This window comes from Ruegeria atlantica, assembly GCF_013032505.1.
Classification (GTDB): Bacteria; Pseudomonadota; Alphaproteobacteria; order Rhodobacterales; family Rhodobacteraceae; genus Ruegeria; species Ruegeria atlantica_F.
In genome coordinates this window covers 1-57,671 of the sequence record NZ_WQCG01000006.1, presented here as the reverse complement: position 1 = coordinate 57,671, position 57,671 = coordinate 1, and the positions used below count along the sequence as shown (strand labels likewise).

Sequence of the window (57,671 nt, the reverse complement as noted above, 5' to 3'; positions counted from 1 at the left end):
TACACCTGACAAACAGAGCAGACCTTGGTGTGCAACCGGAAGAGGCGAATGCTGCCCGGTTGTCGCCGTATCAAAAGGTTCAGAGCTCCTTTCGTGCCCTCAGGGCGGCGGTAATCGTCCCGTCGTCCAGATAATCCAGCTCACCCCCAATAGGCACACCCTGCGCCAGTGAGGTCAGGCGGACCTGTCCCTCCAACTGATCCGCGATGTAGTGGGCGGTGGTCTGGCCATCGACAGTGGCATTTAGGGCCAGAATGACCTCAGAAATCCCCTCGGCCATCACCCGATCCTTGAGTCGGGGAATGCGCAGTTCGTCCGGTCCGACCCCATCCAGAGCCGACAATGTGCCGCCCAGAACGTGATAGCGGCCTTTGAACACACCGGCACGCTCCATCGCCCAAAGGTCTGCCACATCTTCGACCACGCACAACTCTCCGGTTGCACGATCCTCGCTATCGCAAATGTCACAGATATCTGTCGTGCCCACGTTGCCGCAGTTCAGGCATTCGCGGGCGGTGATGGCCACTTGCTGCATCGCGTCGGAGAGGGGCGTCAGCAGCAGGGCGCGTTTGCGGATCAGGTGCAGTACCGCGCGACGGGCCGAGCGAGGCCCGAGGCCGGGCAGCTTGGCCATCAGGTCGATCAGATTGTCGATATCGCTGTTCGAACTCAACGCGCGTGCTCCTGCAAAAGGGCCGGGCAGGGCTGCCCGGCCTTTGGGTCGTCACGAGTGTCTATCAGAACGGCAGCTTGATGTCTGCGGGCAGACCCATGCTTTCGGTCAGCTTTGCCATTTCCGCCTGCGAGCGTTCGGCCGCTTTGGTCTGTGCATCCTTGATGGCCGCCAGGATCAGATCTTCGACAACTTCCTTGTCGTCACCATTGAAGATCGACGGGTCGATATCCAGACCTTTCAGCTCGCCTTTTGCTGTGGCGGTGGCTTTCACCAGCCCCGCGCCGGATTCGCCGACAACCATCATGTTGTTCAGCTCTTCCTGCATGTCCGTCATCTTGGTCTGCAAATCCTGTGCGGATTTCATCATCTTGGCCATATCGCCCAGACCGCCGAGTCCTTTGAGCATTTCTATTCTCCTGCAATTCGGTTTGCCGCCTAAATACGGATGCCGCCGTTAGGGTACAAGGGGAGAGCTTCTCCCGCCTGTCGTCAAGGCCTATAGCAAGACCTTTCCTCGCCTTGGGCCCGGGAGTGTTTCCAGTTTAGCCGCAAAGATCAGTCTTCTTCGAACGGGTCCCACTCGTCTTCGACCTCAGGCAGGGCTTCGGTTTCGACCTTGGCCGCGCGTTCTTCCGGAGTTTCGATCCGCTTGATGCGCGCTTTTGGAAATTGCATCAGAACGGCTTGAACCATTGGATGTTGTTCAGCTTGCGCTTTAAGTGCCAGATCGGCTGCATCGCGGACCTCGGCGATTGTCGCGGCGTCTCCGTCGGCCACAATTGAAACAGCCCATCGGTTCCCAGTCCAGCGTTGCAATGCCGAACCAAGTCTTTGCGCCAGATCCGTCGGGGCGTTGTCAGTGGGTGTGAATTCGATCCGGCCCGGGGAATACGAGACCAGGCGCACGCCGTTTTCGACCTCGACCAACAATTTAACGTCCCGGTTGGTGCGGATCAGTTCGACCACGTGTTCGAAGGTCGGATAACGCGCCAGCGCAGTCTGGATGTCTTGGGCCAATGCTGCGGTGGGTGCGCCTGCCGGGCCGCGTTGCGCCGAAAGATGCGCCGACGGCGTCGTCTGCGTGGGCGCATGACTCGGCACGGCTACACCGCCGCCGGGCCCTCCATTCGGCGGGGAAGGAGGCGCGTCTTGCAGCCGTTTAATAAGTTCTTCCGGACTTGGCAGATCGGCCACGTGGGTCAGGCGAATAATGGCCATTTCTGCCGCCATCATCGCGTTGGGTGCAGCAGAGACTTCTTCCAGCGCTTTCAGCAGCATTTGCCACATCCGCGTCAATACCCGCATCGGTAGCGCCTCGGACATCTGTTGACCGCGCGCGCGTTCATCAGGTGAGACGGTTGGGTCCTCAGCGGCGTCCGGCGTGATTTTCACCACAGAGACCCAGTGAGTGATTTCCGCCAAATCCCGCAGTACGGCTAGCGGATCGGCACCTTCGGCATATTGACCGCTCAGCTCAGTCAATGCCCCCGCCGCATCTCCACGCAGGATCATATCCATCAGATCCAGCACCCGCCCGCGATCCGCGAGGCCCAGCATTGCGCGAACCTGATCGGCGCTGGTTTCCCCCGCACCATGTGAGATCGCCTGATCCAACAGCGAGGTCGCATCGCGCGCAGAGCCTTCGGCCGCGCGCGTGATCAATGCCAGCGCGTCTTCTGCAATCTGCGCGTTTTCCGCCGCAGCGATCTTGTTGAGCAGACCGATCATGTCCTCAGGTTCGATCCGGCGCAGGTCGAACCGCTGGCAGCGGGACAGCACGGTCACCGGCACCTTGCGGATTTCGGTTGTCGCAAAAATGAACTTCACATGCTCGGGCGGTTCCTCGAGCGTTTTGAGCAGCGCATTGAAGGCGCTGGTCGACAGCATGTGAACTTCGTCGATGATGTAGATCTTATAGCGCGCGCTGGCGGCACGGTAACGGACACTGTCGATGATTTCGCGGATATCATTGACGCCGGTGCGACTAGCGGCGTCCATTTCCATCACGTCGACATGGCGGCCTTCCATAATGGCAACGCAGTGCTCGCACTGGCCGCAAGGCTCAGTCGTTGGTTTGCCTTCGCCATCCGGGCCGATGCAGTTCATGCCTTTGGCGATGATCCGTGCCGTGGTGGTTTTACCTGTACCGCGAATACCAGTCATGATGAAGGCTTGCGCGATCCGGTCCGCCTCGAACGCGTTTTTCAGCGTGCGCACCATTGCGTCCTGTCCAACCAGATCTGCAAAGGTTTCGGGGCGGTACTTGCGGGCAAGAACCTGATAGGCGGGGCTGGGCGTTTCGGTCATGTCTGCTCTGTCGGATTCGTGTCAGAAACGCAGCGTAGAGACCCGCGCCGCTCGCGTCCACAGCAGGCTTTGAGTAATTTCGTTTTGGACTACTTCGGCAGTCAGTTTAAACCGGCACTCATGGTCGGGCGGGCCGAAGACAAAAGGAGCGCGAGCGTTGGCAAAATTTGCAATATACCCGCTGTGCGTTGGTTCGGGCATCTTGGCATTGTCCCCTCTGCCGGGTGGCGACGGCGGATATGCGGAGGATTTGACGGTGATATACGACTGGAACCCCAATCTGGTTGTATCCATGACCACTGAGGCCGAGATGCAGCGGCTGGGTGCAGAGGGCTTGGGTCAGGATGTTCAAAGCAAGTCCGCGATCTGGATGCATCTTCCTATCGAGGATTTTGGTACGCCTCCATCGAAAGTCGAAGCTCTTTGGCCGAAGGTAAGCGCAACCGCGCGACAAATACTGTCCGACGGGGGACGTGTGCTGGTGCATTGCCGGGGCGGCTGTGGTCGATCGGGGATGGTCGTGCTGAGGCTTATGATAGAAAGCGGCGAAGACGCAAACCAGGCATTAGACCGGTTGCGCTTGGCCCGACCATGCGCGGTGGAAACGGATCAACAAATGGCCTGGGCCATGAAGCAGGCCCAGGGCAACCGGTGAATCAAAATCAGGCTGTTGCCTGCTGCACAATGTGCTGTGACGCCCGCGGCGCAAGAGCCGATGCCTCGAGCATTGCGCAAGGCAAAGTGGTCAATACACCTGTTGGCAGCGTGGCGAATTCAGTGCTGAACATCATATCGGCGTAATCGTCCAACATATCTGCCGAGTCGTCTGCGTTCGCGCCGCAATAGACCCTGATCCGGGACGGGCTGGCGCGAAACCGAGCCGTGCAGCCCTCGCCGCAATGGGTCAGTTCGCTGGAACCGTCCACCTCGAATGTGCTCGTTGTTACCGGTTGTGCTGTTGATATTGCGTCAGTCAGAGCCCGCGCCATTCGTGCCAATGCCGGACAGGTCTTACCCGTTTTCTGGCAAAGCGTGGCAGTGAACTCATGGGTCGTTGTCTTCCAGATCATAATGCGCCCTCCGCGCGGTAGGCGGGGGACGTGGAACAGGTATTTCAGTCAACTGAAGACCTGCCCGGACACCCCGCCCGAGTTTCGGTTTTTTCTTTGATGGCAGGTCTCCTGACTTGCGGGTCATCGCTTTGCCGACCTTCCCAGTCTTTCGACCAGTGGTGTTTCGGCATTGCTCACCGCTTACAGTTGCGGGGGCAGTCGCGGCCTTGGTCCGCTCCGGCATCGCCGGGTTGGACCGCACCGTGTTCCCTTTTCATCCCGTCCCAATATAAGGACGAGAACCATCACGTAATCGCTAGCGGGTGTGGGTGGCTTGAGTCAAGCGGGCTGTTTCCCGTCGTTCAAAAGGACGCATGGTCACTTTGAAAATCTGTTGACTTTATCCGGGCAAAAGCGCCGATATGCCATATGTGAACCGAATAGTTCAGATGCATGCGAGGACGCCATGTTGGACAACACTCCGGCCGTATTGACCGAGGATTTTGCGTTTCCTGCCGGGAAGTCTGATCTTTCCGCGCGGTTGTACATGCCCGCGTATGCGCCAGACGTGGCGGTTGTGATCCACGGAGCAACTGGCGTTCCGCGCGACTATTATCAGCATTTTGCACAGTGGCTGGCGGCGGAACACGGCATGGCTTGCCTGACCTATGACTATCGAGACTTTGGTCACTCGCGGCGTGGGCATCTGCGCGATTCGCGGGCCACGATGGCCGACTGGGCGCTGATCGACATGCCTGCAGCGCGGGCTGAAATGCGACGCAGATTTCCGGCCGCTCAGCAGTGGAGCATTGGCCACTCGGTCGGCGGAATGCTGGGACCAATTCAGCCGGATATCGACCAGATCGACAGGATGATTTGTGTCTGCTCTGGGCTGGTGACGCTATCCGACCACCCCTGGCCTTACCGCGCGCTGGCGACAATGTTCTGGTACGGCCACCCGCCATTACTGGTAAAGGTGCTGGGATACCTGCCGGGCAAGGCGCTTGGGTTCGGCTCGGACCTTCCCGCAGACGTCTATTGGCAATGGCGCAAATGGTGCACCAATGCGCTGAACTACGTGCCAGATATCGGCAAAACCCTTCCAGATGCCCGTTGGGCCGCGTCGGAAACACCCGTCGATCTTTTCACAATGGATGATGATCAGGTGGTGCCTCCGAACGCGGTATGGCGCTTGGCCGATCTTTACGGTCCCAAAGCGTGCCGGCATCAACTGTCGCCGAAGGACTTTGGATTGGCCGAGGTCGGCCACATCGGTGCATTTGCGCGCCGAAATGCAGCCATCTGGCCCCGGTTGATCGCCTAGTCTGGCACCTACAGCCTTTTGCGGGACTTCTTGTCCTGCATCACCGACCGTACCATTTTGCCAAAGGCTTTATCGCGCGCGCGAGACTGTGCAACTGTTTCCGAGTTCCGTTCATCCTCTCGCCGCAGCTTTCGCCAACGCTCCAACCGCTCGGCGTCCAGTGACCCGTTGGCAATCGCGTCCTGAACGGCGCATCCCGGTTCGGCCTGATGCTTACAATCGGAAAAGCGGCAGGTTTCAGTCAGGTCAAGAATGTCGGAAAAAACCTCATCGACACCATCCTGCGCGTCTAGCAACCGCAAGGCGCGCATACCGGGTGTGTCGACCAGCCATCCGCCGTTCTGCATTGGATGCAATGCGCGCGCAGTTGTGGTGTGTCGCCCGCGCGCGTCATCCTCGCGGATGCCGGAGGTTGCCTGAGCCAAACCAGTCATAGCGTTGGCCAATGTTGTTTTGCCAACACCGGATGAACCAACCAATGCAGCGGTCTGCCCCGCCGTGCACCAGGACAGGACTTGCTGCACGTCCGACGGTTCGTGCGCATTGACAGCCAGCACAGTCAAAAACGGAGCCAGCGCTTCAGCAGGCTTGGAATACTCGATTGGATCGGCGCAGGTGTCGGCCTTGGTCAGGATGACGACCGGGTAACAGCCGGCTTGATGAGCCAAAGCCAAGTATCGTTCCAGTCGGGCCAGGTTGAAGTCAGCATTGCAGGAACTGACGATGAACAGCACATCCACATTAGCGGCAATCAACTGAGCCTCGGCCCCGGTTCCGGCGGCGCGGCGTTTCAAAAGGCTTCGACGGTCCAGCAGGTACTGAACGCGGTTTTGATCATCCGCCAGCACCCAGTCACCAACGGCAAAGTCGCCTGTCGGTCGGTTCGGGCTTAGCAGCGGGGCTTCCCCACTGTCATTTGCGCCGATTAGGCGGTCGCGGTGAACTTCTGTGATGCGAAAGGGAACGCATGAAGGATTGGCCGCGTGTTGAGCGGCAAAGTGTGAGGACCATCCCAGGTCCGAAAGCGTAGAAGACATTGGTCTGCCTGTGTTCAGATACAGCGAGCCGACTGGATGGCGGTCGCGCATCCATCGGTGATGTGTTCAGGCAGGTTCGAGAATGGGTCTCAGGAACGGTCTGCCTGAAGGGTTTTCGCTACAATCATAAAAGCCCTCCTGTGGCTACCTGTCTGAGTAAAGTGAGAGGTTGGACATCGACCCAAGCGGGGCTCGTTGTGGCTGCTTCCTTCCGGACCTGACCAGGTTGGCGAGGCGCTCGCCCGCGCCAACCTCTCGAATTTCGATATAGGGAAGGCACGCGGAAATGACAACCCGTCACAGTGAGAGTTGAACGTGCAGAAACCCTTCGGCGTCTGTTCCGGCCAGCTTTGGGTGGAACTCGGCAATCTCTGCGATGTGAAACCGTGCTTTTGGGCCGGTCTTTAACAGGGCAGACGAACCAGGCATAGGTTTAAAGCTGAAAGGACAGGGACCCTGGCCCAACGATTCTGAAGGTTGCGCACCAGACAGATGGTCCTTCAACGCGCGTTGGATCGGCAGGGCCGGAACGTTGATGGGTTCGGCGTCGTCGATGAACGGAAAATGCCCGCCACCGCTGGCCCGATAGTTGTTTAATGCAACGACAAAACGCTGTTCTGCCGCCACTGCGCATCCGTCGAAACGAATGTCCGAGACGCGCCAGCTTTCTGGATTCTCAATTCCTCCGCTCGCGTTGAACCGCGGTGGTATGCTCAGGTCGATCACGTAGCTTAGCCCGAACAGCACGTCGAAATTGTGCCCGGCCCTGTCAGGATTGACCAATTCGTTTTGCGCGCCCGGCTTTATCTGATTGAAGACCCCTGCCGACATTTCAAGCCAATCCCTGATGTGCTCTCCTGTTAGCTCCACCGCGCGAAGTTCGTTTGGAAATATGTTCAGGTCGGCCACGTGCCGCATCCGCATCACGCCTGCCGGAATATCTGAATAAAACCGAGGCCCGGAGCGACCACCGAATTTCGAAGGCGCAATAGCGGACAGCAAGGGTAAAGCTTCTTGCGGTGTTCCCTTGAGCTTTCGGCGCACCGCCGAAGCTTGCGCGGCAGCCACTATTGCAAGCCCGTGATCCTTGGCACAAAAGCTGAAATAGCTGTGCAGGTGCTGATCCGTATGTCCAATCGGTTCCTCGGCCCGTTTGCGCGTCGTGGAATGCGCATCTGAAAACAGCGCCACCAGCGACGGGTCTTCGGGAGGCGGTTTGGAACCGGCTATCGGGCGCAACTCAGAACATTGCGCTGCGACCGACCAGCCCATTTCCTGCGTGGAGGTCAGTTTCAGATCAATCACACCAAGGTATGATCCGGCAGATCCCGCCATGACTACAGGTGTGCCATGTACCATCCCGCTAGCTGCATCGACGTGTTCCAACCCAGCATGAGATTTCCCAGGCAAGGTCAAGTGCGTATGCCCGGCAATGATGGCGTCGATACCCTCAATAGCGGCAAGCGGGATGATTGCATTTTCCAGATTGGGCGCGGCGTCGGCAGACCCCAGCCCGGTATGGGCAAGCGCGACGATCACGTCGCAGCCGCAGGACATAAGCTTGGACACCATTTCCTGTGCGCAGGGCAAGATGTCATCTATCCAGACATCTTGGTCCAGCCGATGAGATTCCCATTTCCGAGTCTGCGGCGGCACGACCGAAAATATGCCAACCGTTATTGATTCTTGGTGCCCCTCGATCTCAACTTGGCGAGTTAGAACCGCCTGCTTCTTCCAGGTGGTGTTGTCGCCCAACCGATTAACGTTGCTGCAAACCACCGGGCAGGGTGCCTGCGAAAGGATGCGGTCCAGAACTTTTCTGTCGAACCCGAAATCGTGATTGCCCAACCCGATCGCATCATATTCCAGCAAGCCAAAGGCCTGCATCAGCACATGTGGCTCATCCGGTTGGTCTGCGGCCAGATCCCCAATCGGTGTTCCTTGCAGCGAATCGCCATTATCAAAAAGCAGAACGATTGCGCCTTCCGCCCGCGCTTCCGCCCGCGCTTCCCGGATCAGGCTTGCGGTTCGAGTCAGACCTATCGTGGGTTCAGGGGCATCAGAGTAGTAATCAAAACTTCTCAGGTTCATGTGAAGATCCGTAGTGGCCAGAATCCGGACCCGCACGGTCTGCGAAGGCAGAGGAAGGGAAGATTTCAAATTTCTACTTTTGGCAGTTTTATCTTAGTCATTTTCAACAAAAAGGTTAATCAACCCGAAATGCAAGGAATAGCTGCGCCCATTCGAAGCCGGACCATGATTTTGGACGTGAATTACCGTTGCAACCGCTTGGCCGACATGGCAGCCCTGTGCGGACAAGCCTAAGGATAACTTATGAAAAATGCAGAATATGTGACGTTTGGTGGCTCGGGGCTGGATCGCGCGGCGCATATTCGTGGTGATGCAGATTCGGTCGCACGCGCGCGGACCCATCCGGATGCAAAATGCCTGCTGCTATGGCACGGCAAGGTTCTGGTTCAGGGTGATGCGCTGGATCAGCTGGGGTTGATCGCAATGTCGCACAATCTGGTCGAAAGCGGGCCAGGGGGGGCCGTCGAGCAACCCGTTTTTCTGGGGTTGTCAGACGACTCGCCGGTGTTTGCGTCTGATATTTCGGGCTGGACGGCTGATGGGCTGGACGTGTCCGGTGTCGGGGCTTTTATCGACAAAACAGAGCAACAGCACCCCGAGTTGCCAGGCGGCTATGTCTTTGCCGAACTGCGCCGGATCATGACACGTTTGTCAACACGCGACGCCGAGTTGGCGGCCACGGCTAAGGCGGTGATCGGCTGGCACGAAACGCATCGGTTTTGCGCCCGGTGCGGCGCAGCCAGTGAACTGGTACAGGCCGGATGGCAACGCAGTTGTCCGTCATGCGGCGGACAGCATTTTCCGCGCACCGATCCGGTCGTCATCATGTTGATTACCCACGGCGATTCCGTTCTGATGGGGCGTTCGCCGGGCTGGCCGGAAGGGATGTATTCGCTGCTGGCTGGGTTTGTTGAGCCAGGTGAAACGCTTGAGGCCGCGGTCCGGCGGGAAGTCATGGAAGAAGCCGGGGTGCCCGTAGGTGGGGTCAGTTACCTGTCCAGCCAACCCTGGCCGTTTCCGGCTTCGTTGATGTTCGGCTGCGCCGGTGAGGCGCTGTCGCGAAATATCACCATCGACCCGGTTGAAATCGAAGATGCAATGTGGGTTACCAAATCCGAGATGATGCAGGCCTTTGCGGGTGAACATCCCGTTTTGCTGCCCGCCCGCAAGGGTGCGATTGCGCACTTTCTTTTGCAAAACTGGCTTGCGGATACGTTGGACTGACAAAATACTGAGCTGAAAAGCGAGAGAACCCCGAACCACAATGCAGTTTACAGTGCGCGAAGATATCGAAGCTCCCATCAACTCGGTGTTCGAAATGGTGGCCGATTTTGACCGTTTCGAACGGATCGCAATGCGGCGAGGGATCGACGTGCGGCGGATGTCGGGCGACATGGGCGTTGTTCCGGGCACCAGTTGGGAGACGGAATTCAGGCTGCGCGGAAAGCCGCGTCAGATTTCCGTACAAATGGCCGAGTGCGACCCGCCTTCGCTGATGCGGTTCGAAGCCACAAGTAAGGGGATGAATGGGATCACGACGGTCGAGCTTTTGGCGCTTTCCCAACGCCGTACACGTCTGAGCGTCGATATGTCCCTTTCGGCCAAATCCCTGCCTGCACGGCTACTTTTGCAATCGCTCAGGCTTGGGCAATCCAGATTTCGTCGGCAGTTTCAGATGCGTCTGACCGAGTTCGCACGGGAAATGGAACAACGCCACATTCATGGTGGCTGACGGCCCGAAGTTGTGAAGGAAGCGAGATGGATAGCATAACAATCCGCGAAGCGGTTTTAACGGATGCTCAGGGTATCTCGGATGTGTTGCAAGATATCGCAGCGGCAGGAAAGCGCAATAAACGCTGTGACGTTGATTTCGCCCGGGAGCATTACGTGGCCGACCCGGATCGAATAAGGTGTTCCGTGGCCGTTCAGGGCGATCAGGCCCTGGGATTTCAGTCGCTGAAACGGGCGATAGAAAACAACCCTTACGGCGCACCCGTCGGGTGGGGCGTCATTGGAACTCATATCCGCCCGTCTGCCGCCCGACGCGGTGTCGGGCGCGCCCTGTTTCGCGCAACGCTTTTGGCGGCGCAGGAAAGTGGCCTTTCAGCCATTGACGCAACCATATCGCCCACAAACACCGAAGGTTTGGCCTATTGTTCAGCGATGGGTTTTGTGGATTACCGGCAGCACGACGGTGCCCGGTGCAAAAGCTATTCCCTGACCTGAGGCCCAGACGCCTTAACCCCGCGGTTGAGCGGCCGGGTAAACACCCAAAATCTCGACGTTGGTGGTGAAGTGTTCCAGCTCTTCCATAGCCAGCTGAACATTCCGGTCGTCCGGGTGGCCCACAATATCGGCGTAAAACTGGGTCGCGGTGAACGAACCATCGATCATGTAGCTTTCCAGCTTGGTCATGTTAATGCCGTTGGTCGCAAATCCGCCCATTGCCTTATAAAGCGCGGCTGGAATATTGCGCACCTGAAACACAAAACTGGTGATCATGCCGTGTTCACCCCGGCGGGTCGTATCGGCCTGCTTAGACATCACCAGAAAGCGCGTGGTGTTGTTGTCGCGGTCTTCGATATTCCGGGCAAGAACGTTCAGACCATAAATCTCGCCTGCCAACTCGCTGGCCAATGCTGCTGAGTGTACCTCGCCTTGCTCTGCAACCTCGCGCGCGGCCCGAGCATTGTCGGGGCTGACGCGCCCTTTGATGTTGTGCTCTTTCAGAAAACCGGCGCATTGCGGCAGCAGAACCAAATGCGAATGCGCCTCGGTGACATCCTCAAGCTTGGCCCCAGGCACGGCAAGAAGGTTGATGTGAACGCGCACGAACGCTTCTTCGATGATGTGCAACCCGCTGTGAGGCAGCAAGCGGTGGATATCCGCTACCCGTCCATATGTAGTGTTTTCAACCGGCAGCATCGCCAGTTCGGCATCGCCCGCGCGCACCGATTCGATCACATCTTCGAAAGTTCGGCAGGGCAGGACCTCCATGCCGGGGCGGGCATTGCGGCAGGCCTCGTGGCTGTAGGCACCGGGTTCACCCTGAAATGCAATACGTTTGGTCATTTGGTCGATTCCGTGCAACAAGTTCGATAATTGGGCGTTTAGTCGCGGTGTCTATACCTTGCCTCTTGTCAGGGGAAGCCTTAGACACCCCGCAGACAGCTGAAATGGACTCGCGATCAATGTTCGACACGATGACAGTTACCAAGGCCGCTGCAGGCCTGTTTGGCACCTTCCTGGTGCTGCTTCTGGCCAAATGGGGCGCCGAAGGTCTTTACCACGCAGATGGTCATGGCGAGACAGCCTCGTATATTATCGAAACCGAAAGCTCTGGTGAAAGCGCTGACGGCGAAGAAGTGGTGTTCGAAGATATGCTGGCTGCCGCAGACCCGGAAAAAGGTGCCAGAGTCTTCCGTAAGTGTACCGCTTGCCACAAGTTGGAAGATGGCGCGAACGGAACCGGCCCGTACCTGTATGCAATCGTGGATCGTCCTGTCGCTTCGGCCAAAGGTTTCACAGGCTATTCAGCCTCGATGCAGGCGCATGGTGGCAATTGGACACCCGAAGCGCTGGACGCGTTCCTCGAGCGCCCAAGTGCATATATCTCGGGTACTTCCATGAGCTTTGCCGGTCTGAAAAAACCGCAAGACCGGGCAGATTTGATTGCCTATCTGCAGACAATCAACTGATTTTCCGTTCAGTTGAGACGTATTCGAAAGCCGCTGCCCCGTGCAGCGGCTTTATTTTTTGTCTAAGTAAATCTTCACAAAGTGTTCACGCAGTCTAAACTTGAAACAGGCAGTGCTGGTCTTTTAGCTGGCGCAAACAATATTAAGACGTCAACGACCAGGGGATGAGCAACATGAAATCCAATCGAGTTACCGCTTTAGCGCGAACAAGGGATTTCGGACGCATATTTCACATACTGGCTTTGGGGGCGTTGTTGTGTGCTGCTGCTGCGTCACAGCTGTTTGCTGAAGAAAAGATCATCAAATCACACGGATTTTCGGAATTCGGCGATCTGAAATACCCCGAAGGCTTTGCGCATTTTGACTATGTGAACCCGGATGCGCCACGCGGTGGCGAGCTGTCCTATGCGGCGCAAGGCACGTTCGACAGTTTTAACCCATATACTCGGCAGGGCCGGGCAGGTGCGCGATCAGCAGATCACTATGAAAGCCTGCTGATTCCGTCTTATGACGAACCAGCAGCATATTATGGCCTACTCGCCGAAAGTCTCGAATACCCCGAGAGTTATGAGTGGGTAATCTTCAATATCCGCCCCGAGGCGCGGTTTTCTGACGGCACTCCTGTGACGGCTGAGGACGTGGTGTTTTCCCATAATCTGCTTTTGGACCAGGGGTTGAAATCCTATGCCGACGCAATTCGCCAACGAATTCCCAAGGCCGAGGCGCTGGATACCCATCGTGTAAAGTTCTACTTCTCGCCAGATTTCCCCCGCAGAGGCCGGATTTCCCAAGTTGGGGCCACATCGATTTTCTCAAAGAAGTGGTTCGAAGAAGATCCCGAAAATCGTCGACTGGACAAGTCTCGGTTGGATCCGGGCATCGGCTCGGGGCCATATGTTCTGGACAGTTATGACATCAACCGACGCATCGTTTACAAACGTAACCCCGACTATTGGGGCGATGACGTCAATGTGAACGTGGGCCGCAACAACTTTGACACCATCCGCGTCGAGTATTTCGCCGACTCCATTGCTGCGATGGAAGGGTTCAAGGCGGGTACATTTACGCTTCGACAGGAAAACAACTCAAAAAGTTGGGCAACGGCCTATGATTTCCCGGCAATTGCGAATGGCTCTGTGGTGCGGGCTGAACTGGCAGATGGAAATGTGCCGACGGCGTCGGGCTTCATCATGAACCTTGACCGGCCAAAGTTTCAGGACCCTCGTGTTCGCGAAGCTATTCAGCTGGCGTATAACTTCGAATGGACAAATGAGAGCCTACAATATGGATTATTCCAGCAGCGCAGCTCTTTCTGGGAAGGAACGCATCTTGAGGCGACCGGCTTGCCCGAAGGACGCGAGCTCGAGGTGTTGCAAGAGCTGGGCGACGCGCTGGATCCCGCCATCCTGACCGAGGAACCGGTCTCAGCGCACGAATCCCGGGCCGCCCGCCAAAATGACCGTGGCAACTTGCGCAAGGCGATGAAACTGTTGGACGAAGCTGGCTGGCTCGTAGGGGATGACGGCATTCGCCGCAACGACAAGGGCGAGGTGCTTTCCATTGCATTTCTGTCCGACCAGCCAACGCTGGACAGGCTCATTCAACCTTTCGTCGCTAATTTGCGGGCAATGGGGATTGATGCAAGTTACAACCGGGTGGACAACGCCCAGTTCACCCTGCGCCGCCGGGACCGTGATTTCGATATGATTGTTGGCGGGTACCCCAGGTCGCTGCAGCCGTCGACAGGGTTGTATCAGCAATTCGGAACCGAAGCGGCCTCATACTCGGTCTTCAACCCGTCGGGTGTGCATGGCCCGGACATCGAACCGCTGATCGACAACATCGCATCCGCCGAAGACAGCGAAGAGCTGTTCGCCAACGTTCGGGCGCTGGATCGCGTCCTGCGCGCCAAGCGGATCATGGTTCCCACTTGGTATCTGGGTAAACACTGGGTTGCCTACTGGGATATGTACGAATACCCGGAAAACCTGCCGCCTTATGCTTTGGGTGTCGAAGACCTCTGGTGGATCAATGAAGAAAAAGAAGCCGAGTTGAAATCCACTGGCGCCTTGAGGTAATCCGCCCCCATGGGAGCATATATTCTTAGACGCTTGTTGCTGGTCATCCCAACCTTGCTTGGGATCATGATCGTCAACTTCACGCTGGTTCAGTTTGTTCCCGGCGGTCCGATTGAACAGATTATCGCCCAGATGGAAGGCGGCGGAGACGTGTTCGAAGGGATTGCCGGCGGCGGCAGTGATATCGAGCAACAAACCGGTGGCACAAACGACCGCTACATCGGTGCGCGTGGCCTTCCGCCAGAGTTTATTGAGGAACTGGAGAAGGAATTCGGTTTCGATAAACCGCCGGTCGAGCGATTCCTCGACATGATGGGCAATTACCTGACGCTGGACTTTGGTGAGAGTTATTTTCGCTCGATCAGTGTGATTGATCTGGTGTTGGAAAAAATGCCGGTTTCGATTTCGCTGGGCCTTTGGTCGACGTTAATCGCTTATCTGGTGTCGATCCCGCTGGGCATTCGCAAGGCGATCAGGGACGGCTCGACATTCGACACCTGGACCAGTGGCGCGATCATTGTTGCCTACGCAATCCCCGGTTTCTTGTTTGCGATCCTGCTGCTGGTGCTGTTTGCCGGTGGATCTTATTGGCAGATATTCCCGCTCCGGGGGCTGACCTCGGACAATTGGGACAGTCTCAGCCTGTTTGGCAAGATCGTCGACTATTTCTGGCACATTGCGTTGCCGATCATCGCACTGACGATCTCAGCTTTTGCGACACTGACGCTGTTGACCAAGAACTCGTTTCTGGACGAGATCAAAAAACAATATGTCATGACCGCCCGCGCCAAGGGGCTGAGCGAAAGCAAAGTTTTGTACGGCCATGTGTTCCGCAACGCGATGCTGATTGTGATCGCAGGTTTCCCTGCTGTTTTCATCGGCGTGTTCTTCGGGGGGTCGATCATTATCGAGACGATCTTCTCGCTCGACGGACTTGGCCGTCTGGGGTTCGAGGCTGCAGTCGCCAGGGACTACCCTGTGATCTTCGGCACCTTGTTCATTTTTGGCCTGATGGGGCTGGTTGTCGGCATCATCAGCGACTTGATGTATGTGCTGGTCGACCCGCGCATCGACTTCGAAAAGCGGGAGGGGTAAATGGCACTTTCCCCCCTTAACCAACGCCGCTGGCGCAATTTCCGGCGTAACGGACGCGCGTTCTGGTCGCTGTTGATCTTTTCGGTTCTTTTTGGCCTGTCGCTGTTCGCCGAATTCATCGCTAACGATAAACCGATCCTCGTTAAGTACCGGGGCGAGTTCTACACGCCGATCTTCAACTTCTACCCTGAGACCGAGTTTGGCGGAGATTTCCAGACCGAAGCCATCTATCGCGACCCCGAGGTCCAGTGCCTGATCGACAGCGGTGGTATTGAAGACTGTTTCGACGACCCCGAGGGGATCATCGATGAGATCAAAGCCGGGACTTTTCAGGCCGAAGGGTTCGAGCGCGGCTGGTCCATCTGGCCGCTGATCCCGTATTCGTTCAACACCAGCGTTGACCGGCCGGGCGCTGCGCCATTGCCACCCAACGGGCAAAACCTGCTGGGCACGGACGACACCAAGCGCGACGTTCTGGCCCGCGTGATCTATGGCTTCCGCCTTTCGATTCTGTTCACACTCATGGTCACGGGTGTGGCCAGTCTGATTGGCATATTCGCCGGGGCCATTCAGGGCTTTTTCGGCGGCTGGCTGGACCTGATTTTCCAACGGATCATCGAGATCTGGTCAGCAACGCCATCGCTTTACGTGATCATCATCATGTTCGCCATTCTGGGCCGAAGTTTCTGGCTGCTGGTGGCGCTGATGATCCTGTTCAGTTGGACCGGGCTTGTGGGCGTCGTGCGTGCCGAATTCCTGCGGGCGCGAAATCTGGAATATGTGCGCGCAGCCCGTGCGCTGGGCGTCGGTAACATGACGATAATGTTCCGTCACATGCTGCCAAACGCGATGGTCGCCACGCTGACTTTCATGCCTTTCATCGTTACGGGTACCATCGGTGGTCTGGCCTCACTGGATTTCCTCGGCTTTGGCCTTCCGTCTTCGGCCCCGTCACTGGGAGAGTTGACCTTGCAGGCCAAACAGAACCTGCAGGCCCCTTGGCTGGCATTTACCGCCTTTTTCACCTTTGCCATCATGTTGTCGCTGCTGGTCTTCATCTTCGAAGGCGTCCGCGATGCGTTTGATCCCAGAAAGACGTTCTCATGAGCCTGCTGGATGTGAACAACCTCAAGGTCTCGTTCCGGCAGGACGGGCAGGTGAGCGCTGCGGTTAAAGGTGTGTCCTTTACCGTGGACCGGGGTGAAACGGTTGCTCTGGTAGGCGAATCCGGGTCAGGTAAATCGGTTACTGCACTGTCGACCGTGTCTTTGCTGGGTGAAAGCGCAATAGTCGAAGGCTCGGTCACTTATGATGGGCAAGAGATGATCGGCGCATCCGAGCAGCGGCTCATGGATGTGCGCGGCAACGACATCAGTTTCATCTTTCAGGAGCCGATGACCTCGCTTAATCCGCTGCACACGATCCAGAAACAGATGGCGGAGTCGCTGGCCCTGCACCAGGGTTTGACCGGCGACGCGGCGCGCGACCGGATTGTCGAGTTGCTGACGAAGGTTGGGATTCGCGACCCCGAGGAACGTTTAGACAGCTATCCGCACCAGTTGTCAGGCGGGCAGCGCCAGCGCGTCATGATCGCCCTGGCGCTTGCCAACAAGCCCGATATCCTGATCGCGGATGAGCCGACGACAGCACTGGATGTTACCATTCAGGCGCAGATCCTCGAACTTCTGGCCGAGCTTCAGAAGTCCGAGAACATGGGGATGCTGTTCATCACACACGATCTGGGGATCGTGCGCCGCATCGCGGACCGCGTTTGCGTTATGAAGGACGGCGAGATTGTCGAGTCGGGTGCAACGCTCGAGATTTTTGACAACCCGCAACACCCTTACACTCGTAAGCTGCTGGCGGCGGAACCTTCTGGTCATCCCGATCCCGTAGCGCCCGATGCCGAAGAGGTTGCGCGCACCGATCATCTGAAAGTCTGGTTTCCGATTCAGCGCGGCTTCCTGAAGCGTACAGTTGGCCATGTGAAGGCCGTGAATGATGCCACGCTCAGTGTACGCGCCGGTGAAACCCTGGGTATTGTGGGCGAAAGTGGATCGGGTAAGACAACGCTGGCGCTGGCGATCATGCGATTAATTGCGTCTGAAGGTGGGATAACGTTCCGCGATCAGGACGTGCGCAGATGGTCGACGCGAGAGTTGCGGCGGCTGCGCAAGGACATGCAGATCGTGTTTCAGGATCCGTTCGGCAGCCTCAGCCCGCGGATGACCTGCCAGCAGATCATTGCCGAAGGGTTGGCGATCCACAAAGTCGATCCGCATCGCTCGCCACGCGAGCTGGTGTCCGAAGTGATGATTGAGGTGGGCTTGGACCCAGCCGCGATGGACCGTTACCCACACGAATTCTCAGGCGGGCAACGACAGCGTATCGCAATTGCGCGCGCTATGATCCTCAGGCCCAAGCTGTTGGTTCTGGATGAACCGACCAGTGCCCTGGATATGACGGTGCAGGTGCAGATCGTCGATCTGCTGCGCGATCTTCAGCGGAAATACGGGCTGGCTTATCTGTTCATCAGCCACGATCTGAAAGTCGTGCGCGCCATGTCGCACAACGTGATCGTCATGCGAAATGGTGACGTGATCGAAATGGGATCGGCCGATGACCTGTTTGAAAACGCGCAGACGGATTACACCCGCGAGCTGATTGCGGCGGCGGGCTGAAGACAGCCCGCCTCAAAGTTTCAAGCGCTGGCTTTTTCACGAGAGGCGGATTTTGGAACTGGTCCGCGAAGCTCTTCGTAGTGATCGAATTGCAGTTTAACCCAACCGGTACCGCGCGTAGCGCTGGCTAGGGTGCGGTGCAACTCGTCCTCGGCCACGGCCGGAAGCTGGGCGTTGAATATCTCCCAGCCCGAGGCGTTCGGATTGCCTTCAAAACCCAACACCTGCCCCTGCAGCGAACTGATTGTCGGCACCAGATCGCCCACGAAATCCGAGGGTAGGTGGATTTCGGCGTTGAGTATGGGTTGCAGAACCACCGGCTTTGCCTGCGGCAACGCCTCTCGCACAGCATTCTTGCCCGCCGTGCGGAACGCATAGTCTGAACTGTCAACGTTATGGTGCTTGCCGTCGCTTAGGGTGACTTTGACATCCACAACCGGGAACCCTTCGGGTCCCTGGGCCAACGCATCCTTGGCACCGTGTTCGACCGACGGGATATAGTTTTTGGGTACAGCGCCCCCTTTGACGATTTCATTGAATTCGAACCCGGCCCCGCGCGGTGCGGGTGCGATCGAGATCACCACATCGGCAAACTGACCCGCGCCGCCGGATTGCTTGCGGTGGCGATGGCGATGCTCGAAGGGTGCGCGGATAGTCTCGCGATAGGCTGTTTCGACGGCTTCTGTCTCGATCTCGATCCCGAAGTCTTCGGCCAGTTTGGCGCTGACGCGGCGCATATGTTGTGGTCCTTGGGAACCCAAAACGGCGTGGCCGCTTAGTTCGTCGTGTTCCAGATGTAAACCGGGGTCGATTTCGACCAGACGAGACAACGCGTTGGACAGACGTACATCGTCGCGCTCATGGGCTGGGGAAACAACCTGTCGATGGGCTGCTGGGTGCGAGGACGCCCATTCGGGCAACGCAGTCGCTTCGGCGCTGTCATAAACGTTTCCGGGGTTTAGGTGATCGGATTTGACGGCCAGCCCTATTTGTCCAGCTTCCAGTTCCGGGATTTGGGTCTTGGCATCCAGTGTCGTCAGGTTACCAACCGTTTCCCCGCCTAGGGCTTCATGCGCTTTGACGCCTTTGCCAAGACCGCGCAGGACGATGATCTTTCCGATATGCTTTTTGACATCCGCGAATCCGGCAATGGCACGTGCGTCTTCGGCGGCTTCGTCCCGCCCGGCAGCGATATCGAATTCGGGGGCTTCGTGGCGCAGTGCCTTCATCAAACGTGTTAGCCCGTTTCCGTGGCTTGCCGATCCAAGACAGGCCGGGATTAACTGGTGGTTCTGCAGGACTTGCGCGGCCAAATCGAAGATCTCCTCGCTGGGTGGCTGCTTGTCCTCGATCAGTTGTTCCAGCAGGTGATCATCAAAATCCGAAAGCGTCTCCAGCAATTCGGTCCGGGCTTCTTGTTCCCGGTCTTCGACGGACTGGGGAAGTTCGATCAGGGCCGAGGGTTGCCCCTCCTGATACTTCCATGCCCGTTCCGAAATCAGATCGACTGCGCCGACGATTGCCTCACCATCGCGGATCGGAACCTGCCGCAGGGCGATGTGGTGCGTGCAATAGGTTTGCAGGGCGGCGATGATGTCACGGATGCGGCCATTGGGGCTGTCCATGCGGTTGATGAACAGAAAGCAGGGGATGCCTGCCTCTTCCACCAGCCGCAGATAAGGGGCGCAAAGAACGGCAGCATCAGGATCAGGCGGTACCACCACGACAGCGGCGTCAGAGATTGCCATAGCCGGTCCGACATAAGCCAGCGTGTCGCCGCCGCCATCCACGTCGATGGCACACCAGGGTTCGCCCAAATAAGAAAAACCGTGCAAATGCACGGTTCCGGATACGTCGAATGTGGTTGGCCGGCCATCAAGGCGGCTGATGGCCTCGACCAGAGATGTTTTGCCCGATTGGCTGGGGCCGAGGACGGTAAAAACGCGCATGGATGCTGTCCCTCTTTCAAGTTGCAGAACGGCTGCACGAAAAGGGTTGTCGAACGCGAATGCGCCGGCACGGACTGTCTGATATTCTGCCTGCCTCAGGCGCGGGCGGATTACCACCCGCCCGTTGAGTGTGGGGAAAACCTACCCTTCACGTCAAGTCCTGTCCTGTCGAAGCGTCAGATCGCCGAACTGTGTCCCGCCTTGCTCAGGTCATATGCGTCAAAACTGCGTGCGATCATTCTTGTCAGTGCGCGCGCCTCGAGCGGGATGAACAGACCGTCTTCCGAAACGTTCAGTAAGCCGTCGAAGGTTGCGTCAGCGGCCTCATACATGCCCTGCAATTCGGTGGCGGTGATGTCGTGGTCGCGCAGAATCTCGGCCGTGCTAATGCGGAAGTCGCACATCAACGCTTCGATCAACCGCGCGCGCAGGACGTCTTCACCTTTGAACAAGTGCCCGCGCGATATTGAGAACCGACCTTCGCGGATCGCCTTGGTGTGCGCCGATGTGGCCGGTGCGTTCTGGGCGTAGCCTTGCGGGAACCGCGATATTGAACTGGCCCCGATACCGATCAGAACGTCAGATTGATCGTCAGTGTAGCCCTGAAAGTTGCGCTTGAGCCTTCCTGCGTTCAGTGCGTGGGTCAGACCGTCATCTTGCGTGGCAAAGTGGTCAATCCCGATCTCGGCGTAATTGTCCCACAAGAAAAGGCGCCGGGCCGTATCGAACAAGTCCAGGCGGTCCTCGGGTGTGGGCAGGGCGTCAGTCGGAATCAGCTGTTGCCGCTTGGCCATCCACGGCACGTGGGCGTATCCATACAGCGCCACTCGATCCGGGCTGAGCGACAACAATTTCTGTACGCTCTCAGTCATCTTTGCCTTGGTCTGATGTGGCAGGCCATAAAGAATATCGGCGTTCAGGCTTGCGATACCGCGGGCCCGGATCATTTCGATGGCTTGACGCGTGGTGTCGTAGCTTTGAATACGCCCGATGGTTTTCTGGATATCGTCGTCAAAATCTTGCACACCGACAGAAGCGCGGTTCATGCCCGCTTCGGCCAATGCGTCCAGACGGGCTTCATCGATCTCATTGGGGTCGATTTCGACCGAGAATTCGGCATCGGGGCCCAAGGGCACAACTTCGAGAATTCGGGCCGCCAGATCGCGCATCAGATCGGGGTTAAGCAGGGTGGGGGTACCACCGCCCCAATGCAGGCGCGACAGAGTCACCCCCTCGGGAAGATGGGCGGCCAGCAGGTCCAGCTCGGCCTTCAGGACATCCACATAGGCGATCACCGGGTTGTCGGTTTGGGTGCCTTGCGTGCGACAGGCGCAGAACCAGCACAGTCTGCGACAGAACGGTACGTGGACGTACAGCGACACGGAACTGCCTGGTTTGATCCCGGAAATCCAGTCGCCAAAAAGACTTGGCCCCACATCGTTGCTGAAATGCGGGGCGGTGGGATAGCTTGTATAACGCGGGACTTTCGCGTCAAATAGTCCAAGCTTTGATAATTGCGGTTTCACTATCATAGCGATACCGTTAAGGCACGGCCGTCTACGAAACCTTGACTGAGATCAAGTGAAAGCGCGAACGATGCTAAAAGCACAGATTGATCATACCAATTGTTCCGAATGCCCCATTCGGCATCGCGCCGTCTGTGCGCATTGTGATGCCAATGAGTTGGAAGAGCTTGAAGGCATTAAGTATTACCGTAGCTTCGAAGCTGGTCAGACAGTCATCTGGTCGGGTGATCAGATGAACTTTGTAGGCTCTGTCGTGTCGGGAATCGCCTCGTTGACCCAGACGATGGAAGATGGGCGAACCCAGATGGTTGGCCTGTTGCTGCCCAGCGATTTCGTAGGCCGGCCGGGCCGTGATTCTGCGCCTTATGATGTGCAGGCCACAACTGATCTGGTCATGTGCTGCTTTCGCAAGAAGCCATTCGAACAACTGATGAACGACACGCCCCATATTGCGCACCGGCTGCTTCAGATGACGCTGGATGAACTGGATGCCGCGCGCGAGTGGATGCTGGTGCTGGGGCGTAAGACGGCGCGTGAAAAGATTGCAAGCCTGCTGTCGATTATTGCACGGCGCGACGCTTCGATTGTGCCAAAAGCAAAACCCGGCCCGATCGTATTTGATCTTCCGTTAACGCGGGAGGCCATGGCGGATTATCTGGGACTGACACTTGAAACCGTAAGCCGCCAGATTTCGGCCCTGAAGAAAGAGGGCATTATTGAACTGGAAGGCAAACGCCACGTGACGATCCCCGATATGCGGCGTCTGATGGACGAGGCCGGCGACGACTCGGATGGCGGCTTTCTGATTTAAGCCTATCCTGCTGCCTGCAGCCGTGATTTACTGAATCCGTGAATGAACCACGCAGGAGTAAGGCATGGAATTCAGTAGCATTTTGGCAATGCTGGTCATCGGTGCGATCGCCGGGTGGCTTTCGGGAAAAATTATGGAAGGCCGCGGGTTCGGCCTGATCGGAAACATCATAGTCGGGATCGTGGGCGCCTTTCTTGCAGGTCTGATTTTCCCGGCGCTGGGCTTTTCGGTTGGCGGTGGCGTGTTTTCGTCAATACTCTTCGCAACCATCGGCGCGGTCATACTGTTGTTTGTGATTGGTCTCATAAAACGCGCCTAGGCCATCCGTCTAAACGGATGGCCCTGAATAGGAAACACGTCCGGTCAGTGTGCCAGAAAAACTGGGACTGAGGCTTGTTCCAGCATGTTGCGGGTTGCACCACCCAGAATGGCTTCGCGGAACCTTGAATGGCCATATGCACCCATAACGATCATGTCCGCCTCGCAGTCGGCAGCGTGCCTGTTCAGGATGTCTGAGACACGGGTCATGGTTTTGCTGAGCACATCAATCTCACATTTGGCCCCATGACGGGCCAACATCTGCGACAGTAATCCACCGGGGTCAGAGCGGTCGGGGCCGTGGCGCGGCGGGTCGATGACGACAATCCGAACCAGATCGGCTTGTATCAGGAAAGGCAGGGCGCATCGGATGGCGCGCATGGCTTCGACACTTTCATTCCACCCGATCAACACAGTACCGGGGCGCTCAAACGGCGCTGCATTGTCGGGTGTGACCAGAATTGGCGCGTGACCCTCGAACATAGCGGCTTCGACAATTGGTTCGGCCTCGGCGCTGCGGTCTTTGCCATAAGGTTTGGGCAGGACAACCAGATCCGAGAACCGGGCACGATGCGCCACGTGTCGACCGATATCGGCGATCTGAGCGACCCCGCTTTCGGCAGACCAGCGAATACCGGATTTGCCCATGTAATCCTGAGTTTGCGTAAGCAGTTCGTCGGCGTCTGCGTTGGCACGGCTCAGCGTTTCTTGCAGGACCAGAGCATTTGCGCCTGCGTAATAATAGCCCGCTTGGCTGCGATCGACGCCAAGGCACAGTGCTTCGGCGTGCGCATCCTGTGCATTTGCCAGTGCAACTATTTGCGCCAAGGCTGATTGTGATTGTCCCGAGTCCGTTACGACTGTGAGAAGAGATTTGTACGCCATTTTGACCTCTTGTCTTCAGGGCTAAGTGGCATGCGGCCATGCAACTCAGTCTAAGGCTTAGGATTGTCACAGATTTCGGGCTATTGTCTTGATACAGATCAAAGCGAGGTTGGCCGCTGTCCGACAAAACAACGGCCAGTCAAAAGGGTTCCGCGACAAATAAGAATCGCGCGGGGCATGGCAAAGGGACGCAATATGTCAAATTACATCAAGCTGATCGTGCTTGGTCTGATCGCGATATTCGCGGCGATCGGAACCAATTACGCACGCGATTTGGCGTATCAGGTGCATGCAATTCTGGTGATGCTGATCGCCGGTGGTTTGTTCATCTGGACGCTGAGAAATACAGATGAGCCAGATATCCTCGTCGACCGTTCGGCCGAGTACATGGATGACGTGATCCGCTATGGCGTGATCGCAACCGCCTTTTGGGGTGTCGTAGGGTTCATCGCGGGTACCTTCATCGCCTTTCAGTTGGCCTTTCCGGCGCTGAACTTCGAATGGGCGCAGGGTTATCTTAACTTTGGCCGTTTGCGTCCGTTGCACACCTCGGCTGTGATTTTTGCCTTTGGTGGTAACGCGCTGATCGCGACGTCTTTCTATGTGGTCCAGCGTACAAGCGCCGCGCGCTTGTGGGGCGGCAATCTGGCGTGGTTCGTGTTCTGGGGCTATCAGCTGTTCATCGTACTGGCCGCGACCGGCTACGTTCTTGGCGGGACCCAATCTAAGGAATACGCCGAGCCCGAATGGTACGTTGACCTGTGGCTGACCATCGTCTGGGTGGCTTATCTGGCCGTATTCCTGGGTACGATCGTCAGACGGAAAGAGCCCCACATCTACGTGGCGAACTGGTTCTATCTGGCGTTCATCGTGACCGTCGCCATGCTGCACTTGGTCAACAACATGACCATCCCGGTCAGCGTTTGGGGTTCGAAGTCAGTCATCGTCTGGTCGGGCGTACAAGACGCCATGATCCAGTGGTGGTACGGCCACAACGCCGTCGGCTTCTTCCTGACCGCAGGCTTCCTGGGCATGATGTACTACTTCATTCCGAAACAGGCCGAGCGTCCGGTATTCAGCTACAAGCTGTCGATCATCCACTTCTGGGCGCTGATCTTCCTGTATATCTGGGCCGGTCCGCACCACCTGCATTATACCGCGCTGCCGGATTGGGCGTCGACGCTGGGCATGGTGTTCTCGATTATCCTGTGGATGCCGTCCTGGGGTGGTATGATCAACGGTCTGATGACCCTGTCGGGCGCGTGGGACAAGCTGCGTACCGACCCGGTTATCCGGATGATGGTGATCTCGGTCGGCTTCTACGGCATGTCCACGTTTGAGGGGCCGATGATGTCGATCCGTGCCGTGAACTCGCTGTCGCACTATACCGACTGGACCATTGGTCACGTGCACTCCGGGGCGCTGGGCTGGAACGGCATGATCACCTTTGGTGCGCTGTACTTCCTTGTGCCTGTCCTGTGGAAACGTGAGCGTCTGTATTCACTGCAGATGGTCAGCTGGCACTTCTGGCTCGCCACAATCGGCATCGTGCTCTACGCCGCGTCGATGTGGGTCACCGGTATCATGGAAGGTCTGATGTGGCGTGAAGTAGATGCAAACGGCTTCCTGGTGAATTCGTTCGCCGACACCGTGGCTGCCAAGTTCCCGATGTACGTGGTGCGTGCTTTGGGTGGCGTCATGTTCGTCGCTGGCGCGGTGATCATGTGCTACAACCTGTGGATGACTGTGCGGAAAGCGCCGGCCAAAGAGGCCAGCCTGACCGTCGCGGTCCCGGCTGAATAAGGAGGGCCGGAGCAATGGCAATTCTCGACAAACATAAGATCCTCGAGACCAACGCGACCCTCCTGCTGATCTTCAGCTTTCTGGTCGTGACCATCGGTGGCATCGTTCAGATCACCCCGCTGTTCTATCTTGAGAACACCATCGAGAAGGTGGAGGGCATGCGTCCTTACACCCCTCTCGAAATGGCGGGCCGTGACATCTACATCCGCGAAGGCTGCTACACCTGCCACAGCCAAATGATCCGCCCGATGCGGGACGAGGTCGAACGCTATGGCCACTACTCGCTGGCGGCCGAGTCGATGTACGACCACCCGTTCCAATGGGGGTCCAAGCGTACCGGACCTGATCTGGCTCGCGTGGGCGGTCGCTATTCCGACCAGTGGCACGTGGATCACCTTCGTGATCCGCAATCTGTGGTGCCGGAATCGGTGATGCCAAAGTATGGCTTCCTCGAGCATCGCAAGATCGACGGCAAGTATATCGGTGACGTCATGGCTGCGAATGCGGTTGTGGGCACGCCCTATACCGAAGAAATGCTGGCAAATGCGCAGGCGGATTTCCGTGCGCAGGCCGACCCGGACAGCGACTATGACGGTTTGCTGGAACGGTACGGTGACAAGGTCAGTGTTCGTAACTTCGACGGTCAGCCCGAGCTGACCGAGGCCGATGCGTTGGTTGCATACCTGCAGATGCTGGGAACGTTGGTCGATTTCTCGACCTTCACCCCGGACCCGAGCCGCTAAAGGAGGGTGTAATGGAAGAATACACATTCCTGAGGCAATTCGCGGATAGTTGGATGCTGTTGCTGCTGTTTGCCTTCTTTGTTGGCATCGTGATCTGGGTGTTCCGCCCCGGTTCCAGCAAGGAATACAAGGACACCGCCAACATCCCGTTCCGGCACGAAGATGCCCCAGCACCCCTCAAGGGTGACGAAACAGCTGCGCCCCGTGGGGGCGACAAACCCGCCACATCCAAGGAGGCGCGGCAATGAGCAAGATACCTGAAAAACAGCCGGGCGATCCGAATACCACAGGCCACAGCTGGGACGGCATCGAGGAATTCGACAATCCGATGCCACGCTGGTGGCTGTGGACCTTTTACGTCACGATCGTCTGGGGTGTGATCTACACGATCATGTATCCGGCCTGGCCGCTTGTTCAATCCGCGACTGCTGGCGTTCTTGGCTGGTCTTCCCGAGAATTGGTGCAGGAAGAGATCGTTTCTTTCGAAGAGGCCAACGCTCCCTGGAACGCCAAGCTGGTTGAAACCTCGCTGGGGGACGTCTCGAAGGATCCCGAGCTGCAGCAATACGCGGTCAACGCGGGCGGTGCGGTTTTCCGGACATGGTGCGCGCAGTGCCACGGTTCAGGCGCGCAAGGTGCGCCGGGGTTCCCGAACTTGCTGGATGACGCATGGCTCTGGGGTGGTTCGCTTGAAGATATCGAGACCACCATTGCCTATGGTGTCCGTAACGAGGAAAGCGACGACGCGCGCTATTCCGAAATGCCAGCCTTTGGCGAAATCCTCGAGAAAGAGGAGATCACTCAGGTCGTACAGTACGTCATGTCGCTGACCAATGCGCAGACGGACGATGCGGCAGCGCAGGCTGGCAAGGTCGTCTTTGAGGACAATTGTTCCTCTTGCCATGGTGAAGACGGCAAGGGCGACGTCACCCAGGGTGCTCCAAACCTGACCGACGCGATCTGGCTATACGGAGGCAGCCAGGAAGCCCTGACCGAAACGGTAACCAACAGCCGCTTTGGTGTGATGCCTCCATGGGAAAATCGCCTGACCGATGCGCAAATCCGCGCGGTGACTGCCTATGTCCACCAATTGGGTGGGGGGCAGTAACCGAAAAAGAATACCTTCGGACGGTTCACCGTCCGAAGGTTGAGGCACCGGCTGTTCCATCTGTTCGCGCGTTTCCTGAACAGCCGGTGCTGCCTCTACACTACAAACCACTGCCAAGACGGTCCAGACACGGGATCTGGTTTGTTAATCGCATTGCGAAAAACTGGCTCGTTTGAATTCCTTCCACCAATGGTTTTCCGGCAACCAACGCTGTTTGCGTGTGTTGCTGTGATCCGGTGATTTCATTTTGCTCTGCTCATTTGTCTGAGTGGCGATCATGAATGTTCGTGCGAGGATTGAGAGCATCTGACCTCTCCTGAGCTTTGTTTCATCTGATATCAGGATTGATTCTCCGGCCGCAAAATGCGACTCAATTAGCATTCCAATATGTAATCAGGGCTTACATATGAACTGGTTGGAAATGCCGCCGCTTGCCGCGCTCAGGGCTTTCTCTGCATTTGCTGAAACACGAAATGTTGTGGAGGCGGGTAATTCACTGAATGTTAGCCACGCTGCCATCAGTCAGCAGTTGCGCGCGCTTGAGAAACACCTTGGGCTTGCTTTGTTGGACCGGTCCGGCAAGGCCATGACTCTTACACTTGAAGGCGAAAAATTGGCCCGCGCGTTGCACCTTGGGTTTGGCGCGATTGGTGATGCAGTGGCGGAACTGACGCAATCCAAAAAGGATCGCCCGGTTCATGTCTCTTTGACATCTTCCTTCGCCGCGTCCTGGCTGATGCCCCGCTTACCTGCCTTTCAGGCTGAACACCCGGATATCCAGCTTGCGTTGGATCCGTCGCCCGCGCTGGTCAATCTGGACCCCGGCGGGGTCGACGTGGCCATCCGCTATGGTGTGGGCGATTGGCCCGGTGTCCGTTCGAAGTTGTTGCTGCAAAGCCCGATGGTGATCGTCGCCGCCCGCAATTTGCTTGGTGACAAAACATCATGGACGCCGGACGAACTGAGCCAACTACCGTGGCTTGAGGAATTTGGCACCACCGAGGCGACCAATTGGCTGGCCCGGCGTGGTGTTGGGCACGGGCCAAGTGCCGGGCGGATTTCACTGCCGGGCAATCTGCTTTTGGAAGGGTTGCGCGCGGGGCAGGGCGTAACCGTCACGGCGCGGCATTTTGTCGAACACGACATCACGTCAGGTCAAATCGTTGAACTGTTTAGGGAACCGGAAAATAGCGGATATCACCTTGTTACAGGCGATTTTCCTTTGCGTCCGGCCGCTAAAACTTTTGTTGGGTGGCTCAGGCGGCAAACTGATAGGATGTGACAAAAGGTGTCTGCACGATGCGCTTTTGACCCATGTCAAAGTGACTACCTTTATGATCTGGAAGAAGACGCCGTGATATAGCTACATCTGGAGCCAGCCCGTGAGCGATTCCGACCCCGCACCCAGCCTATACGCCGCACGAGAACCCATTTTTCCGCGGCGCGTGTCCGGGCCGTTCCGAAATCTGAAATGGATCATTCTCGCGGTTACGTTGGGAATCTACTACATCACCCCGTGGATCAGATGGGATCGGGGGCCCAGCTTGCCGGATCAGGCGGTGTTGTTGGATCTGGCAAACCGCCGGTTCTATTTCTTCTGGATCGAAATCTGGCCACATGAATTCTACTTTGTCGCCGGTCTGTTGATCATGGCGGGCTTGGGTTTGTTCCTGTTCACCTCAGCGCTGGGGCGCGTTTGGTGCGGCTATGCTTGTCCGCAGACGGTATGGACCGATCTGTTTATCCTTGTAGAGCGCTGGATCGAAGGAGATCGAAATGCCCGTTTGCGACTGCATCGGCAAAAGAAGCTGGATCTTCGCAAGGCGCGTTTGCGGCTGACCAAATGGATCGCGTGGCTTCTGATCGGTCTGGCGACCGGCGGCGCTTGGGTATTTTACTTCGCTGATGCGCCGACATTGGCACGCGATCTTGTAACCGGTAACGCTCATCCAATCGCGTACACGACGATACTGATTTTGACCGGCACGACCTTTCTGTTCGGTGGGTTCGCGCGCGAGCAGATTTGTATCTATGCCTGCCCGTGGCCGCGCATTCAGGCCGCTATGATGGACGAAGATACCTTGGTCGTCGGGTATCGCGAATGGCGTGGTGAGCCGCGCGGCAAAGGCAAACGGACTGCAGATTCCGAGCTTGGGGACTGCATCGACTGCATGGCCTGCGTCAATGTTTGCCCGGTTGGGATCGACATTCGCGATGGGCAGCAGTTGGAATGTATAACTTGTGCGCTGTGTATTGACGCCTGTGATGACATGATGGCCAAGATCGGCAAACCACGTGGTCTGATCGACTATATGGCGCTGAGTGACGAAACGCATGAGCGGGCAGGGCAACCACCCAAGAATGTCTGGAAACACATTCTGCGGCCCAGGACCATCATGTACACGGCCCTGTGGTCACTGGTCGGCTTTGGGTTGCTGTTTGCCCTGTTCATTCGGTCCGACATCGAAGTTACTGTGGCACCGGTGCGCAATCCGACCTTTGTCACCCTGTCCGATGGCACGATCCGCAATACTTATGACGTGCGCTTGCGGAACAAACATGGCGAGGAACGGCTGTTCAAGCTGTCTCTGTCTGGTGATCCGGCAATGCGCATCGTGATCGAGGGCACCGCGCTTGATACAGTGAATGTGACGGCAGATACTGCCCAGTTAGAGCGTGTGTATATCATAGCGTCGAAAGACACGGACCCGGCAGCTGCTGGCGCGACACCGGTTCGAATCTGGATCGAAGACCTGGAAAGCGGCGAACGTGCTTACAAGGATACGACGTTCAATGGACGAGGAAACTGACATGGCCGAGCGTCAATTTACCGGAAAGCACTTTCTGGCGATCTTTGTCGCCGCTTTCGGGGTGATCATATCAGTGAACCTTTTGTTGGCCTACAACGCCGTCAAAACCTTTCCGGGGCTTGAGGTCAAGAACTCCTACGTCGCCAGTCAGGAGTTCAACGACCGCCTGAAAGTGCAACAGGCACTGGGTTGGGAAATCCGGGCCGAGACCAAAGGCGGTCTGCTGATCTTGCACATCAACGACCAAACAGGGGCGCCGGTCCAGGTGGCCGAGTTGCAGGCGGTTGTCGGCCGGGCGACGCATGTGAAAGAGGATTTCACGCCGGACTTCACTTTCGATGGCATCGCTTACTCCGCACCGGCGGCGTTGGGTAAAGGGAACTGGAATATCCGTCTAGTGGCCAAAGACAGCAGCGGTGCCGAATTTGCGCAACGGGTTCCGTTGTATGTGAAAGGGTAGGGAATGACCGCTCAGCTCAGCTCAGGTACGGCGGCGTGTCCCGGTTGCATCGCAGCTCCGGCGGAACCGGCACGCCCCATTCCCGAGGATGTGCAGATAGCCTTATCCTTGCCCGGCATTCACTGTTCGGCCTGTATTGCGAATGTTGAACGCGCGCTGAACGCCCATCCGGGGGTCGATGATGCACGGGTCAATCTGACGCTCAAACGTGCGATGATCAAAGCGGCGCCTGAGACGCATGCCGCCGACCTGATCCCGGTTTTGGAGCGCGCGGGGTACGAGGCGCATGAGCTGGACCCAGGCGCTTTGTCGGCTACCCAATCAGACAAGGCCGGGCGCGATTTGTTGATGCGACTGGCGGTAGCCGGGTTTGCATCGATGAACGTAATGTTGTTGTCGGTATCGGTCTGGTCTGGGGCTACCGACGCGACGCGGGACATGTTCCACTGGATCTCGGCGGCCATCGCGCTGCCTGCAATTGCGTTCTCGGCGCAACCCTTCTTTGCAAATGCCTGGAGCGCCCTGCGCGTCCGTCGATTGAACATGGATGTGCCGATTGTACTGGCGATCCTGTTGGCACTGGTCACATCGCTGTGGGAAACCGCGCTAAGTGGCAAACATGCCTATTTCGACGCAGCCTTGACGCTGACGTTTTTCCTGCTGGCCGGGCGGTACTTGGATTACCGAACCCGCGCTGCGGCGCGATCTGCAGCAGAAGAGCTGACAGCCTTGGAAGTACCGCGCGCCATTCGTCTGGTGGATGGCGTTGAAGAAGAGGTTTCCGTTGCAACACTTGCTGTCGGTGATCTTGTCCTTGTTCGGCCCGGTGGGCGGATGCCGGTGGATGGTGAAATCGTTTCAGGCAAATCGGAACTCGACAGGTCATTGCTGACAGGTGAGACTTTGCCTGCCTTTGCCGAAGCCGGACTTGCTGTCAGCGCAGGTGAAGTCAACCTGACGGGCCCGCTGACGGTCCGGACGACGGCGGTAGGCGAGGATACGTCCCTACACCGCATGGCGGATCTTGTGGCCATCGCTGAATCTGGTCGATCCCGGTACACGTCGCTGGCCGACAAGGCAGCCAAGCTTTACGCGCCGGGGGTTCATATCCTGTCTGCGCTCAGTTTCCTCGGTTGGTACATCTATTCGGGCGATATTCGAACCGCGCTGAACATCGCTGCGGCGGTTTTGATCATCACCTGCCCATGTGCGCTTGGGCTAGCAGTGCCTGCGGTGACCACTGCGGCCTCGGGGCGGCTGTTCCGCAAGGGGATGCTGATTAAACATGCCACGGCGCTGGAACGTCTTGCCGAGGTCGATACGGTTGTTTTCGACAAAACAGGGACGCTAACCTCTGGAACACCGGAACTGACTAATCTTGCGGATCATTCGCGCGGCAATCTCGAAGTTGCGCTGGCACTGGCCGAGGCGTCTTCGCACCCATTGTCGGTGTCGCTTGCCAAATCCGCCAAAGAGGCCGGGATCGAACCTGCCAAACTCGAGGATGTGGTTGAGGTTCCGGGGTATGGGACCGAAGGTACCTACCGGGGACAGTCTGTGCGCCTTGGGCGCGCCGGTTGGACTGGCGCAACTGAGGGTGATCAGACGGCAGCCTGGTTGGCAGTTACGGGTCAGGCGCCGGTTGCGTTTCTATTCTCGGATTCGCTGCGCGCAGGCGCGGCTGAGGCTGTGCATGCGTTCCGTGACGCTGGAAAAAGTGTTGTTCTGATTTCGGGGGATACGCGGGGCGCGGTTCAATCGCTGGCCGACAAGCTTGGAATTGAATCATGGATTGCAGAAGCGCTGCCTCAGGATAAGGCCACCCATGTGCAGGACCTCAGCGACCGGGGCCGCCATGTCCTGATGGTCGGTGACGGGCTGAACGATACCGCGGCGCTTGCAGCGGCGCATGTGTCGATTTCGCCCGCCTCAGCATTGGATGCGGCGCGGGTGGCCTCTGACATCGTGCTGCTGGGTAACGACCTTTCGCCGATTGCAGATGCCTGTGACACGGCCGTCAAAGCGACGAAAAGGATTCGCGAGAACTTTCGGATTGCCACAGTTTATAATATCATCGCGGTGCCCCTGGCCGTTGCCGGGCTTGCCACGCCTTTGATCGCGGCCTTGGCGATGTCGACCTCGTCTATTACCGTATCCCTGAACGCCCTGCGCCTGAGGTAGTTGATATGGAAGTTCTGGCCTATCTTATACCGATTTCCCTGTTTTTGGGCGGGGTTGGCCTTGTGGCGTTTATCTACACGGTTCGGTCAAATCAGTATGAAGATCCAGAAGGAGACGCCCGGCGCATCCTGAGCGATGAATGGGATGATAAGCCCAAGCCCTGAGCGCCCTTGAAATTGCCGCAATGCCCGGTTATGTCCGGCCCATCCGCTAGCAGAGAGAACCAAGCCAAATGGCAACTATGAATCCGATCCAGTTCATTCAGCAAGTCCGTGCCGAAGTTTCCAAGGTCGTCTGGCCGACCCGGCGCGAGGTTCTGCTGACCACGGTCATGGTGTTCATCATGGCAGCGCTGACTGCTGTGTTCTTTGCGTTGGTCGATCTGGGCATTCGCGGCGGGCTGCAGGTGATCCTGGGCGCGTTCGGCTAACCGGGTTCGGGGCGGTGCGGAAACGCGACTGCCCCCTTGCACAGCACGCGATGTCAGAGTAGTTGACACGGTACTATTCGGAACGGGCGTACGGCGATTCGGGCTGTGCGCCGCTTTTTATTCCGGGTGACGTGACAGATTTTCAATGACGGATGTGTCCGGCAAACAGGACGCTCCGAAGGCAAACAAGGACGACAGGTTCATGGCGAAACGGTGGTACTCGGTCAGCGTTCTTTCGAACTTCGAAAAGAAGATCGCAGAGCAGATCCGCACGTCCGTGGCTGAACAGGGCCTTGAGGACGATATCGACGAAGTACTGGTGCCCACTGAAGAAGTGATCGAAGTACGCCGAGGCAAGAAGGTCACGACGGAACGTCGCTTCATGCCCGGTTACGTGCTGGTGCACATGGAAATGTCGGATCAGGGCTATCACCTGATCAACTCGATCAACCGCGTTACCGGCTTTCTGGGCCCTCAGGGTCGCCCGATGCCGATGCGCGATGCCGAGGTGAACCAGATCCTCAACCGCGTTCAGGAAGGCGAAGAAGCACCCAAGCTGATGATCAGCTTCGAGGTGGGCGAGAAGGTCAAGGTCAACGACGGCCCGTTCGAGGATTTCGACGGTATGGTCGAAGGCGTAGACGACGAGGCGCAGAAGCTGAAGGTCTCGGTCTCGATCTTTGGCCGCGAAACCCCGGTCGAACTGGACTTCACTCAGGTTACGAAGCAGAGCTAAAGAGCTTTGCTGCTAAATTTGAAACGCCGCGTGTCATAGACCACGCGGCGTTTTTTGTTGTTCCGCTGTCATCGTAGCTTTTTTAGCGACTTATTGTGCCTGTACCATAGCTGCGCGCAGGAGTTGCGGGCGGTCTGATTGGGACGGTAAGAAAACTGCCTGCGATCCGGCATCCAGCGCGGTCAGGCTTGCATCGTACCACTGCATCGCAAGATCGCGGCGTTCCTGAACACCGAAGCCTTCGCGCAGATGGTGGCCAATCAGTTCTCCGTAAGCAGGTTCACCCATTGCGACCAGCATCAATGCCGATCCAACGGCCGCATCCATGTTGTCTTGAAGGTAACCCATCGCCAGACAGACTTTGCTTGTCGCCGCAAGATCTTCGGGGCTCAGCCCGGAATCCAGTGCAAGCTTGCGCATCTGAGTTTCCGCGTCCGTTTTGGAAGTTAGGGACAGCGAAACAACCTGCGGAGCCAGCATTTCACCAAACGAGTCGCATTGAGCTGCGATTTGATCCGGTGTCAGTCCTTGGATGTCCTGCATCAGGTCCTCTCCGCGGGACATCGCATAACTGCGGGCAAGGCAGAACTGTTCGCTGAGTGCAAAACTGGGATCAGACATATTGGCCAAAGTCGTGTAGCCGCCGTTGGTCGAGGTTTGAAGCATCACCGCACTGCAGCGATTGGCGAGCGACGGGCCTGCCGTGCCGCCAGAGAATAACGTAGGCAGGGTTGCGGATGGGGCTTCGGCAACGTCCGTCGCGGGTTCGGCCTCTTGCGAGGTTGCGACGGGGGCAGCAGGAGCAGGTGCCGGGGGCTGAGCAGCAGCAGCCAAAGCGGTGCCGCTATGCACGTGTTGACGGTAGGCCAACAAAAGCGGCTGGCCGGACAGTTGAGTTGTCGCCTGTCCGCCGCTTGTCGCCCAATAGTATGCCTGCATCAGGAAATCGCGCTGATAGGGCTGAAAATCATAGCCATTGATCGGGTAGCCCATTGAAACCTGGTAACGTTCGATTGCTGACCGGGTGCCACGACCGACCTGACCATCAACCCGTCCGGCATTGTAACCGAAGTAGTTGAGCGCAGTCTGGGTTTGCGCACCTTGCGTAGTCGACGGTATGCCCTGCCGGTATGTCCGAGTTGACCGCGTTGTTCTCTGGGCTTTTTTCTTCTGCTGGTCCTGGCCGATCGCGTAACCTAGGACCCCACCAACGACAGCACCGCCGAGGAAGTCACCAGCGTCGGCTCTCGCCACTTTGGGAGCTGTCGCGGCAAAGGACAGGGCGATGCCGAACGTGACTATCCAACGAAAAAACATAACTTACCTCCAAAACAAAACACCTGAATTCGGGAAGTATAGCACATTCATCACGCAACGCGGACTTTGACATCGTTGCGAAGCTTGAAACCATTTCTTTTAGCGATTGATTGGCGGACTTTAGCTTACTCCCGAATGTGAGCGGGAAGGCCAGAGGTGGCACGCTCGACGACATGAGCGGCATGGAAGGCAAAAGCTGGAAGCTGAAGGGTGGGTTGCTTCTATGACAGAGAAACTACCTGATGGTTACGGCCGGCCGGGAATCAGTTCTTGTTGTTGAAGAACTGTCAAAATGTCGAGAATCGTAGAAGGGCTGACATCAACCGATCCGTCCAGAAAGACACCAAAACCGCCCTCTCCAATCTCGCGCGGGCCGCCTTTTTCATACACCGGATCGAGTGAAGCAAGTTCTGCAGGCAATTCCGGGCACAAAGGGGTTTCTTTGAGCACAAGATCCACAGCTGCCAGCATAAGCTCTTTAACGGAATCGAGTGTGTCGTCTTCTAAGACCTGTTCACGCTGCACTTCTGGCGCGGTAAGCGTGAGATCAATTAGCTTGATGTAGGCACAGTTATCGCGCACTTCGACAGTCGCCTCGGTGGACATACTTGCCAAAATAGCATTCTTTTCTTCGCCCCGTTGAAAGTCGCGTTCCCCGGTACGGCTACATTCGAAGATCGTAATGGTTACTTCGCCGTCTAGATCAATTGCATCGACCTTGGCCTCAAAACTCAAGTCATCAAGTCTGACTTGCAGACCGCAATTGTCGACTATCGCATTGTTAGCCAGTCTTTCCGGCACAATTTTTTGTATTTCCCGAAGATCGAGCAACGCCCCAACGCCGATCCGCGTAGTGTCAACGGCAGATAGGTTCAGATTTAACGTGTAGGGTAACTCCGTCTCGCGAACTGGCAATGTCGCGTCAATGACAAAGTCCACCTGTTGTGCGTAAGGGGGCCGGGCACCCAGAACGGCTGCCATTAAGACCGGGACAATTAACCAAAGTCTCATTCAGCAAACTCCAATACGCCAAGCTCCTTAAGCCCTCCGAGGACATTGACAATTGTCTCCGCGCTGACGTCAGCCGATCCGACAACAGCAGCTCCCATCCCGCCGGGTGCGATCTCGCGTGTGCCGCCGGACTCATAAATCGGGTCGAGCACACTGAATTCTTCGGGCAATGGTGGGCAGACGGGGTGGCTGGCCAAAAACTCTCCACCTTTTTCCAGTACGGCCTCGTTGATGCGATTGGTCAGGCCGAAGAGATTGCTGACGCCTCCGATGAAACCGCGCGGGCTAAGGTCAACACTTTCGATGCTGAATGTAAGGCACTGGCCCTCAACTTTCGCTTTGGCGACCGCAACGGCATCCACGGTTGCCCCAAAATAACGAATGCCGGGTTCTTCCTGTCGGGTACACCTCGTAAACTGTGCGCGAGCTGACCCCTCGACTTTTACCGTGTCGTTTATTGCGGTGACGTCTCGGATCTCGAGATAAATCTGACGTTTGCAGCTTTCTTCCAAGGGGCCCGTTAATATCTGCGGTGCTTTTTCCTGCAATCCGCGCAGGTCCATGAAGGCCCGCAATCGCAAGCGGGTGGGACTAGATTCCTCGAGGCCGCCATAGACAGTGAAGGGAACGGGGATATCGCGCAGAGGGACTTCTTTGGTCAGTTTGATTTGAAACCGGCCGGCATACGTTGCGGGATCAATTCCTGTCGTCGCGGACGAAGAAGCACTGCCGGAAATGTCTGTTTGGGCTGCCGCATCGGGCGTCGTGTCCTGATCCTGAGCCTTGCTGCCGCATCCAGGCAGCAAAACAAAAATAACACCGATAAGTAATCCCTTGTTCAGTCGAGATGATGCCATCCCTGACCACCTCTTTTATGACCAAGTTTTGACAAGATACTCGCCTGCGCCTCGTAAGCAACTTTTGTATTCAAATAAGTTGTTCTGTCCTGAAATTCGAAACAGCCACTGTGAACTGACAAGGGCGCGATCAGGCGGCTAAGAATAGGGCGTCAGCCACTTGCCAACCCCTGCGTTCCACTGTACATGCCGCCTCTATCGTCTTCGGGCGAGATTCTCTCGTGGGAGGTTGCTGGGATCGCGATCCCGGATCGGACCACGCAACATAAACCGGGTGGAACGCGTTTCACCTACGTTGAAAGGAAAACCAAATGGCCAAGAAGCTTGCTGGTACAATGAAACTGCAGGTTCCTGCAGGTCAGGCGAACCCGTCGCCGCCAGTTGGTCCGGCGCTGGGTCAGCGCGGCATCAACATCATGGAATTCTGCAAGGCGTTCAACGCCAAGACCGCAGACATGGAGCCCGGCGCTCCGTGCCCGACCGTGATCACCTACTATCAGGACAAGTCCTTCACCATGGACATCAAGACGCCGCCCGCGTCTTACTACCTGAAAAAAGCAGCTGGTCTGAAGCCGGTTGGCAAACGTAACCGCCCCCGTGGCGCGGAAAACCCAGGTCGTGAGACTGTGGCAACCGTGACCTCGAAGCAGGTTCGTGAAATCGCCGAAGCCAAAATGAAAGATCTGAACGCCAACGACGTCGAAGGCGCAATGCAGATCATCCTGGGCTCGGCCCGCTCTATGGGCATCGAGGTGAAGTAAGATGGCAAAACTCGGTAAACGTACCCGCGCTGCGCGCGAAGCCGTCGCTGGCAAGGAAAACCTGTCGGTGGACGAAGCAGTTGCCCTGGTCAAAGCCAACGCAACTTCGAAATTCGACGAGACCATCGAAATCGCTCTGAACCTGGGCGTTGACACCCGTCACGCAGACCAGATGGTTCGCGGCGTTGTTGGCCTGCCGAACGGCACCGGTAAAGCGATGCGCGTTGCTGTATTTGCTCGTGGCCCCAAGGCTGACGAAGCGAAAGAAGCAGGTGCAGATATCGTTGGCGCAGAAGACCTGATGGAAACCATTCAGGGCGGCACCATCGAATTCGATCGCTGCATTGCAACCCCTGACATGATGCCGATCGTTGGCCGTCTGGGTAAAGTTCTGGGCCCGCGCAACCTGATGCCGAACCCCAAAGTTGGCACTGTGACCATGGACGTGAAAGCGGCCGTGGAAGCAGCCAAAGGTGGTGAAGTTCAGTTCAAAGCTGAAAAAGGTGGCGTAGTTCACGCCGGTGTTGGCAAAGCGTCGTTCGACGAAGCAAAGCTGGTCGAAAACGTCCGTGCCTTCATCTCGGCTGTCGCCAAGGCCAAGCCGTCGGGCGCCAAAGGCACCTACATGAAGAAAATCGCGCTGAGCTCGACCATGGGCCCGGGCGTGACACTGGATGTTGCTGCCGCGTCGGGCGAGTAAGCCCGAGCCTACAGTCTAAGATTATTGAACCCGGGTGGTGCGAACTGCCCGGGTTTTCCTTTTTTTCGTGCAACGTTACCGTTGAACTTTGCATTGAAACGGACACCAAGTTCTGAGATTGCAATTGTGAGGGTTCCGATCTCCCAATGGGACCAGCGCAGTCATCTGGCAGAGCGAGGTCACTTTGGACAATTTCAATGACATTCTATTTCTTGTTCGGACTCAAGGATTTGGGGTATTGCCCCGTCTTCTGGCCAAGCAATTGTCCGACGCGGGTGCGCAGGTTGCCATTGTTGTTGATGAGCGTGAGGGGTCAGAGGATTGTGCGCCTTATCCCAAGTTAAGCCTGGAAGAAAAGGCCCTGGCCGCGCTGGGCTTGACCGGACTGCCAGAGAATTGGGGCTGGCTTTGTGGTGACATGTGTTACTACGTAGCGGCTGCCACAATGCCCGGTTTTTCCCGTTATGTGTTGATCGAATCCGACGTATTTCTGCCCGCCTTGGCGGTAGAACCCTTAATCGAAAGGTTGGTTGCGCATCCGGCGCAGGTGATGGCGGCACAGTTGGGTTTGGCAGCAAAGCCCAAACGATATTCCCGAGGGTTGCAGCATTTTGGGATTGACCCGAGGTGGGGGTGCATATTCCCCCTCACTTCAGTTCAGAGCGAAGTGATTGAGGCCATGAGAGAACTGCGACTGGCGCAATTGAAACGATTCCCCGACGCAATGTTGAACGATGAAGGCATTCTTGCAGGTGTCGTGGCCAAACATGGGTTCAGCTACGCGGCGTTGGAAGATGTCGTGCCAGCGCATGTCGGCGCGGAAACGTTCAACACCAACCCACCGCATTTGTTTGAAGCGCTGCGGGACGACGGGCAGGAGCGTCGGGTGTTTCATCCTGTTGTAGAGTTTCATACGGTGTTGAGCAGGTTGGCGAACGGCGAAAAAGCATACACCCGCCGTCGGCTTCGCAATGTGATCCGAACAGCTCCTGAGGACATGCGGAACGAGCTGCTGCGGCGGCTCTAAACCATTGCTGATTTCACAGCCGCATCGTTTTGGGATGGGTACGTAAATTACTGTTTGCCAAAACGCTAAATATAGGCGCGCAGCACACCCGCCTCATGCGCGCTGATTGTAGGGACTGCGGTGTGTTGAAACGCAACGCTGACATCCAAGATCGACGGGAATAGCGCAAGAATTTCCGATCGCTGCGGCGACGAAAGCGCGTATTTTGCATTGTCACCGAAGTAGTAGCTTTCCGTCAGTGCGCCGTTGGACCGGACAATGTGATGCCGGTCGAACATAAAATGGGTGTAGGTGATGCGATCCGTATGACGGATTGAAATCCCGGGAAGGCCACACAGGTGCTTGGCGGCCACGAACACTTCGGACGATCCAAAAAGCATGTCAGTGGCCGGAGAGCCAATCAGAATCCGATGCTGTTGCGACACCAAAAGCTCTTTGGTGTTCCCGATGGCCCCCGCCTCGATCACCACCGGGGCAAATGGACCATGGCCATGAACCTCGGTCGTTCCAATCCAAAGGATCGGTTGAAATCCGCCGTCCCGGGTCCAGACAAGCTGGCCTTTTTTCAGGTTCTGAACCGCGACTGCGCCTTCGGGTGTTTCGATCAGAGTTCCTGGTCCAAAACAGGTGACATAGTCGGCGTAGGACGACGACCCGGCATTCGACCCGCCGGTTTTGACATAGGACGTTCCGCTGTCCAAAGGAGCAGATGTAGCAAATCCCCAGACGTCCTGGGTAATCCCGTTCTGCGAGAAAACATAGATGGTGATCTCTGGCCCGATCGGGTTCAGATCGTCATCCAGCGCGCGCACCGTGATCATGGACTCGGATTCGACCTGAGTGCCGTTTGTTACAATGCCGCCGCCATCTGTGATGATGTGGCCAGTTGGCTGGTCATCGTCGAATACGTCAGGGCTGCCACTGGTATCATCCAATGTGATGGTGGTTCCGGTGCCGCCTGAATAGGTAAAGATGGTGCCGTCCGGTGTGTCCGAGTTGTTGATGATCGAGCCCCCGACCGCGATATCATTCGCGTCAGCCGTATCCGGGACGAAAACGGCGACCAGGCTGGAGCTGTCCTGAGCAAAAAAACTGCGGAGAACCATATAAGTGACTTACTTTCTGTGCAGCGGTTACTGTCGGCCTAAAGTGACAAAGGCCGCGCGGAATACGGTTCGGGATAACGTTTTTTAGGGTGGTTCGGTCAACTAAGATTTGCGCGATGTCACTCACAATCCTGTCATTCGGACGGGACCGCCATCCCCTTTCAAGGGTGTTGGAACGTGATCCGAAGGCGATCACCCAGCCTTTGCCGTCGATCTCTTTCAAACTCGCTGCAGTCGTGGTCGACGCGCCACAATGCAAGCCAGTCTTTCAACAGACGTCCGCGGATACAATAATCCAGGATTTCGACGTTGACGGGGTGCCGGTAGAGGCGAAAGAACATGTCTTTGTTTCTTTTGAGGACGCCGCATCGGTCGACGTCTGATGCGCCGCCACTCCGAAAAATATCCGACTTCAGAAAGTCGACGATATCATAGACCGCCAGCTTGTCGCGGGCCTCGGTAAAGTCCAGACCAATCGTTTTCCCTTGTCCCACAATCAGGTTCTGTCCGTGAAAATCGCCATGTGAAAACACGCGCAGGTCTTCGGTGCCCTTAAGGCGGGTCCCCTCGTCGAGCATCACTTTCACCATAGCCCGGCTTTGGTTCGCGATTTCGTTGGGGACGGCCGCTATCAGTTCTTTCAAGCTGTCCGTCATCCACTTGGGTCGGAAAGGGTAACGTGTGGGCGGGAAACGACTGTGGAGATCGTTCAGCCACGACCCCGCGCGACGGTACACCTGGGCGACCTGATCATCGTCGTTGCTGTTATAGATCAAGTCTACGGCAGTCGGCCGTTTGATGTATTCGGTCACCAGAAAAGCACCACCTGGCGAGAGGTAAACGGGTCGGACAACGCGCGAAGTCTCATTGCCCTCAAAAAAACGATACAGTTCGACGAGCAGCTCATATTCATTCCGCAACCGATCTGTGTCTGGCGATTCAGTGTCGATCTTAAGCGCAAAAGCCTGCGCCGCGGTATGCAGGATTACGACGGATCGCGAGTGTGCAAATGCGTGCGACCGGTAAACGCATTCATAGCGTCGGATGGGTTCTTTCAGGAACCGGTTTGAAAACTCCTCGATAAACAAGGTGACGCGGGCGTCTTCTTCGTCTGTGAGGGGCAGTATTCCAGCCAACGGGCCAAGTCCTGAGTGTCAATTTCCGGTTCCCGGACAGGATAGCAGTGCGGTTTCCGTGTCAACGGAAAGTCGGTGCTAGAAACCGCGCCATAGGGCATTTGTGCGTTGTTTTCCGCAATTCGGCGCTTATGTTTGTGCTAAGCGCTGGGCAGGTTAAAACTGTTTTCAACAGATGCTGTTGCGGACCCGCAGAATCCGCAATTTACCTCTTGGAAACCGGCGGTATCTGCCCTAAGTAAGGCTACGAAGTAAAGCGTGCGATTCGTCGTGCGCTTTATTTTGTTTCGTCCAAGACGGTGGGTGGTGCCATATGGCCCCTTAATTCCCTGCCTGAGACGGGTAAGACCAAAGAATTCTGAGGGTCCAACCCTCGGGCGCATTTTGGCCAATCCCGTAACAACGGACCTGAACGCCGGAGCGAAAGCTGCGGCAAATATGAGCCGGGGTGAGATATCGCCCCAAACTTGGAGAGAACTGTGGATAGAGCCCAGAAAGAGAAAGTGGTCGAGGAACTCGGCCAAATCTTCGAAAGCTCTGGCGTCGTAGTGGTTTCGCACTACGCCGGTCTGACAGTTGCCGAGATGCAGGACCTTCGCGCACGTGCTCGTGACGCGGGTGGCTCCGTGCGTGTTGCCAAGAACAGGCTCGCCAAAATCGCCCTTGAGGGTAAGCCGTGTGAAAGCATGGCCGACCTGCTGACAGGGATGACCGTTCTGACCTATTCCGAGGACCCTGTGGCAGCAGCCAAAGTGGCCCAGGACTACGCTAAAGAGAACCAAAAGTTCGAAATTCTTGGCGGTGCAATGGGTGAGAACGCTCTGGATCGTGCCGGCGTTGAAGCCGTGTCGAAAATGCCTTCGCGCGAGGAGCTTATTGCTACTATCGCGGGCATGCTTGGCGCACCTGCTTCGAACATCGCTGGCGCAATTGGCGCACCTGCAAGCAATATCGCAAGCATCCTTTCCACCATCGAAGAGAAGGCGGAAGCTGCGTAAGCGGTTGGCACTGAATGATCTGCGTAGGGAAAAATCCCTGACGTTGGAACACACACTGTAAACGGAAAGAGCTGATAAAATGGCTGATCTGAAAGCACTCGCAGAAAGCATCGTGGGTCTGACCCTGCTGGAAGCACAAGAACTGAAAACCATCCTCAAAGACGAATATGGCATCGAGCCCGCAGCTGGCGGCGCAGTTGTCATGGCAGCCGGTGGCGACGCCGGTGGCGCAGCTGAGGAAGAAAAAACCGAATTCGACGTCGTTCTGAAGAACGCCGGCGCATCGAAAATCAACGTCATCAAAGAAGTTCGCGGCATCACCGGCCTGGGCCTGAAAGAAGCCAAGGAACTGGTCGAAGCCGGCGGCAAGATCAAAGAAGGCGTGGACAAAGCAGAAGCAGAAGACATCAAAGGCAAGCTGGAAGCAGCTGGCGCCGAAGTCGAGCTGGCCTAAGCTTAGTCTCTGGTGCATCGCTGATGTACCGAAAAATTTGGCTGGGTCCGGAGAAATCCGGGTCCAGCCGAACCTGTCTTAGAAAGGGCCTCATGGGGTGGGGCGTTTTCTAAGACGCGGTTCTTGGATCGGGAGGCTGCCTTCGGGACGGTGGCCATGAATTGATCCGGACGTGTCGTCTCGAATGTGCAAGATGCCGGGGCCCGACGGTGTCTTTGCCCGCTGAGAACATCGAAAGGTGACATCTGACATGGCTCAAACGTTCCTTGGCCAGAAACGTCTTCGTAAATATTACGGCAAAATCCGCGAAGTGCTGGAGATGCCGAACCTCATTGAGGTCCAGAAATCTTCTTATGATCTTTTCCTGCGCTCCGGCGATGCAGAGCAGCCCACTGACGGCGAAGGCATCAAAGGCGTGTTCCAATCGGTTTTCCCGATCAAGGATTTCAACGAAACCTCCGTTCTGGAGTTCGTGAAATACGATCTGGAAAAACCCAAATATGACGTCGAAGAGTGCATGCAGCGCGACATGACCTACAGCGCGCCGCTGAAGGTCACTCTGCGTCTGATCGTGTTTGATGTCGATGAGGACACCGGCGCGAAATCGGTTAAAGACATCAAAGAACAGGACGTGTTCATGGGCGATATGCCCCTGATGACGCCGAACGGGACGTTCATCGTGAACGGCACCGAGCGTGTGATCGTGTCCCAGATGCACCGTTCGCCTGGTGTGTTCTTTGACCACGACAAGGGCAAGACCCACTCTTCGGGCAAGCTGCTGTTTGCCTGCCGCATCATCCCGTATCGCGGCAGCTGGCTGGACTTTGAGTTCGACGCCAAAGACATCGTGTTCGCCCGTATCGACCGTCGCCGCAAACTGCCTGTGACCACCCTGCTTTATGCGCTGGGTCTGGATCAGGAAGCGATCATGGACGCGTATTACAACACCGTGTCCTACAAGCTGGACAAGAAGAAAGGCTGGATTGCGCCCTTCTTCCCCGAGCGTGTACGCGGTACCCGCCCGACCTATGATCTGATTGACGCAAAATCAGGTGAAGTGATTGCCGAAGCGGGCAAGAAAGTCACCCCGCGCGCGGTCAAGAAACTGATCGACGAGGGCGTTGTCACCAATCTGCTGGTTCCGTTCGATCACATCGTTGGTAAGTTTGTCGCCAAGGACATCATCAACGAGGAAACTGGTGCGATCTATGTCGAAGCCGGCGATGAACTGACGCTGGAATACGACAAGGACGGCGATCTGATCGGCGGCACTGTCAAAGAGCTGATTGATGCAGGCGTAACCGATATTCCGGTTCTGGACATCGATAACGTCAATGTCGGCCCCTACATGCGCAATACCATGGCGCAGGACAAGAACATGGGCCGCGACACCGCGTTGATGGACATCTACCGCGTCATGCGTCCGGGCGAGCCGCCCACCGTCGAAGCGGCCTCGGCTCTGTTTGACACACTGTTCTTCGACAGCGAGCGTTATGACCTGTCCGCGGTTGGCCGTGTGAAGATGAACATGCGTCTGGCCCTGGATGCGCCGGATACGCTGCGCACCCTGCGCCGCGAAGACATCGTGGCCTGCATCAAGGCGCTGGTCGAACTGCGTGACGGCAAAGGTGACATCGACGACATCGACCACCTGGGCAACCGTCGTGTGCGTTCTGTCGGCGAACTGATGGAAAACCAGTACCGCGTTGGCCTGCTGCGCATGGAGCGCGCGATCAAAGAGCGTATGTCGTCGGTCGAGATCGACACCGTCATGCCGCAGGACCTGATCAACGCGAAACCGGCTGCTGCTGCTGTTCGTGAATTCTTCGGCTCGTCGCAGTTGTCGCAGTTCATGGACCAGACCAACCCGCTGTCGGAAGTCACCCACAAACGCCGTCTCTCGGCGCTTGGCCCCGGTGGTCTGACACGTGAGCGTGCGGGCTTTGAGGTGCGCGACGTGCACCCGACCCACTATGGCCGGATGTGCCCGATTGAAACGCCGGAAGGCCCGAACATCGGTCTGATCAACTCGCTGGCTACCTTTGCCCGCGTGAACAAGTATGGCTTCATCGAAACACCCTACCGCGTCGTCAAAGACGCTGAGGTGACCGATGAGGTTCATTACATGTCCGCGACAGAGGAAATGCGTCACACCGTGGCGCAGGCGAACGCGACACTGGATGCGGATGGCAAGTTCATCAACGATCTGGTTTCGACCCGTCAGTCGGGCGACTACACTCTTGCCCCGCGCGAGAATGTGGACCTGATCGACGTGAGCCCGAAACAGTTGGTTTCGGTCGCTGCATCGCTGATCCCGTTCCTTGAAAATGACGACGCCAACCGCGCTCTGATGGGCTCGAACATGCAACGTCAGGCGGTTCCGCTGTTGCGTGCAGAGGCACCACTTGTCGGTACCGGGATCGAGGAAAAGGTTGCGATTGATTCGGGTGCTGCGATTCAGGCGAAACGCGCCGGTATCATCGACCAGGTCGATGCCCAGCGTATCGTTATCCGCGCCACTGAAGATCTGGAACTGGGCGATGCTGGCGTTGACATCTATCGTCTGCGCAAGTTCCAGCGTTCGAACCAGAACACCTGTATCAACCAGCGTCCGCTGGTCAAAGTGGGTGACACGGTTGGCAAAGGCGAAGTGATTGCCGATGGCCCGTCCACCGATATCGGTGAACTGGCTCTGGGTAAGAACGTCGTCGTCGCGTTCATGCCGTGGAACGGTTACAACTACGAAGACTCGATCCTGATCTCGGAACGTATCGCGCGTGACGACGTCTTTACCTCGGTCCATATCGAGGAATTCGAAGTCGCCGCCCGTGATACAAAGCTGGGTCCGGAAGAGATCACCCGCGACATTCCGAACGTCGGTGAAGAAGCGCTGCGTAACCTCGACGAGGCTGGCATCGTTTACATCGGTGCGGATGTTGAGCCGGGCGATATTCTGGTCGGCAAGATCACTCCGAAGGGCGAAAGCCCGATGACCCCGGAAGAAAAGCTGCTGCGCGCCATCTTTGGTGAAAAAGCATCTGACGTGCGTGACACCTCGCTGCGCGTTAAGCCGGGCGATTACGGTACGGTCGTGGAAGTCCGCGTCTTCAATCGTCACGGCGTCGAGAAAGACGAGCGTGCGCTGCAGATCGAGCGTGAGGAAGTCGAACGCCTGGCCCGTGACCGGGACGACGAGTTGGCGATCCTTGACCGCAACATCTATGCGCGCCTGCAAGGTCTGATCCTGGGTAAAACCGCTGTCAAAGGCCCGAAAGGTGTCAAGGCAGGATCGGTAATCACCGAGGACCTGCTGGAAATGCTGACCCGTGGTCAGTGGTGGCAGCTGGCGCTGGAAGACGAGCGGGATGCACAGATCGTTGAAGCTCTGAACGAGCAGTACGAAGTGCAAAAGCGCGCTCTGGATGCCCGTTTCGAGGACAAGGTCGAGAAAGTCCGCCGTGGCGACGACCTGCCGCCGGGCGTGATGAAGATGGTCAAAGTCTTCATTGCCGTGAAGCGTAAGCTTCAGCCGGGCGACAAGATGGCCGGTCGTCACGGGAACAAAGGTGTGATCTCCAAGGTTGTTCCAATGGAAGACATGCCGTTCCTGGCCGATGGTACACCGGTTGACTTCTGTCTGAACCCGTTGGGTGTGCCTTCGCGTATGAACGTTGGTCAGATCCTTGAAACCCACATGGGTTGGGCCGCGCGCGGTCTGGGTCTGAACATCGACGACGCACTGGGTGAATACCGCCGGTCCGGCGATCTGACCCCGGTTCGCGAAGCGATGAAGCTGGCCTATGGCGAAAATGTCTATGAAGAAGGCATTGCCGGCATGGACGAAGGTCATCTGATCGAGGCCGCGGGCAACGTGACCCGTGGTGTTCCGATTGCGACCCCAGTCTTTGACGGTGCTAAAGAGGCTGACGTCAACGACGCACTGGTGCGTGCGGGCTTCTCGGAAAGCGGTCAGTCGATCCTGTTCGACGGCCGAACCGGTGAGCAGTTCGCACGTCCGGTGACCGTGGGCATCAAGTACCTGCTGAAACTGCACCACCTGGTGGACGACAAAATCCACGCGCGTTCGACTGGGCCGTACAGCCTGGTTACCCAGCAGCCGCTGGGTGGTAAGGCGCAGTTCGGTGGTCAGCGCTTTGGTGAGATGGAGGTCTGGGCTCTGGAAGCTTACGGCGCCGCCTACACCCTGCAGGAGATGCTAACTGTTAAATCGGATGACGTCGCCGGCCGGACCAAGGTCTATGAGTCGATCGTCAAGGGCGAGGATAACTTTGAAGCGGGCGTACCGGAATCGTTCAACGTTCTGGTTAAAGAAGTCCGTGGCCTCGGCCTGAATATGGAACTCCTGGATGCGGAGGTTGAGGAGTAAGGGCCTCGGCCCTTCCTCCCGTCCCCCCTTCCGCAAAATTTGAGGTATCAAAATGAACCAGGAAATCACCAACAACCCGTTCAACCCGCTGACACCGCCGAAAGTCTTTGACGAGATCAAGGTTTCGCTGGCCAGCCCTGAACGGATCCTGTCTTGGTCCTATGGTGAGATCAAGAAGCCCGAAACCATCAACTACCGGACGTTCAAACCCGAGCGTGACGGTCTGTTCTGCGCGCGTATCTTTGGCCCGATCAAAGATTACGAATGTCTGTGCGGCAAATATAAGCGGATGAAGTATCGCGGCGTTGTCTGCGAGAAATGCGGTGTGGAAGTCACCCTGCAGAAAGTCCGCCGTGAGCGTATGGGCCACATCGAACTGGCCGCGCCCGTCGCACATATCTGGTTCCTGAAATCGCTGCCGTCCCGCATCGGTCTGATGCTGGATATGACTCTGCGTGATCTGGAACGCGTTCTGTACTTTGAAAACTACGTCGTCATCGAGCCCGGTCTGACTGACCTGACCTACGGCCAGATGCTGACCGAAGAAGAGTACATGGACGCACAGGATGCCTATGGCATGGACGCGTTCACCGCAAATATCGGTGCCGAAGCCATCCGTGAGATGCTGGCGCAGATTGACTTGGAAGCCGAAGCCGAGCAGCTGCGCGCTGATCTGGCTGAAGCCACCGGTGAACTGAAGCCCAAGAAGATCATCAAGCGTCTGAAAGTTGTCGAATCCTTCCTCGAGTCGGGCAACCGGCCTGAGTGGATGGTGATGACCGTGATCCCGGTCATTCCGCCGGAACTGCGTCCGCTGGTTCCGCTGGATGGTGGCCGTTTTGCGACTTCGGATCTGAACGACCTGTATCGCCGCGTCATCAACCGGAACAACCGTCTGAAGCGTCTGATTGAACTGCGTGCGCCTGACATCATCGTCCGTAACGAAAAGCGGATGCTGCAGGAATCCGTGGACGCTCTGTTCGACAATGGCCGTCGTGGCCGCGTGATCACCGGCGCCAACAAGCGTCCGCTGAAATCGCTGTCTGACATGCTGAAAGGTAAGCAGGGTCGCTTCCGTCAGAACCTTTTGGGTAAGCGCGTCGACTTCTCGGGCCGTTCGGTCATCGTGACCGGTCCGGAACTGAAGTTGCACCAGTGTGGTCTGCCCAAGAAGATGGCGCTGGAGCTGTTCAAGCCGTTCATCTACTCGCGCCTTGAAGCCAAGGGTCTGTCTTCGACCGTGAAACAGGCGAAGAAACTGGTCGAGAAAGAGCGTCCCGAAGTGTGGGATATCCTCGACGAGGTGATCCGCGAACACCCTGTCATGCTGAACCGTGCGCCTACGCTGCACCGTCTTGGCATTCAGGCGTTCGAGCCGGTCCTGATCGAAGGTAAAGCGATCCAGCTGCACCCGCTGGTCTGTTCGGCCTTTAACGCCGACTTCGACGGTGACCAGATGGCCGTTCACGTCCCACTGAGCCTTGAGGCCCAGCTGGAAGCGCGTGTTCTGATGATGTCGACGAACAACGTTCTGTCGCCTGCAAACGGCGCACCTATCATCGTTCCGTCGCAGGATATGATCCTGGGTCTGTACTATGTGACCCTGGAACGCGAAGGCATGCCGGGCGAAGGCAAAGTGTTCGGTTCGATCGACGAAGTTCAGCACGCGCTGGATTCCGGCGAAGTGCACCTGCACACCAAGATCACTGCGCGGATCACGCAGATCGACGACGAAGGCAACGAAGTTCAGAAGCGTTTCGAGACAACTCCGGGCCGTCTGCGTCTGGGTGCCTTGCTGCCAATGAACAACAAGGCGCCGTTCGAACTGGTCAACCGCCTGCTGCGGAAGAAAGAGGTGCAGCAGGTCATCGACACCGTCTACCGTTACTGCGGTCAGAAAGAGTCGGTCATCTTCTGTGACCAGATCATGTCGATGGGCTTCAAAGAAGCGTTCAAGGCGGGCATCTCGTTCGGTAAGGACGACATGGTCATTCCGGATGACAAGTGGGGCATCGTCGATGACACCCGCGGTCAGGTGAAGGACTTTGAACAGCAGTACATGGACGGCCTGATCACTCAGGGCGAAAAGTACAACAAAGTTGTCGATGCCTGGTCGAAGTGTAACGACCGCGTCACCGAGGCGATGATGAGCACCATCTCGGACGTCGCCAAGGCCGAAGACGGGTCGGATCAAGAACCGAACTCGGTCTACATGATGGCCCACTCGGGTGCGCGTGGCTCGGTCACTCAGATGAAACAGCTGGGCGGTATGCGCGGCCTGATGGCCAAACCGAACGGTGACATCATCGAGACGCCGATCATCTCGAACTTTAAAGAAGGCCTGACCGTTCTCGAGTACTTCAACTCGACCCACGGTGCCCGTAAGGGTCTGTCGGATACCGCTCTGAAGACGGCGAACTCGGGTTACCTGACCCGTCGTCTGGTGGACGTGGCGCAAGACTGTATCGTTCGTGAGATCGATTGTGGCACCGAGCGTGCGATCACTGCCGAAGCAGCCGTGAACGACGGTGAGGTTGTCGCTTCGTTGGCCGAACGTGTGTTGGGCCGTGTCTCTGCCGATGACGTTCTGCGTCCGGGCACGGACGAGGTTCTGGTCGCTGCAGGTCAGTTGATCGACGAGCGTATGGCTGACACCATTGATGAAGCCGGTGTTGCGTCGATGCGCATCCGCTCACCTCTGACCTGTGAGTCTGAGGAAGGCGTTTGCGCCACCTGCTACGGTCGTGACCTTGCACGCGGTACCATGGTCAACACAGGCGAGGCTGTTGGCATTATCGCCGCGCAGTCCATCGGTGAACCGGGTACGCAGCTGACAATGCGGACCTTCCACATTGGTGGTGTTGCGCAGGGTGGTCAGCAGTCGTTCCAGGAAGCCAGCCAGGACGGTGTCGTTTCCTTCGAGAACCCGCAGATTCTGGTCAACTCGGCAGGCGAAAGCCTGGTGATGGGCCGGAACATGAAGCTGGTTATCAAGGACGAGCACGGCGAAGAGCGTGCCAGCCACAAACTGGGCTATGGTTCCAAGCTGTTCGTCAAGGATGGCGCATCCGTCGCTCGTGGCGACAAGCTGTTCGAATGGGATCCTTACACCCTGCCGATCATCGCCGAGAAAGCCGGTACTGCGAAATACGTTGATCTTGTTTCGGGCATCGCTGTCCGCGATGAGACCGACGATGCAACCGGTATGACCCAGAAAATCGTGATCGACTGGCGCGCCGCCCCCAAAGGCAGCGACCTCAAGCCCGAGATCATTCTGGTCGGTGAAGATGGCGAGCCGGTCCGCAACGATGCGGGCAACCCGGTTCACTATCCGATGTCTGTGGACGCGATTCTGTCGGTCGAAGACGGTCAGAAGATCGAAGCTGGTGAAGTTGTCGCGCGTATTCCGCGTGAAGGTGCCAAGACCAAGGACATCACCGGTGGTCTGCCGCGTGTGGCCGAACTGTTCGAAGCCCGTCGTCCGAAAGATCACGCGATCATCGCAGAAGCCGATGGTTACGTGCGCTTTGGCCGCGACTACAAGAACAAGCGCCGCATCAGCATCGAACCGGCGGACGAGTCCATGGAGACCATCGAGTACATGGTGCCCAAGGGCAAGCACATCCCGGTCGCCGAAGGGGACTTCATCCAGAAGGGTGAATACCTTATGGACGGTAACCCGGCTCCGCATGACATCCTGTCCATCATGGGTGTCGAAGCGCTGGCGGATTACATGATCGACGAAGTGCAGGACGTCTATCGTCTGCAGGGCGTGAAGATCAACGACAAGCACATCGAGGTCATCGTGCGCCAGATGCTGCAGAAGTGGGAGATCCTGGATTCAGGCGACACCACCCTGCTGAAAGGCGAACATGTCGACAAGCAGGAGTTCGACGCGGCCAATGAGAAGACCATCGCCCGCGGTGGTCGTCCGGCACAGGGCGAACCGATCCTCTTGGGGATCACCAAAGCCTCGCTGCAGACGCGTTCGTTCATCTCGGCGGCGTCGTTCCAGGAAACCACCCGCGTGCTGACCGAAGCTTCGGTTCAGGGCAAGAAGGACAAGCTGGTTGGCCTGAAGGAGAACGTCATCGTTGGTCGTCTGATCCCCGCCGGTACCGGTGGTGCGACTCAGGCCGTACGTCAGGTTGCGCAAGGCCGCGATAACGTCGTTATCGAAGCCCGCCGGGAAGAGGCCGAAGCGGCCGCTGCCCTGGCTGCACCGGTCATGGACGACGATCTGGTTGGCGACGAGCTGGACGTTCTGGTGGAAACTCCGGAAAGCCGCGAGTAAGCGCCTTAACAGCCAAACGATCAGGCCCCGCGATTTCGCGGGGCCTTTTCTTTTGCCCCCGGTGTGTTCTTGTTCGAAGGTCGTGGTACAATCGAACAAGCTCGGCAAAGATACCCAAGGAACGCACGATGCCAACCATCAAGGGTGATTTGATACAGCTTGCGTTGGATGGTGAATTCGATGTCATCGTCCACGGCTGCAATTGCTTTCATGCGATGGGCGCCGGGATCGCCAGGGTGATTGCGGCGCACTTCCCCGACGCGCTCGAAGCTGACAAGCGGACGGAGTATGGGGCGCGTTCAAAGCTTGGTACGATTTCTTCAGCGCGGATCACGCGAGGTATGACTGATTTCGTGGTGGTCAATGCCTATACTCAATTTCATTGGGGCGGGTCGGGGCCGCTTGTGGACTACGATGCGATTTCGGGTTGTTTTTCGACGATTGCAGACACCTATCCCACATCCCGCATCGGTTATCCGATGATTGGCGCAGGTCTTGCCGGAGGGGACTGGACCGAAATCGCGCAACGCATAAACGTGGCCTGTGCAGGCATGGACCACACTCTGGTTATCTTCCCCAACTGACCGACAGGTCCGTAGTTCATATTGACATCTCTCAAGGACTTACGGCCAATGATCCGTGTTTCTTTTGAGTATTGGATTCTGCTACTATGACCCCAAATGTGAAGGGCGCGATGCTGATGATGGGCAGCATGGCCGCCTTTACCTTGAATGACGCGTTGATCAAAGTTGCAGGGGCAGAGGTGCCGCTGTTTCAGATGGTTGCGATCCGCGGCGTTGTAGCAACGTTTCTGGTGTTTCTGATGGCGCGTCATCTGGGGGCATTGCACTTGAACTTCCCGTGTCACGACAAGTGGCTTGTCGCGGCACGCTGCGTCGCCGAGCTGTCGGCTACCTTCTTCTTTTTGACAGCACTTCTGCACATGCCGCTGGCCAATGTGACGGCGGTTCTGCAGGCCCTGCCTCTGACTGTGACACTGGGGGCCGTTTTGTTCTTTGGTGAGCATATCGGCTGGCGTCGCATTCTGGCGATCGGGATGGGTTTCGTCGGAATGTTGTTGATTGTAAGGCCGGGGCCTGATGGGTTCAGTGTTTACGCGATATACGCCCTGATTGCCGTTGCTTCTGTCACCGCGCGCGATCTGATTACGCGGCGCATGTCCAGCCACGTTCCCTCATTGGCAGTCACCTTGGCGACTTCGTTGTCCATTACGGTAGCCGCAGGGATTGCAACGGCAGTATCCGGATGGGAACCAGTTCCCATCGGCGCGGGTCTGATGGTGGCATCTGCAGCTGTCTTTGTGCTGACGGGATATCTGTGCAGCGTCATGGTCATGCGCGAAGGGGACGTCGGATTTATCGCACCGTTCCGGTATTCAAGCCTGATCTGGGCATTGGGTCTGGGTTGGGTCATTTTTGGCGATTGGCCAGATACGATCACGATGATGGGCGCTGTTCTGGTCGTGGGTGCGGGTCTATTCACCTTGTTCCGGGAACGACAGTCTCAGCCGTCAGAGTGAACCCGCCTTACCTTGTCCTGTTCAATGGCAAATCGCGCAATGAATTCACCCTCTTGTTCCGGTGTCAGTGGGGGCAATTCGGTTTTGTTGGCGCGGGCGTGGGGTGAGTCGTTGAAATTATTCAGCGTTCGCACCCACATGGGCGCGTCGGGATAGCTGATCACCGGCATGAAACGACCGACTTTATGATGGGTGAAACTCATGATCGTGTGTTTGCAGCCGCCGGCGATATACATTCCAAGCCCGACGCCTAAAAGGGATCTGAACACTTGCGTGGCGCGAATGCCCTCCGGCCCGAACCGTGCCAGAAATCCGCTGTTAAAATCCAGTCCGACTGTACGGTTACTCTGGATTAGTCCCTTCGCGTCGACCGCGGCAAGGCGCAGCCGTTCGACAAAATCGACCGAGACGGCGTCATCGTCGTCATGCCGGAACTGAATGCAGGGCCGATCCGGGTCAGTGCGGGCGCTGTTCAGAACATCTTTTACGACAGGGCGGTGCCGGGCCGGGGCGCGTTTGACAATACGGATCTGCCTGATGCCCGAGGTAAGATCATAGAGCCGGTCCATCGACGCCTTGGGAAGGCACTCACCGATCAGAACGAACAGCTCAAAGTCTTCGTCTGTCTGTTCCCGAAAGCAGGGCAGGGTGGTGGCTTCGAACAGACGAAACCGTTCTTCCAGGCGTTCCGGGCTATACAGATACTGGCGTCTTTCCTCGACGGTGTCGTGTTCAACCTGATAGCCGCCGATTGCGGGATAGGAAAAGCGGCACAGGCCGATGACTTGCATGTTTTGTCCGTCGCAATGTTTCACCGCTACTATGGCGATCTCGGCATTCGCCCGCAACGGGCGAGAGATGCTGGAAACCGCAGTTAAGCCTTGATAAAACGCCACCATTCGGCTGGTTTGGCATGTGCTGTTGACACTCGGGCCGACTCCCCCTATTACGCGCGTCATCTCGGTGCGGGGGCCGCCCCATAACCGATTCCAGTAATGAACTGGTCAAGGCCCGGACAATTTTGCCGTTCGCGCCCTCTGATAACAAACCGCGACGTTCACCTCGGAATGGGAACGCTCGCGGGTTTTGCGCTTGTGGACGCATAAGTGCAGCGAATTTAACCGCACGCAGCTGCGTGCATGTCATGTGTGTTGCAAAACGGGGATATAACCGGAATGCCAACGATCCAACAGCTGATCCGCAAGCCGCGGCAGCCTAAAGTAAAACGCTCGAAGTCCATGCACCTGGAGCAGTGCCCGCAGAAACGCGGCGTCTGCACCCGTGTGTATACCACCACACCGAAGAAGCCGAACTCGGCTATGCGTAAGGTTGCCAAGGTGCGCCTGACCAACGGGTTCGAAGTGATCTCGTACATCCCTGGTGAAAGCCACAACCTGCAGGAACACTCGGTTGTTCTGATCCGTGGCGGCCGTGTGAAAGACCTTCCCGGTGTGCGTTACCACATCCTGCGCGGTGTTCTGGATACTCAGGGCGTCAAAGACCGTAAACAACGCCGTTCGAAATACGGCGCGAAGCGTCCCAAGTAAGAAGGAGAGGCTGATATGTCACGTCGTCACGCCGCCGAAAAACGCGAAGTCCTGCCTGACGCCAAATTTGGCGACAAGGTACTGACCAAATTCATGAACAACCTGATGATCGACGGCAAGAAGTCGGTCGCAGAGCGCATCGTCTATAACGCCTTTGATCGCGTTGAAGGCAAGATCAAGCGCGCTCCTGTCGAAGTGTTCCACGAAGCGCTCGACAACATCAAACCGTCGGTCGAGGTTCGCTCGCGCCGGGTTGGTGGTGCAACCTATCAGGTTCCGGTCGAAGTGCGCCCCGAGCGCCGCGAAGCACTGGCCATCCGTTGGCTGATTACTGCTGCGCGTGGCCGTAACGAAAACACCATGGAAGAGCGCCTTGCAGGCGAGCTGCTGGACGCCGTACAGTCCCGCGGTACTGCCGTGAAAAAGCGCGAAGACACCCACAAGATGGCCGAGGCGAACAAAGCCTTTAGCCATTACCGTTGGTAATTCCAGAGGCTTATCAAAATGGCACGCGAATATACACTCGAACATTACCGTAACTTCGGTATCATGGCGCACATCGATGCAGGTAAAACCACCTGCTCGGAACGCATCCTGTTTTACACCGGCAAATCCCACAACATCGGTGAGGTGCACGATGGTGCAGCCACCATGGACTGGATGGAACAGGAGCAGGAACGCGGCATCACCATTACTTCGGCTGCGACCACCACGTTCTGGGAACGCACCGAAGACGGTGTAACTGCTGACTCGCCCAAGCACCGCCTGAACATCATCGACACCCCCGGCCACGTTGACTTCACCATCGAAGTTGAACGTTCGCTGGCGGTTCTCGACGGTGCAGTCTGCGTTCTGGACGCAAACGCTGGTGTTGAGCCCCAAACCGAAACCGTGTGGCGTCAGGCTGACCGCTACAAGGTTCCGCGGATGGTGTTCGTCAACAAGATGGACAAGATCGGCGCTGACTTCTTCAACTGCGTTGCAATGATTGAAGACCGCACCGGCGCACGCGCTGTTCCGGTTGGTATTCCGATCGGCGCCGAAACCGAGCTGGAAGGTCTGATCGACCTGGTGACCATGGAAGAATGGCTGTGGCAGGGCGAAGACCTGGGCGCAAGCTGGGTCAAAGCACCGATCCGTGACAGCCTGAAAGACATGGCTGACGAATGGCGCGGTAAGATGATCGAAGCGGCCGTCGAAATGGACGACGACGCGATGATGGAATACCTGGAAGGCAATGAGCCCGACATTCCGACCCTGCGCGCCCTGCTGCGTAAAGGTACCCTTGAAATCGCGTTCGTTCCGGTTCTGGGTGGTTCGGCGTTCAAGAACAAAGGCGTTCAGCCGCTGCTCAACGCTGTGATCGACTATCTGCCCAGCCCGCTGGACGTTGTTGATTACATGGGCTTCAAACCCGGCGACGAAGAAGAAGTTCGTGACATCGCACGTCGTGCTGATGACAACATGGCCTTCTCGGGCCTGGCGTTTAAAATCATGAACGACCCCTTTGTTGGCTCGCTGACCTTCACTCGGATCTACTCGGGTACCATGAACAAGGGTGACTCGATCCTTAACTCGACCAAAGGTAAGAAAGAGCGCATCGGTCGTATGATGATGATGCACTCGAACAACCGGGAAGAGATCGAAGAAGCGTTTGCAGGCGACATCATCGCGCTGGCGGGTCTGAAAGACACCACCACTGGTGACACCCTGTGTGACGCGAAGGATCCGGTGGTTCTGGAAACCATGACCTTCCCCGATCCGGTGATCGAGATCGCGGTTGAGCCCAAAACCAAGGGCGACCAAGAGAAGATGTCCCAGGGTCTGGCTCGTCTGGCCGCCGAAGACCCGTCCTTCCGCGTGGAAACTGACCTGGAATCCGGTCAGACCATCATGAAGGGCATGGGCGAACTTCACCTGGACATCCTGGTGGACCGTCTGAAGCGCGAATTCAAAGTCGAGGCGAACATCGGTGCACCTCAGGTGGCATACCGTGAAACCATCTCGATGCCGGTAGAACACACCTACACCCACAAGAAACAGTCGGGTGGTTCGGGTCAGTTCGGCGAAGTTAAGCTGGAGATCCAGCCGACAGAGCCGGGCGAAGGTTATTCGTTTGAAAGCCGCATCGTTGGTGGTGCTGTTCCGAAGGAATACATCCCGGGTGTTGAAAAAGGCATCAACTCGGTCATGGATAGCGGCCCACTGGCTGGCTTCCCTGTGATCGACTTCAAGGTTGCCCTGCTGGACGGTAAGTTCCACGACGTTGACTCGAGCGTTCTGGCGTTCGAAATCGCGGCCCGTATGTGTATGCGTGAAGGCATGCGCAAAGCTGGCGCGAAACTGCTGGAACCGATCATGAAGGTCGAAGTGATCACCCCGGAAGAATACACCGGCGGTATCATCGGCGACCTGACCTCGCGTCGGGGCCAGGTGTCTGGACAAGAGCCGCGCGGCAACGCAATCGCGATCGACGCGTTTGTTCCGCTGGCCAACATGTTCGGCTACATCAACACTCTGCGTTCGATGTCGTCGGGCCGTGCCCAGTTCACCATGCAGTTCGATCACTACGATCCGGTTCCGCAGAACATCTCGGACGAGATTCAGGCGAAATACGCATAAGCGAAGATTTGAGGGAGCGCGGCTAACGCGCTCCCTTCATTACCGAAAAAGGAGGCCATCATGGCAAAGGAAAAGTTTGAGCGTAATAAGCCGCACGTTAACATCGGCACGATTG

At 57.1% G+C, this 57,671-nt stretch carries 52 protein-coding genes, 1 other RNA gene and 1 riboswitch (1 of these 54 running past the window's edge); of the genes, 36 read left to right on the top strand and 17 right to left on the bottom strand.

From position 1 onward, the window contains the following. Positions 1–9: the end of a lactoylglutathione lyase family protein gene (locus GOW92_RS19010; protein ID WP_170563373.1), read on the top strand. 489 nt of this gene lie to the left of the window's left edge; only the last 9 of its 498 coding nucleotides appear in the window; its start codon lies off the left edge, out of view; it ends in the stop codon at positions 7–9. A gap of 70 nt (positions 10–79) precedes the next feature. On the opposite strand, the gene recR is transcribed toward GOW92_RS19010, so the two are convergent. From recR to GOW92_RS18995, 3 genes are all read right to left on the bottom strand, one after another. After that, a complete protein-coding gene (gene recR / locus GOW92_RS19005; RefSeq protein WP_170563370.1) occupies positions 80–673 on the bottom strand; it encodes a recombination mediator RecR in 594 nt (197 codons plus the stop codon). Positions 674–737: 64 nt separating this feature from the next. Continuing rightward, positions 738–1,082 (bottom strand): YbaB/EbfC family nucleoid-associated protein, encoded by a 345-nt coding sequence (locus GOW92_RS19000; protein ID WP_170417098.1) that lies wholly within the window; start codon positions 1,080–1,082, stop codon positions 738–740. Positions 1,083–1,231: 149 nt separating this feature from the next. Beyond that, positions 1,232–2,983 (bottom strand): DNA polymerase III subunit gamma/tau, encoded by a 1,752-nt coding sequence (locus GOW92_RS18995; protein ID WP_170563367.1) that lies wholly within the window; start codon positions 2,981–2,983, stop codon positions 1,232–1,234. A 202-nt stretch (positions 2,984–3,185) separates the two neighbouring features. On the opposite strand from GOW92_RS18995, the gene GOW92_RS18990 reads away from it, so the two are divergent. Then, on the top strand, positions 3,186–3,638 hold the full coding sequence (locus GOW92_RS18990) for a protein-tyrosine phosphatase family protein (protein WP_368040307.1): 453 nt from the start codon (positions 3,186–3,188) through the stop codon (positions 3,636–3,638). A gap of 7 nt (positions 3,639–3,645) precedes the next feature. Here GOW92_RS18990 and GOW92_RS18985 read toward each other — a convergent pair whose 3' ends face one another. Continuing rightward, the gene (locus GOW92_RS18985) at positions 3,646–4,053 is read right to left on the bottom strand and encodes a hypothetical protein (RefSeq protein ID WP_170563360.1); all 408 of its coding nucleotides are present in this window, start codon (positions 4,051–4,053) and stop codon (positions 3,646–3,648) included. Between the two features lie 84 nt (positions 4,054–4,137). Then, positions 4,138–4,357: riboswitch (cobalamin riboswitch) on the bottom strand. Between the two features lie 144 nt (positions 4,358–4,501). Here GOW92_RS18985 and GOW92_RS18980 point away from each other — a divergent pair. After that, the gene (locus tag GOW92_RS18980; protein WP_170563356.1) at positions 4,502–5,359 is read left to right on the top strand and encodes an alpha/beta hydrolase family protein; all 858 of its coding nucleotides are present in this window, start codon (positions 4,502–4,504) and stop codon (positions 5,357–5,359) included. A gap of 8 nt (positions 5,360–5,367) precedes the next feature. Here the strand turns inward: GOW92_RS18980 and rsgA are convergent, their stop codons facing one another. From rsgA to GOW92_RS18965, 3 genes are all read right to left on the bottom strand, one after another. Then, positions 5,368–6,396 carry a ribosome small subunit-dependent GTPase A gene (gene rsgA, locus GOW92_RS18975; RefSeq protein WP_170563353.1) on the bottom strand — a complete coding sequence of 343 codons (1,029 nt, stop codon included), beginning with the start codon at positions 6,394–6,396 and terminating at the stop codon, positions 5,368–5,370. Between the two features lie 159 nt (positions 6,397–6,555). After that, an RNA gene (gene ffs / locus GOW92_RS18970) (signal recognition particle sRNA small type) lies at positions 6,556–6,654 on the bottom strand. A 39-nt stretch (positions 6,655–6,693) separates the two neighbouring features. Beyond that, entirely contained in the window at positions 6,694–8,556 is a 1,863-nt protein-coding gene (locus GOW92_RS18965) for a 5'-nucleotidase C-terminal domain-containing protein (protein ID WP_254453090.1), read from the bottom strand. Positions 8,557–8,730: 174 nt separating this feature from the next. On the opposite strand from GOW92_RS18965, the gene nudC reads away from it, so the two are divergent. Genes nudC through GOW92_RS18950 form a run of 3 tightly spaced genes read left to right on the top strand, consistent with a single transcriptional unit; the run spans position 8,731 to position 10,713 of the window. Further along, on the top strand, positions 8,731–9,711 hold the full coding sequence (gene nudC, locus GOW92_RS18960) for an NAD(+) diphosphatase (protein WP_170563350.1): 981 nt from the start codon (positions 8,731–8,733) through the stop codon (positions 9,709–9,711). Between the two features lie 40 nt (positions 9,712–9,751). Next, on the top strand, positions 9,752–10,219 hold the full coding sequence (locus GOW92_RS18955) for an SRPBCC family protein (RefSeq protein ID WP_170563347.1): 468 nt from the start codon (positions 9,752–9,754) through the stop codon (positions 10,217–10,219). 26 nt (positions 10,220–10,245) lie between these two features. Beyond that, a complete protein-coding gene (locus tag GOW92_RS18950; RefSeq protein WP_170563344.1) occupies positions 10,246–10,713 on the top strand; it encodes a GNAT family N-acetyltransferase in 468 nt (155 codons plus the stop codon). Positions 10,714–10,725: 12 nt separating this feature from the next. On the opposite strand, the gene GOW92_RS18945 is transcribed toward GOW92_RS18950, so the two are convergent. After that, positions 10,726–11,559, bottom strand: a complete 834-nt coding sequence (locus GOW92_RS18945) for a prephenate dehydratase (protein ID WP_170563341.1) — start codon at positions 11,557–11,559, stop codon at positions 10,726–10,728. Between the two features lie 119 nt (positions 11,560–11,678). Between GOW92_RS18945 and GOW92_RS18940 the strand changes: the two genes are divergently transcribed. The 5 genes from GOW92_RS18940 (at position 11,679) to GOW92_RS18920 (ending at position 18,039) form a co-directional block, all read left to right on the top strand. Continuing rightward, positions 11,679–12,185, top strand: a complete 507-nt coding sequence (locus GOW92_RS18940) for a c-type cytochrome (RefSeq protein WP_170563764.1) — start codon at positions 11,679–11,681, stop codon at positions 12,183–12,185. 173 nt (positions 12,186–12,358) lie between these two features. Next, positions 12,359–14,263, top strand: coding sequence for an extracellular solute-binding protein (locus GOW92_RS18935; RefSeq protein ID WP_254453089.1), 1,905 nt, complete (start codon positions 12,359–12,361; stop codon positions 14,261–14,263). A gap of 9 nt (positions 14,264–14,272) precedes the next feature. After that, the gene (locus GOW92_RS18930) at positions 14,273–15,358 is read left to right on the top strand and encodes a microcin C ABC transporter permease YejB (RefSeq protein WP_170563335.1); all 1,086 of its coding nucleotides are present in this window, start codon (positions 14,273–14,275) and stop codon (positions 15,356–15,358) included. Further along, positions 15,359–16,465, top strand: a complete 1,107-nt coding sequence (locus tag GOW92_RS18925) for an ABC transporter permease (protein ID WP_170563332.1) — start codon at positions 15,359–15,361, stop codon at positions 16,463–16,465. Continuing rightward, positions 16,462–18,039 (top strand): ABC transporter ATP-binding protein, encoded by a 1,578-nt coding sequence (locus GOW92_RS18920; protein WP_170563329.1) that lies wholly within the window; start codon positions 16,462–16,464, stop codon positions 18,037–18,039. Before GOW92_RS18925 ends, GOW92_RS18920 begins: the two co-directional genes overlap by 4 nt. 20 nt (positions 18,040–18,059) lie before the next feature. On the opposite strand, the gene GOW92_RS18915 is transcribed toward GOW92_RS18920, so the two are convergent. Beyond that, positions 18,060–19,988 carry an elongation factor G gene (locus tag GOW92_RS18915; RefSeq protein ID WP_170563325.1) on the bottom strand — a complete coding sequence of 643 codons (1,929 nt, stop codon included), beginning with the start codon at positions 19,986–19,988 and terminating at the stop codon, positions 18,060–18,062. 176 nt (positions 19,989–20,164) lie between these two features. Continuing rightward, positions 20,165–21,520: an oxygen-independent coproporphyrinogen III oxidase gene (gene hemN, locus GOW92_RS18910; RefSeq protein ID WP_170563322.1), complete on the bottom strand. Its 1,356-nt coding sequence runs from the start codon at positions 21,518–21,520 to the stop codon at positions 20,165–20,167. A gap of 64 nt (positions 21,521–21,584) precedes the next feature. Between hemN and fnrL the strand changes: the two genes are divergently transcribed. Beyond that, positions 21,585–22,325 carry a transcriptional regulator FnrL gene (fnrL, locus tag GOW92_RS18905; protein WP_170563319.1) on the top strand — a complete coding sequence of 247 codons (741 nt, stop codon included), beginning with the start codon at positions 21,585–21,587 and terminating at the stop codon, positions 22,323–22,325. A 64-nt stretch (positions 22,326–22,389) separates the two neighbouring features. After that, positions 22,390–22,644 carry a GlsB/YeaQ/YmgE family stress response membrane protein gene (locus GOW92_RS18900; RefSeq protein WP_170563315.1) on the top strand — a complete coding sequence of 85 codons (255 nt, stop codon included), beginning with the start codon at positions 22,390–22,392 and terminating at the stop codon, positions 22,642–22,644. A gap of 44 nt (positions 22,645–22,688) precedes the next feature. Here GOW92_RS18900 and GOW92_RS18895 read toward each other — a convergent pair whose 3' ends face one another. Beyond that, positions 22,689–23,528, bottom strand: coding sequence for a universal stress protein (locus GOW92_RS18895; protein WP_170563312.1), 840 nt, complete (start codon positions 23,526–23,528; stop codon positions 22,689–22,691). 195 nt (positions 23,529–23,723) lie between these two features. Between GOW92_RS18895 and ccoN the strand changes: the two genes are divergently transcribed. The 11 genes from ccoN (at position 23,724) to nusG (ending at position 33,799) form a co-directional block, all read left to right on the top strand. Continuing rightward, positions 23,724–25,331 carry a cytochrome-c oxidase, cbb3-type subunit I gene (gene ccoN / locus GOW92_RS18890; protein WP_170563309.1) on the top strand — a complete coding sequence of 536 codons (1,608 nt, stop codon included), beginning with the start codon at positions 23,724–23,726 and terminating at the stop codon, positions 25,329–25,331. Between the two features lie 14 nt (positions 25,332–25,345). Further along, positions 25,346–26,074, top strand: coding sequence for a cytochrome-c oxidase, cbb3-type subunit II (gene ccoO / locus GOW92_RS18885; RefSeq protein ID WP_170417054.1), 729 nt, complete (start codon positions 25,346–25,348; stop codon positions 26,072–26,074). Between the two features lie 11 nt (positions 26,075–26,085). Further along, a complete protein-coding gene (locus GOW92_RS18880; protein WP_170417052.1) occupies positions 26,086–26,322 on the top strand; it encodes a cbb3-type cytochrome oxidase subunit 3 in 237 nt (78 codons plus the stop codon). Then, positions 26,319–27,182 (top strand): cytochrome-c oxidase, cbb3-type subunit III, encoded by an 864-nt coding sequence (gene ccoP / locus GOW92_RS18875; protein WP_170563306.1) that lies wholly within the window; start codon positions 26,319–26,321, stop codon positions 27,180–27,182. The genes GOW92_RS18880 and ccoP overlap by 4 nt, the downstream gene beginning before the upstream one ends. A gap of 406 nt (positions 27,183–27,588) precedes the next feature. Beyond that, on the top strand, positions 27,589–28,464 hold the full coding sequence (locus GOW92_RS18870; protein WP_170563304.1) for a LysR family transcriptional regulator: 876 nt from the start codon (positions 27,589–27,591) through the stop codon (positions 28,462–28,464). A gap of 100 nt (positions 28,465–28,564) precedes the next feature. Next, positions 28,565–29,992, top strand: coding sequence for a cytochrome c oxidase accessory protein CcoG (gene ccoG, locus GOW92_RS18865; protein WP_170563302.1), 1,428 nt, complete (start codon positions 28,565–28,567; stop codon positions 29,990–29,992). A 1-nt stretch (position 29,993) separates the two neighbouring features. Then, the gene (locus GOW92_RS18860) at positions 29,994–30,452 is read left to right on the top strand and encodes a FixH family protein (RefSeq protein ID WP_170563761.1); all 459 of its coding nucleotides are present in this window, start codon (positions 29,994–29,996) and stop codon (positions 30,450–30,452) included. A gap of 3 nt (positions 30,453–30,455) precedes the next feature. Continuing rightward, positions 30,456–32,633: a heavy metal translocating P-type ATPase gene (locus GOW92_RS18855; RefSeq protein ID WP_170563299.1), complete on the top strand. Its 2,178-nt coding sequence runs from the start codon at positions 30,456–30,458 to the stop codon at positions 32,631–32,633. A gap of 5 nt (positions 32,634–32,638) precedes the next feature. Next, the gene (ccoS, locus tag GOW92_RS18850) at positions 32,639–32,797 is read left to right on the top strand and encodes a cbb3-type cytochrome oxidase assembly protein CcoS (protein ID WP_170417043.1); all 159 of its coding nucleotides are present in this window, start codon (positions 32,639–32,641) and stop codon (positions 32,795–32,797) included. Positions 32,798–32,865: 68 nt separating this feature from the next. Then, the gene (gene secE, locus GOW92_RS18845; RefSeq protein WP_170563297.1) at positions 32,866–33,063 is read left to right on the top strand and encodes a preprotein translocase subunit SecE; all 198 of its coding nucleotides are present in this window, start codon (positions 32,866–32,868) and stop codon (positions 33,061–33,063) included. Between the two features lie 202 nt (positions 33,064–33,265). Continuing rightward, the gene (nusG, locus tag GOW92_RS18840; protein WP_008758130.1) at positions 33,266–33,799 is read left to right on the top strand and encodes a transcription termination/antitermination protein NusG; all 534 of its coding nucleotides are present in this window, start codon (positions 33,266–33,268) and stop codon (positions 33,797–33,799) included. A 90-nt stretch (positions 33,800–33,889) separates the two neighbouring features. Here the strand turns inward: nusG and GOW92_RS18835 are convergent, their stop codons facing one another. From GOW92_RS18835 to GOW92_RS18825, 3 genes are all read right to left on the bottom strand, one after another. Next, entirely contained in the window at positions 33,890–35,116 is a 1,227-nt protein-coding gene (locus GOW92_RS18835; RefSeq protein ID WP_170563295.1) for a peptidoglycan-binding domain-containing protein, read from the bottom strand. Between the two features lie 246 nt (positions 35,117–35,362). After that, entirely contained in the window at positions 35,363–36,127 is a 765-nt protein-coding gene (locus GOW92_RS18830) for a hypothetical protein (protein WP_170563293.1), read from the bottom strand. Further along, positions 36,124–36,984 carry a hypothetical protein gene (locus GOW92_RS18825; RefSeq protein WP_170563291.1) on the bottom strand — a complete coding sequence of 287 codons (861 nt, stop codon included), beginning with the start codon at positions 36,982–36,984 and terminating at the stop codon, positions 36,124–36,126. The genes GOW92_RS18830 and GOW92_RS18825 overlap by 4 nt, the downstream gene beginning before the upstream one ends. Positions 36,985–37,295: 311 nt before the next feature. Between GOW92_RS18825 and rplK the strand changes: the two genes are divergently transcribed. The 3 genes from rplK (at position 37,296) to GOW92_RS18810 (ending at position 39,472) form a co-directional block, all read left to right on the top strand. Beyond that, positions 37,296–37,745 (top strand): 50S ribosomal protein L11, encoded by a 450-nt coding sequence (gene rplK / locus GOW92_RS18820; RefSeq protein ID WP_010440985.1) that lies wholly within the window; start codon positions 37,296–37,298, stop codon positions 37,743–37,745. A 1-nt stretch (position 37,746) separates the two neighbouring features. Then, complete coding sequence (gene rplA, locus GOW92_RS18815) at positions 37,747–38,445, top strand: 50S ribosomal protein L1 (RefSeq protein ID WP_170563288.1); 699 nt, start codon at positions 37,747–37,749, stop codon at positions 38,443–38,445. A 238-nt stretch (positions 38,446–38,683) separates the two neighbouring features. Next, complete coding sequence (locus tag GOW92_RS18810; RefSeq protein WP_170563286.1) at positions 38,684–39,472, top strand: hypothetical protein; 789 nt, start codon at positions 38,684–38,686, stop codon at positions 39,470–39,472. Positions 39,473–39,537: 65 nt separating this feature from the next. Here GOW92_RS18810 and GOW92_RS18805 read toward each other — a convergent pair whose 3' ends face one another. Both GOW92_RS18805 and GOW92_RS18800 read right to left on the bottom strand, forming a co-directional pair. Further along, a complete protein-coding gene (locus GOW92_RS18805; protein ID WP_170563283.1) occupies positions 39,538–40,578 on the bottom strand; it encodes a Hint domain-containing protein in 1,041 nt (346 codons plus the stop codon). A gap of 161 nt (positions 40,579–40,739) precedes the next feature. After that, the gene (locus GOW92_RS18800; RefSeq protein ID WP_170563280.1) at positions 40,740–41,714 is read right to left on the bottom strand and encodes a phosphotransferase; all 975 of its coding nucleotides are present in this window, start codon (positions 41,712–41,714) and stop codon (positions 40,740–40,742) included. 479 nt (positions 41,715–42,193) lie between these two features. On the opposite strand from GOW92_RS18800, the gene rplJ reads away from it, so the two are divergent. The 6 genes from rplJ (at position 42,194) to GOW92_RS18770 (ending at position 53,387) form a co-directional block, all read left to right on the top strand. Further along, the gene (gene rplJ / locus GOW92_RS18795; RefSeq protein WP_058279825.1) at positions 42,194–42,712 is read left to right on the top strand and encodes a 50S ribosomal protein L10; all 519 of its coding nucleotides are present in this window, start codon (positions 42,194–42,196) and stop codon (positions 42,710–42,712) included. Positions 42,713–42,791: 79 nt separating this feature from the next. Then, the gene (rplL, locus tag GOW92_RS18790) at positions 42,792–43,166 is read left to right on the top strand and encodes a 50S ribosomal protein L7/L12 (protein WP_008559766.1); all 375 of its coding nucleotides are present in this window, start codon (positions 42,792–42,794) and stop codon (positions 43,164–43,166) included. Between the two features lie 250 nt (positions 43,167–43,416). Further along, complete coding sequence (gene rpoB, locus GOW92_RS18785; protein ID WP_170563277.1) at positions 43,417–47,553, top strand: DNA-directed RNA polymerase subunit beta; 4,137 nt, start codon at positions 43,417–43,419, stop codon at positions 47,551–47,553. 52 nt (positions 47,554–47,605) lie between these two features. Continuing rightward, positions 47,606–51,847, top strand: coding sequence for a DNA-directed RNA polymerase subunit beta' (gene rpoC, locus GOW92_RS18780; RefSeq protein WP_170563274.1), 4,242 nt, complete (start codon positions 47,606–47,608; stop codon positions 51,845–51,847). Positions 51,848–51,975: 128 nt separating this feature from the next. Next, positions 51,976–52,431, top strand: coding sequence for a macro domain-containing protein (locus tag GOW92_RS18775; protein ID WP_170563271.1), 456 nt, complete (start codon positions 51,976–51,978; stop codon positions 52,429–52,431). A gap of 86 nt (positions 52,432–52,517) precedes the next feature. After that, the gene (locus tag GOW92_RS18770; RefSeq protein WP_170563268.1) at positions 52,518–53,387 is read left to right on the top strand and encodes a DMT family transporter; all 870 of its coding nucleotides are present in this window, start codon (positions 52,518–52,520) and stop codon (positions 53,385–53,387) included. On the opposite strand, the gene GOW92_RS18765 is transcribed toward GOW92_RS18770, so the two are convergent. Next, positions 53,372–54,178 carry a putative rhamnosyl transferase gene (locus tag GOW92_RS18765; protein ID WP_170563758.1) on the bottom strand — a complete coding sequence of 269 codons (807 nt, stop codon included), beginning with the start codon at positions 54,176–54,178 and terminating at the stop codon, positions 53,372–53,374. The genes GOW92_RS18770 and GOW92_RS18765 overlap by 16 nt on opposite strands. 384 nt (positions 54,179–54,562) lie before the next feature. On the opposite strand from GOW92_RS18765, the gene rpsL reads away from it, so the two are divergent. Genes rpsL through fusA form a run of 3 tightly spaced genes read left to right on the top strand, consistent with a single transcriptional unit; the run spans position 54,563 to position 57,556 of the window. Continuing rightward, complete coding sequence (gene rpsL, locus GOW92_RS18760) at positions 54,563–54,934, top strand: 30S ribosomal protein S12 (RefSeq protein ID WP_005621086.1); 372 nt, start codon at positions 54,563–54,565, stop codon at positions 54,932–54,934. Positions 54,935–54,949: 15 nt separating this feature from the next. Then, a complete protein-coding gene (rpsG, locus tag GOW92_RS18755) occupies positions 54,950–55,420 on the top strand; it encodes a 30S ribosomal protein S7 (RefSeq protein ID WP_008756926.1) in 471 nt (156 codons plus the stop codon). 18 nt (positions 55,421–55,438) lie between these two features. Then, positions 55,439–57,556 carry an elongation factor G gene (gene fusA, locus GOW92_RS18750; protein ID WP_170563265.1) on the top strand — a complete coding sequence of 706 codons (2,118 nt, stop codon included), beginning with the start codon at positions 55,439–55,441 and terminating at the stop codon, positions 57,554–57,556. Positions 57,557–57,671 lie beyond the last annotated feature (115 nt).

Coding starts and splice junctions, on each gene's coding strand:
- GOW92_RS19000 (WP_170417098.1), bottom strand. CDS start 1,082: ATGCTCAAAGGACTCGGCGGTCTGGGCGATATGGCCAAGATGATGAAA.
- GOW92_RS18995 (WP_170563367.1), bottom strand. CDS start 2,983: ATGACCGAAACGCCCAGCCCCGCCTATCAGGTTCTTGCCCGCAAGTAC.
- GOW92_RS18985 (WP_170563360.1), bottom strand. CDS start 4,053: ATGATCTGGAAGACAACGACCCATGAGTTCACTGCCACGCTTTGCCAG.
- GOW92_RS18980 (WP_170563356.1), top strand. CDS start 4,502: ATGTTGGACAACACTCCGGCCGTATTGACCGAGGATTTTGCGTTTCCT.
- rsgA (WP_170563353.1), bottom strand. CDS start 6,396: ATGTCTTCTACGCTTTCGGACCTGGGATGGTCCTCACACTTTGCCGCT.
- nudC (WP_170563350.1), top strand. CDS start 8,731: ATGAAAAATGCAGAATATGTGACGTTTGGTGGCTCGGGGCTGGATCGC.
- GOW92_RS18955 (WP_170563347.1), top strand. CDS start 9,752: ATGCAGTTTACAGTGCGCGAAGATATCGAAGCTCCCATCAACTCGGTG.
- GOW92_RS18950 (WP_170563344.1), top strand. CDS start 10,246: ATGGATAGCATAACAATCCGCGAAGCGGTTTTAACGGATGCTCAGGGT.
- GOW92_RS18945 (WP_170563341.1), bottom strand. CDS start 11,559: ATGACCAAACGTATTGCATTTCAGGGTGAACCCGGTGCCTACAGCCAC.
- GOW92_RS18940 (WP_170563764.1), top strand. CDS start 11,679: ATGTTCGACACGATGACAGTTACCAAGGCCGCTGCAGGCCTGTTTGGC.
- GOW92_RS18935 (WP_254453089.1), top strand. CDS start 12,359: ATGAAATCCAATCGAGTTACCGCTTTAGCGCGAACAAGGGATTTCGGA.
- GOW92_RS18930 (WP_170563335.1), top strand. CDS start 14,273: ATGGGAGCATATATTCTTAGACGCTTGTTGCTGGTCATCCCAACCTTG.
- GOW92_RS18925 (WP_170563332.1), top strand. CDS start 15,359: ATGGCACTTTCCCCCCTTAACCAACGCCGCTGGCGCAATTTCCGGCGT.
- GOW92_RS18920 (WP_170563329.1), top strand. CDS start 16,462: ATGAGCCTGCTGGATGTGAACAACCTCAAGGTCTCGTTCCGGCAGGAC.
- GOW92_RS18915 (WP_170563325.1), bottom strand. CDS start 19,988: ATGCGCGTTTTTACCGTCCTCGGCCCCAGCCAATCGGGCAAAACATCT.
- hemN (WP_170563322.1), bottom strand. CDS start 21,520: ATGATAGTGAAACCGCAATTATCAAAGCTTGGACTATTTGACGCGAAA.
- fnrL (WP_170563319.1), top strand. CDS start 21,585: ATGCTAAAAGCACAGATTGATCATACCAATTGTTCCGAATGCCCCATT.
- GOW92_RS18900 (WP_170563315.1), top strand. CDS start 22,390: ATGGAATTCAGTAGCATTTTGGCAATGCTGGTCATCGGTGCGATCGCC.
- GOW92_RS18895 (WP_170563312.1), bottom strand. CDS start 23,528: ATGGCGTACAAATCTCTTCTCACAGTCGTAACGGACTCGGGACAATCA.
- ccoN (WP_170563309.1), top strand. CDS start 23,724: ATGTCAAATTACATCAAGCTGATCGTGCTTGGTCTGATCGCGATATTC.
- ccoO (WP_170417054.1), top strand. CDS start 25,346: ATGGCAATTCTCGACAAACATAAGATCCTCGAGACCAACGCGACCCTC.
- GOW92_RS18880 (WP_170417052.1), top strand. CDS start 26,086: ATGGAAGAATACACATTCCTGAGGCAATTCGCGGATAGTTGGATGCTG.
- ccoP (WP_170563306.1), top strand. CDS start 26,319: ATGAGCAAGATACCTGAAAAACAGCCGGGCGATCCGAATACCACAGGC.
- GOW92_RS18870 (WP_170563304.1), top strand. CDS start 27,589: ATGAACTGGTTGGAAATGCCGCCGCTTGCCGCGCTCAGGGCTTTCTCT.
- GOW92_RS18860 (WP_170563761.1), top strand. CDS start 29,994: ATGGCCGAGCGTCAATTTACCGGAAAGCACTTTCTGGCGATCTTTGTC.
- GOW92_RS18855 (WP_170563299.1), top strand. CDS start 30,456: ATGACCGCTCAGCTCAGCTCAGGTACGGCGGCGTGTCCCGGTTGCATC.
- ccoS (WP_170417043.1), top strand. CDS start 32,639: ATGGAAGTTCTGGCCTATCTTATACCGATTTCCCTGTTTTTGGGCGGG.
- secE (WP_170563297.1), top strand. CDS start 32,866: ATGGCAACTATGAATCCGATCCAGTTCATTCAGCAAGTCCGTGCCGAA.
- nusG (WP_008758130.1), top strand. CDS start 33,266: ATGGCGAAACGGTGGTACTCGGTCAGCGTTCTTTCGAACTTCGAAAAG.
- GOW92_RS18835 (WP_170563295.1), bottom strand. CDS start 35,116: ATGTTTTTTCGTTGGATAGTCACGTTCGGCATCGCCCTGTCCTTTGCC.
- GOW92_RS18830 (WP_170563293.1), bottom strand. CDS start 36,127: ATGAGACTTTGGTTAATTGTCCCGGTCTTAATGGCAGCCGTTCTGGGT.
- GOW92_RS18825 (WP_170563291.1), bottom strand. CDS start 36,984: ATGGCATCATCTCGACTGAACAAGGGATTACTTATCGGTGTTATTTTT.
- rplK (WP_010440985.1), top strand. CDS start 37,296: ATGGCCAAGAAGCTTGCTGGTACAATGAAACTGCAGGTTCCTGCAGGT.
- rplA (WP_170563288.1), top strand. CDS start 37,747: ATGGCAAAACTCGGTAAACGTACCCGCGCTGCGCGCGAAGCCGTCGCT.
- GOW92_RS18805 (WP_170563283.1), bottom strand. CDS start 40,578: ATGGTTCTCCGCAGTTTTTTTGCTCAGGACAGCTCCAGCCTGGTCGCC.
- rplL (WP_008559766.1), top strand. CDS start 42,792: ATGGCTGATCTGAAAGCACTCGCAGAAAGCATCGTGGGTCTGACCCTG.
- rpoB (WP_170563277.1), top strand. CDS start 43,417: ATGGCTCAAACGTTCCTTGGCCAGAAACGTCTTCGTAAATATTACGGC.
- rpoC (WP_170563274.1), top strand. CDS start 47,606: ATGAACCAGGAAATCACCAACAACCCGTTCAACCCGCTGACACCGCCG.
- GOW92_RS18775 (WP_170563271.1), top strand. CDS start 51,976: ATGCCAACCATCAAGGGTGATTTGATACAGCTTGCGTTGGATGGTGAA.
- GOW92_RS18770 (WP_170563268.1), top strand. CDS start 52,518: ATGACCCCAAATGTGAAGGGCGCGATGCTGATGATGGGCAGCATGGCC.
- GOW92_RS18765 (WP_170563758.1), bottom strand. CDS start 54,178: ATGCAAGTCATCGGCCTGTGCCGCTTTTCCTATCCCGCAATCGGCGGC.
- rpsL (WP_005621086.1), top strand. CDS start 54,563: ATGCCAACGATCCAACAGCTGATCCGCAAGCCGCGGCAGCCTAAAGTA.
- rpsG (WP_008756926.1), top strand. CDS start 54,950: ATGTCACGTCGTCACGCCGCCGAAAAACGCGAAGTCCTGCCTGACGCC.
- fusA (WP_170563265.1), top strand. CDS start 55,439: ATGGCACGCGAATATACACTCGAACATTACCGTAACTTCGGTATCATG.